Annotated in this window: 52 protein-coding genes (2 of these 52 cut by a window edge); 49 read left to right on the top strand and 3 right to left on the bottom strand. The window is 43.6% G+C overall.

Translation table 11 applies throughout. From position 1 onward, the window contains the following. The 31 genes from dpsA to H7968_RS06950 form a co-directional block, all read left to right on the top strand. Window positions 1-592, top strand: partial view of a dipicolinate synthase subunit DpsA gene (dpsA, locus tag H7968_RS07100; protein ID WP_227395495.1) — the 3' portion only. The gene continues 296 nt to the left of window position 1, outside the view; the window shows 592 of its 888 coding nt (coding positions 297-888); the start codon falls outside the window, past its left edge; its stop codon occupies window positions 590-592. 3 nt (window positions 593-595) lie between these two features. Beyond that, a complete protein-coding gene (locus tag H7968_RS07095) occupies window positions 596-1195 on the top strand; it encodes a dipicolinate synthase subunit B (RefSeq protein ID WP_227395494.1) in 600 nt (199 codons plus the stop codon). A gap of 99 nt (window positions 1196-1294) precedes the next feature. Beyond that, window positions 1295-2338: an aspartate-semialdehyde dehydrogenase gene (locus H7968_RS07090; protein ID WP_227395493.1), complete on the top strand. Its 1044-nt coding sequence runs from the start codon at window positions 1295-1297 to the stop codon at window positions 2336-2338. 28 nt (window positions 2339-2366) lie between these two features. Next, entirely contained in the window at window positions 2367-3557 is a 1191-nt protein-coding gene (locus H7968_RS07085) for an aspartate kinase (protein ID WP_227395492.1), read from the top strand. 62 nt (window positions 3558-3619) lie between these two features. Next, window positions 3620-4495 (top strand): 4-hydroxy-tetrahydrodipicolinate synthase, encoded by an 876-nt coding sequence (dapA, locus tag H7968_RS07080; protein WP_227395491.1) that lies wholly within the window; start codon window positions 3620-3622, stop codon window positions 4493-4495. Between the two features lie 428 nt (window positions 4496-4923). Further along, window positions 4924-6591, top strand: coding sequence for a ribonuclease J (locus H7968_RS07075; protein WP_227395490.1), 1668 nt, complete (start codon window positions 4924-4926; stop codon window positions 6589-6591). Between the two features lie 234 nt (window positions 6592-6825). Then, window positions 6826-9183, top strand: coding sequence for an FtsK/SpoIIIE family DNA translocase (locus tag H7968_RS07070; protein ID WP_227395489.1), 2358 nt, complete (start codon window positions 6826-6828; stop codon window positions 9181-9183). A 435-nt stretch (window positions 9184-9618) separates the two neighbouring features. Further along, window positions 9619-10344, top strand: coding sequence for a GntR family transcriptional regulator (locus tag H7968_RS07065; protein ID WP_227395488.1), 726 nt, complete (start codon window positions 9619-9621; stop codon window positions 10342-10344). 53 nt (window positions 10345-10397) lie between these two features. After that, window positions 10398-11474, top strand: coding sequence for a BMP family lipoprotein (locus H7968_RS07060; protein WP_227395487.1), 1077 nt, complete (start codon window positions 10398-10400; stop codon window positions 11472-11474). Window positions 11475-11655: 181 nt separating this feature from the next. Continuing rightward, entirely contained in the window at window positions 11656-13179 is a 1524-nt protein-coding gene (locus tag H7968_RS07055; protein ID WP_227395486.1) for an ABC transporter ATP-binding protein, read from the top strand. Window position 13180: 1 nt separating this feature from the next. Then, on the top strand, window positions 13181-14233 hold the full coding sequence (locus H7968_RS07050; protein ID WP_227395485.1) for an ABC transporter permease: 1053 nt from the start codon (window positions 13181-13183) through the stop codon (window positions 14231-14233). Beyond that, entirely contained in the window at window positions 14234-15190 is a 957-nt protein-coding gene (locus H7968_RS07045; RefSeq protein WP_227395484.1) for an ABC transporter permease, read from the top strand. A 150-nt stretch (window positions 15191-15340) separates the two neighbouring features. After that, window positions 15341-16612 carry an EF-P 5-aminopentanol modification-associated protein YfmF gene (gene yfmF / locus H7968_RS07040; protein ID WP_227395483.1) on the top strand — a complete coding sequence of 424 codons (1272 nt, stop codon included), beginning with the start codon at window positions 15341-15343 and terminating at the stop codon, window positions 16610-16612. A 3-nt stretch (window positions 16613-16615) separates the two neighbouring features. Further along, window positions 16616-17920: an EF-P 5-aminopentanol modification-associated protein YfmH gene (gene yfmH, locus H7968_RS07035; protein ID WP_227395482.1), complete on the top strand. Its 1305-nt coding sequence runs from the start codon at window positions 16616-16618 to the stop codon at window positions 17918-17920. After that, window positions 17913-18632 carry an elongation factor P 5-aminopentanone reductase gene (gene ymfI, locus H7968_RS07030; protein WP_227395481.1) on the top strand — a complete coding sequence of 240 codons (720 nt, stop codon included), beginning with the start codon at window positions 17913-17915 and terminating at the stop codon, window positions 18630-18632. The genes yfmH and ymfI overlap by 8 nt, the downstream gene beginning before the upstream one ends. Before the next feature lie 80 nt (window positions 18633-18712). After that, window positions 18713-18970: a DUF3243 domain-containing protein gene (locus H7968_RS07025; RefSeq protein WP_227395480.1), complete on the top strand. Its 258-nt coding sequence runs from the start codon at window positions 18713-18715 to the stop codon at window positions 18968-18970. Between the two features lie 176 nt (window positions 18971-19146). After that, complete coding sequence (locus H7968_RS07020; RefSeq protein WP_227395479.1) at window positions 19147-19938, top strand: DUF3388 domain-containing protein; 792 nt, start codon at window positions 19147-19149, stop codon at window positions 19936-19938. A 21-nt stretch (window positions 19939-19959) separates the two neighbouring features. Beyond that, window positions 19960-20841, top strand: coding sequence for a helix-turn-helix domain-containing protein (locus H7968_RS07015; RefSeq protein ID WP_227395478.1), 882 nt, complete (start codon window positions 19960-19962; stop codon window positions 20839-20841). Between the two features lie 63 nt (window positions 20842-20904). After that, window positions 20905-21483 carry a CDP-diacylglycerol--glycerol-3-phosphate 3-phosphatidyltransferase gene (gene pgsA / locus H7968_RS07010; protein ID WP_227395477.1) on the top strand — a complete coding sequence of 193 codons (579 nt, stop codon included), beginning with the start codon at window positions 20905-20907 and terminating at the stop codon, window positions 21481-21483. A 12-nt stretch (window positions 21484-21495) separates the two neighbouring features. After that, window positions 21496-22734 carry a competence/damage-inducible protein A gene (locus H7968_RS07005; RefSeq protein WP_227395476.1) on the top strand — a complete coding sequence of 413 codons (1239 nt, stop codon included), beginning with the start codon at window positions 21496-21498 and terminating at the stop codon, window positions 22732-22734. A gap of 212 nt (window positions 22735-22946) precedes the next feature. Further along, window positions 22947-23990: a recombinase RecA gene (recA, locus tag H7968_RS07000; RefSeq protein ID WP_227395475.1), complete on the top strand. Its 1044-nt coding sequence runs from the start codon at window positions 22947-22949 to the stop codon at window positions 23988-23990. Between the two features lie 241 nt (window positions 23991-24231). Beyond that, entirely contained in the window at window positions 24232-25791 is a 1560-nt protein-coding gene (gene rny / locus H7968_RS06995) for a ribonuclease Y (RefSeq protein WP_227395474.1), read from the top strand. 149 nt (window positions 25792-25940) lie between these two features. Continuing rightward, complete coding sequence (locus H7968_RS06990) at window positions 25941-26738, top strand: TIGR00282 family metallophosphoesterase (protein ID WP_227395473.1); 798 nt, start codon at window positions 25941-25943, stop codon at window positions 26736-26738. A 92-nt stretch (window positions 26739-26830) separates the two neighbouring features. After that, window positions 26831-27091 (top strand): stage V sporulation protein S, encoded by a 261-nt coding sequence (locus H7968_RS06985; RefSeq protein ID WP_134371694.1) that lies wholly within the window; start codon window positions 26831-26833, stop codon window positions 27089-27091. Window positions 27092-27292: 201 nt separating this feature from the next. Next, window positions 27293-29038: a 2-oxoacid:acceptor oxidoreductase subunit alpha gene (locus H7968_RS06980; protein WP_319799483.1), complete on the top strand. Its 1746-nt coding sequence runs from the start codon at window positions 27293-27295 to the stop codon at window positions 29036-29038. Further along, window positions 29039-29905, top strand: a complete 867-nt coding sequence (locus H7968_RS06975; protein WP_134371690.1) for a 2-oxoacid:ferredoxin oxidoreductase subunit beta — start codon at window positions 29039-29041, stop codon at window positions 29903-29905. A 191-nt stretch (window positions 29906-30096) separates the two neighbouring features. Continuing rightward, window positions 30097-31641: a tRNA (N6-isopentenyl adenosine(37)-C2)-methylthiotransferase MiaB gene (miaB, locus tag H7968_RS06970; protein ID WP_227395472.1), complete on the top strand. Its 1545-nt coding sequence runs from the start codon at window positions 30097-30099 to the stop codon at window positions 31639-31641. Then, window positions 31641-32075 (top strand): RicAFT regulatory complex protein RicA family protein, encoded by a 435-nt coding sequence (locus H7968_RS06965; protein WP_134371686.1) that lies wholly within the window; start codon window positions 31641-31643, stop codon window positions 32073-32075. Before miaB ends, H7968_RS06965 begins: the two co-directional genes overlap by 1 nt. Before the next feature lie 897 nt (window positions 32076-32972). Then, complete coding sequence (adh, locus tag H7968_RS06960) at window positions 32973-34493, top strand: aldehyde dehydrogenase (RefSeq protein ID WP_227395471.1); 1521 nt, start codon at window positions 32973-32975, stop codon at window positions 34491-34493. Window positions 34494-34520: 27 nt separating this feature from the next. After that, window positions 34521-34883, top strand: coding sequence for a DUF779 domain-containing protein (locus tag H7968_RS06955; RefSeq protein ID WP_227395470.1), 363 nt, complete (start codon window positions 34521-34523; stop codon window positions 34881-34883). Between the two features lie 109 nt (window positions 34884-34992). Then, complete coding sequence (locus H7968_RS06950; protein WP_227395469.1) at window positions 34993-35334, top strand: hypothetical protein; 342 nt, start codon at window positions 34993-34995, stop codon at window positions 35332-35334. A 130-nt stretch (window positions 35335-35464) separates the two neighbouring features. On the opposite strand, the gene H7968_RS06945 is transcribed toward H7968_RS06950, so the two are convergent. Further along, window positions 35465-36382: a LacI family DNA-binding transcriptional regulator gene (locus tag H7968_RS06945; RefSeq protein ID WP_227395468.1), complete on the bottom strand. Its 918-nt coding sequence runs from the start codon at window positions 36380-36382 to the stop codon at window positions 35465-35467. Window positions 36383-36559: 177 nt separating this feature from the next. On the opposite strand from H7968_RS06945, the gene cotE reads away from it, so the two are divergent. The 12 genes from cotE to H7968_RS06885 all read left to right on the top strand — a co-directional run bounded on the left by cotE (window position 36560) and on the right by H7968_RS06885 (window position 50154). Further along, the gene (cotE, locus tag H7968_RS06940) at window positions 36560-37093 is read left to right on the top strand and encodes an outer spore coat protein CotE (protein WP_227395467.1); all 534 of its coding nucleotides are present in this window, start codon (window positions 36560-36562) and stop codon (window positions 37091-37093) included. A gap of 224 nt (window positions 37094-37317) precedes the next feature. Beyond that, entirely contained in the window at window positions 37318-39879 is a 2562-nt protein-coding gene (gene mutS, locus H7968_RS06935) for a DNA mismatch repair protein MutS (RefSeq protein WP_264476677.1), read from the top strand. A 15-nt stretch (window positions 39880-39894) separates the two neighbouring features. Continuing rightward, the gene (gene mutL / locus H7968_RS06930) at window positions 39895-41733 is read left to right on the top strand and encodes a DNA mismatch repair endonuclease MutL (RefSeq protein ID WP_227395466.1); all 1839 of its coding nucleotides are present in this window, start codon (window positions 39895-39897) and stop codon (window positions 41731-41733) included. 98 nt (window positions 41734-41831) lie between these two features. Then, window positions 41832-42044 carry a hypothetical protein gene (locus H7968_RS06925; protein ID WP_227395465.1) on the top strand — a complete coding sequence of 71 codons (213 nt, stop codon included), beginning with the start codon at window positions 41832-41834 and terminating at the stop codon, window positions 42042-42044. 91 nt (window positions 42045-42135) lie between these two features. Then, window positions 42136-42693: a glycerol-3-phosphate responsive antiterminator gene (locus H7968_RS06920; protein ID WP_227395464.1), complete on the top strand. Its 558-nt coding sequence runs from the start codon at window positions 42136-42138 to the stop codon at window positions 42691-42693. A 144-nt stretch (window positions 42694-42837) separates the two neighbouring features. Continuing rightward, window positions 42838-43656, top strand: a complete 819-nt coding sequence (locus H7968_RS06915) for an MIP/aquaporin family protein (protein ID WP_227395463.1) — start codon at window positions 42838-42840, stop codon at window positions 43654-43656. A 13-nt stretch (window positions 43657-43669) separates the two neighbouring features. Beyond that, a complete protein-coding gene (glpK, locus tag H7968_RS06910) occupies window positions 43670-45160 on the top strand; it encodes a glycerol kinase GlpK (RefSeq protein WP_227395462.1) in 1491 nt (496 codons plus the stop codon). Between the two features lie 132 nt (window positions 45161-45292). After that, complete coding sequence (locus tag H7968_RS06905) at window positions 45293-46954, top strand: glycerol-3-phosphate dehydrogenase/oxidase (protein ID WP_227395461.1); 1662 nt, start codon at window positions 45293-45295, stop codon at window positions 46952-46954. Between the two features lie 28 nt (window positions 46955-46982). Continuing rightward, entirely contained in the window at window positions 46983-47900 is a 918-nt protein-coding gene (locus tag H7968_RS06900; protein WP_227395460.1) for an alpha/beta hydrolase, read from the top strand. Window positions 47901-47915: 15 nt separating this feature from the next. After that, window positions 47916-48842, top strand: a complete 927-nt coding sequence (gene miaA, locus H7968_RS06895) for a tRNA (adenosine(37)-N6)-dimethylallyltransferase MiaA (protein ID WP_227395459.1) — start codon at window positions 47916-47918, stop codon at window positions 48840-48842. A 45-nt stretch (window positions 48843-48887) separates the two neighbouring features. After that, a complete protein-coding gene (hfq, locus tag H7968_RS06890; protein WP_134371654.1) occupies window positions 48888-49118 on the top strand; it encodes an RNA chaperone Hfq in 231 nt (76 codons plus the stop codon). Between the two features lie 106 nt (window positions 49119-49224). Further along, a complete protein-coding gene (locus tag H7968_RS06885; RefSeq protein ID WP_227395458.1) occupies window positions 49225-50154 on the top strand; it encodes an AAA family ATPase in 930 nt (309 codons plus the stop codon). Between the two features lie 128 nt (window positions 50155-50282). Here the strand turns inward: H7968_RS06885 and H7968_RS06880 are convergent, their stop codons facing one another. Beyond that, window positions 50283-50900, bottom strand: coding sequence for a trimeric intracellular cation channel family protein (locus H7968_RS06880; protein WP_227395457.1), 618 nt, complete (start codon window positions 50898-50900; stop codon window positions 50283-50285). A 142-nt stretch (window positions 50901-51042) separates the two neighbouring features. On the opposite strand from H7968_RS06880, the gene hflX reads away from it, so the two are divergent. From hflX to H7968_RS06855, 5 genes are all read left to right on the top strand, one after another. After that, entirely contained in the window at window positions 51043-52293 is a 1251-nt protein-coding gene (hflX, locus tag H7968_RS06875; RefSeq protein ID WP_264476655.1) for a GTPase HflX, read from the top strand. 8 nt (window positions 52294-52301) lie between these two features. Next, window positions 52302-53567 (top strand): methionine gamma-lyase family protein, encoded by a 1266-nt coding sequence (locus tag H7968_RS06870; protein WP_406566386.1) that lies wholly within the window; start codon window positions 52302-52304, stop codon window positions 53565-53567. Between the two features lie 235 nt (window positions 53568-53802). Continuing rightward, window positions 53803-54195: a MerR family transcriptional regulator gene (locus H7968_RS06865; protein ID WP_134371646.1), complete on the top strand. Its 393-nt coding sequence runs from the start codon at window positions 53803-53805 to the stop codon at window positions 54193-54195. Window positions 54196-54225: 30 nt separating this feature from the next. After that, a complete protein-coding gene (gene glnA / locus H7968_RS06860) occupies window positions 54226-55560 on the top strand; it encodes a type I glutamate--ammonia ligase (protein WP_227395455.1) in 1335 nt (444 codons plus the stop codon). Window positions 55561-55759: 199 nt separating this feature from the next. Then, window positions 55760-56659, top strand: coding sequence for an alpha/beta fold hydrolase (locus H7968_RS06855; RefSeq protein WP_227395454.1), 900 nt, complete (start codon window positions 55760-55762; stop codon window positions 56657-56659). Between the two features lie 66 nt (window positions 56660-56725). Here the strand turns inward: H7968_RS06855 and lexA are convergent, their stop codons facing one another. After that, entirely contained in the window at window positions 56726-57346 is a 621-nt protein-coding gene (lexA, locus tag H7968_RS06850; RefSeq protein ID WP_227395453.1) for a transcriptional repressor LexA, read from the bottom strand. Window positions 57347-57503: 157 nt separating this feature from the next. Between lexA and yneA the strand changes: the two genes are divergently transcribed. Then, window positions 57504-57671 carry the 5' portion of a cell division suppressor protein YneA gene (yneA, locus tag H7968_RS06845; protein ID WP_227395452.1) on the top strand. It continues 165 nt past the right edge of the window, so 168 of the gene's 333 nt are visible here — the first part of the coding sequence; the start codon lies at window positions 57504-57506; the stop codon falls past the right edge of the window.

Raw genomic sequence — 57671 nt, 5'->3', positions numbered from 1 at the left:
AAGAGACTGTCTCTTGTTTTCGGGCATCCGGACAGAGTGGCTCGAAAAGCAGCAGCATGAGACAGTCTATATGATGGAGGAAGACGAAGTAGCCATATTGAACTCCATCCCAACGGCAGAAGGGGTGTTGTGGCTGCTGATCCAGCATACTGAAAAAACCATCCATCAGTCACGGATCCTCATTTCAGGGTTTGGCAGAACGGGCATGACCATCGCAAGGATGCTGAAGGCGCTGGGGGCTCACGTCTATGGTACGTCCATTTCAAAAGCTGAAAATGCCAGAATGGTTGAGATGGGTATTGAAGTGATTCCCTTTCCTTTGTGCCGGCATCATCTATCTCATATAGAGACGTGGATCAATACGATACCTTCAGACGGCATACTTACGATGGACACCTTATCCTGGCTTGAGCCAAAATCAACGATTATTGAATTGGCTTCAAACCCATGCCCTGAGCAGAAAAAGAACGCTGAGATGCTCGGATTAAATTATATTGAAGCGCCGAGTCTGCCGGGTATGGTAGCGCCGAAAACCGCAGGCACCATTCTTGCGGATGCAATCACGGGCAAATTAAAGACGGATGGAGTGTGAAGTATGCTACACGGAAAACGAATCGGCTTTGGTCTCACAGGTTCCCATTGTACGTATCATGCGGTATTGCCTGAAATTAAAAAGTTGAGGGCTCTGGGTGCCGAGGTGTACCCGGTTGTCAGTTATACGGTACAAAAAACCGATACACGATTTGGAGAAGGCGAGTCGTGGCTGAAGGTTATTGAAGAGGCTGCGGGAAGAAAATGTGTCTGTACGATTCCGGAAGCTGAACCGTTCGGCCCGGTTACACCGCTTGACTGTATGGTCATTGCCCCTCTGACAGGGAATTCACTGTCCAAACTTGCCAATGCACTGACCGATTCACCTGTGCTGATGGCTGCAAAAGCAACGATGCGTAATACAAAACCTGTTGTCGTTGCCATCTCAACAAATGACGGTTTAGGATTAAACGGTGTAAATATTATGAAGCTGATGGCTGCTAAAAATGTATACTTTGTTCCATTCAGTCAGGATGATCCGATCTCGAAACCAAATTCACTTGTTGCACATATGAGTGACATTCAATCAACGGTAGAGGCAGCGATTCTTGGAAAACAAATACAGCCTGTATTAACAATGGCGAATTTAAATAAAAGAGATTGAGAATTGAAAGAGAAAAATGATACAATGTCATGTATGAAAACACATTAGTGCTTTATCTGTCTAACGCATCACAGGATAATAGCAGAAAGGAGCTTTTTCGTGAAAGGTAACGGATATCATGTAGCAGTAGTCGGAGCAACTGGTGCAGTAGGTACACAGATGCTATCAATATTAGAGCAACGTCAATTTCCGGTTGAGAAATTAACTTTGCTATCCTCAGCAAGATCTGCAGGTCAAAAGCTTCTTTTTAATGGAGCAGAAGTCACAGTTGAAGAAGCAGCACCCGAGAAATTTGAAGGGGTGGATATCGCATTATTTTCAGCAGGCGGAAGTGTGTCGAAGGCATTGGCACCTGAAGCAGCAAAACGCGGTGCCATTGTGATTGATAATACGAGTGCATTCCGGATGGATCCGGAAGTACCGCTTGTTGTTCCGGAAGTCAATGAGTCAGATTTACATCAGCATAAAGGTATTATTGCCAACCCGAACTGTTCTACGATTCAGATGGTTGTAGCACTTGAGCCGATCAGACAGGCGTATGGACTGAGCAAAGTATTGGTTTCAACTTATCAGGCCGTTTCAGGTGCAGGCGTGCAGGCAATTACCGAAATGAACGAACAGTCACAGGCAATTTTGAATGGTGAAGAAGTGAAGGCTTCTGTGCTTCCGGTTAAAGGAGCGGATCGTCATTATCAGATCGCATTTAATGCGGTACCTCAAATTGATGTATTCGATACGAATGGATACACCTATGAAGAAATGAAAATGATCAATGAAACCAAGAAAATTATGCATATGCAGGAACTCAAAGTTTCAGCTACCTGCGTCAGACTTCCTGTAGAAAATGGTCATTCAGAGTCTGTTTATATTGAAGTAAATGAAAGCGGCAAAAATGTCGCAGATCTGCATGAGCTCTTAGAAACAGCACCTGGTGTAGTTCTCCAGGATCGCCCTGATGAACAGCTTTACCCGATGCCAAGTACAGCTGCAGGAAAGCTTGACGTATTCGTAGGTCGCGTACGTAAGGACCCGGATGAGGATAACGGTTTCCATATGTGGATTGTCTCTGACAATCTATTAAAGGGAGCGGCGTGGAATTCTGTACAAATTGCTGAAAGCTTAATCAAACTAAAACTCGTCTAAGTCCCACGCTGCAGAGAGGGGCAGCAGCTTGACAATCATTGTACAGAAATTTGGCGGTACCTCACTCACTACAGCGGAAAAAAGAAATTCAGCCGCTAGACAGGTCGAAAAGGCAGTAAAGAGTGGAAAGAAAGTAGTCGCGGTCGTCTCTGCAATGGGAAGGCTGGGCGATCCGTATGCGACAGATTCACTGCTTTCCCTTATTGACAGTCCCGATAGTCTGCCTGATCAGCATCAGGCACTCCTGCTTTCATGCGGGGAGACGATCTCAGCGGCTGTTTTTTCCTCAGTGCTGCATCAGATTGGGTTGAAGGCGTCTGTTATTACGGGCAGGGAAGCGGGAATTCATACTGACAGGGTGTTGAATGCCTCGATTTCAAAAGTAAATCCTGAACCAATTCTAAAGGAATTTGCGTCTTCTCAAGTAGTGGTATTAACCGGTTTTCAAGGCATGTCTCCATTTGGGGAGGTTTCAACCCTTGGCAGAGGAGGCAGCGATGCAACAGCATGTGCGATTGCAGCAGCCCTTGAAGCAGAGGCATGCCAGTTGTTTACAGATGTTGAAGGGATTATGAGCGGTGATCCGTCGGTCATCTACAATACATCTATTGTTGACAGGATCTCTTATGATGAAGCCTGTCATATTGCTTATCAGGGTGCCAAAGTGATTCATCCGAAGGCCATTGAATGGGCCAGATCGAACAAGGTTCCATTATGGACAGGTGCATTGGATGGGAAGAGCGGAACGTGGATTACAGAACGTCATCAAAATGGTGGCCCGATTCAATCCGTGACAGCTGTCAATCACCTTGTTCAGGTCATTGTTAATTCACAGGATTGTGATCGTGTGTTCACGAGGGTTGCCCAGGCGGAGATCAGTATCGATTTAATTTCCATTCAGCCTAACGAAGTCAAGTTTACCGTGGATAAATCGGATGCTGTTAAATTAAAAGAGATTCTGCTGCGTGCAGGTTTTCCATACACGTTTAAAGAAAATGTATCAAAAATTGCGCTGATAGGTGAAAGGATGGCCGGAAAGCCCGGGATTACGTCATCCATCGTCAGTCTTTTAACAAAGCATGATATTAAGATCTGGCAGACAGCAGACAGTCATATGACGTTTTGGATTCTGACTGATCAGCATTCATCTGCCGCAGCTCAGCAGCTATTGCATTATTTTTTTATTGAATCAGGTGCAGAAGATGTATCTAATGCATAAAACGTCAGTCAGGTCTGCGGGCCTGTCCTGATGGTAAGGAATGAAAAACAGGAGTGAATACAATGAATTTTGGGCGAGTCTCAACAGCAATGACTACACCTTTTGATGAGCATAACAAGGTCGATTACGGCCGTGTCGAACAGCTTGTCAACTATTTAATTGATCACGGGTCAGACTCGTTGGTTGTGGCCGGAACGACTGGTGAATCTCCAACGCTGACCTTCGATGAAAAAGTGGAACTGTTCAAGTTCGTCGTAAAAACAGCTGATAAAAGGGTGCCTGTGATCGCAGGAACCGGAAGTAATACGACTGAAGGAACCATCGCCCTGTCAAAAGCAGCAAGAGATGCAGGAGCAGATGCCTTGATGCTGGTGGCACCTTATTATAATAAACCAAGTCAGGAAGGGCTTTACCGTCACTTTGAAGCCGTCACTAAAGAAGTCAGTCTTCCGGTTATGATCTATAACATCCCGGGACGTTCGGCTGTCAATATTGAGGCGGATACGATTATTCGCCTTTCTAAACTGCCGACTGTTGTTGCGGTAAAAGAAGCAAGCGGTGATCTGGATCAGATGACGGAAATCATTGCCGGTACAGATGATGATTTTCTTGTATACAGTGGTGATGACGGCCTGACACTTCCCGTTTTATCCGTTGGCGGTTACGGGGTTGTATCCGTTACCTCACATGTGGCGGGAGTGGAAATGCAGGAGATGATCGCTGATTTTCTAAAGGGTGACCTGAAAAAGGCGGCTGCCACGCACCAGCGGCTGCTTCCTTTGACAAGAGCTCTTTTCGCTCAGCCGAGTCCTGCTCCGGTCAAAGAAGCATTGAACCGACAGGGAATTCTTTGCGGTGGCGTACGCCTCCCGCTTGTTGTCTTAAATGACAGCGAGAAAAACTCCCTCTATGAAGCGCTCGATCAGTTCAGTAAATAAGCATGAGAATGCCTTTTTTCAGGTTGTCGAATATCTAAATCGTGCCAGGTGATTCCTTCGCTTTTCGCGGCCGCGCGGTGAGCCAGCTAATGCTTTGCATTACGCTGTCTCACCTGTCGCTCCTCTGCCGCAGAAGTCTACGGAATCACCTGGCACTTTTCATGGGTAATCCTTGCGATTGTGACTTTTCAAAGACGTGAAAAAAGTCTTCTTCGTTTATGAAGGAGGCTTTTTCTGTTTGAACAATGATCGGTTATGTTGTTAAAATCTTCTCTGAACAATCAGAATATGTATAGCAGGTTATATAAAATATGCTCATTCCATCCAGTATATTCATGATAAATACATGTACAGGCTGACTATTCTCAAGTATAATGAATTCAGCTGCTTAAATGGGAACGGAATTATATATATAGGAGGAAACAGGTTTGTCTAAAGTAACCAATGAAAAAATAAAGATCATTCCACTCGGAGGAGTTGGAGAGATCGGTAAAAACATGTACGTGATTGAAGTGGATGACGACATGTTTATTATTGATTCAGGGCTGATGTTCCCTGAGGATGAAATGTTCGGAATTGATATTGTCATTCCAGATTTTAATTATATTGAAGCAAATAAAGAGCGGGTAAAGGCTATCTTTTTAACACATGGTCATGATGATTCAATCGGATCGCTACCTTATCTTCTTGAAAAAATAAAAGTGCCTGTATACGGTTCAAAGCTGACAGTAGCACTTGCTAAAGCCGGATTAAAAGAATACGGCTTTAAAGAACGTGTTAAATTTTATACCGTCCATGAAAAGAGCAATATGAAATTCGATTCTGTGAATGTAACGTTTTTCCAAACGACACACAGTATCCCGGATTCACTTGGTATAGCGATACATACGTCTGAAGGGGCGATTGTTCATACAGGTGAATTTAAGTTTGATCAGTCTGCCAGAGGCGGATATGCATCAAACATCGGAAAAATGGCCAAGCTTGGTGAAAAAGGTGTGTTTGCGCTTTTATCAGATAGTACAGAAGCGGAGCGGCCAGGTCATACAACGTCAGAGTCAGTCGTTGAAAATCAGATTCAGACAAGCTTTAGAAAAGCAAAAGGTCGGGTGATTGTGACGTGTTACGCATCCAATCTGATCCGGATCCAGCAGGTTTTTGATGTGGCAAACCGAACAGGACGTAAAGTGGCTGTGATCGGAGAAGCTGTTGAAAGAGTTGTAAACGTGGCTTCAAGACTTGAATATCTGACGTATGAAGAAGATACACGTATTCAGCCTGATGAAATCAGCCAGTATCAGGATGATGAAATCGTGATTATCCTCTCCGGGACCCATGATGAGCCATTTAAAGTGATGGAGAGCATGGCGAATCAGGCACATGACTATGTCAATATCCAGGAAGGTGATACCGTTCTCATTACATTTACACCTTCACCTGGCATGGAAGTATACTTATACCGTTCAGTTAATGAGATGACCAAGGCGGGTGCCACTGTTTTGACGGCAAGTAAAAATGTACATGTTTCAGGACATGGCAGTCAGGAAGATCTGAAGATGATGATCAATCTGATGAAGCCGCGTTATTTCATTCCAATTCAGGGTGAATACCGCCATCTGATTACACATGCAAGGCTTGCAGAGGAGATGGGCATTCTGCGCTCCAACATTTTTATTGCTGATAAAGGTGATATCGTTGAATACGCAGCAGGAAAAATGAAAATGAGCGGCCGCGTGCAGACAGGAAATATCCTGATCGATGGAAAAGGTGTAGGTGACGTCGGAAACATCGTACTTCGTGACCGCAGACTGCTTTCCCAGGATGGTGTCCTGCTCGTTGTTGTTACATTAAACCGTAAAAATAAATCCATTGCAGCTGGTCCTGAAGTCATTTCCCGTGGATTTGTATACGTACGGGAGTCTGAAAAGCTGATGGAGGAGTCTGTATCCGTCGTAAGAAATATTGTGGAGAAAAATGTTGAGAACAGAACATTTGACTGGTCAGGCATTAAACAGGAAATCCGTGATTCGCTCAATCACCTGCTCTACACAAAAACAAAAAGACGACCAATGATTTTACCAATTATCATGGAAGTATAAATAACAGCTTTTTCAAGCCGGATGTCAGCAGTCAAAATGCGGTCCGGCTTGTATTGAGTTTTCATAGCATTATGCCTGTTGTGAAATAAGTAAGCACGCAATGAACGCATAAACCGGTCTGGATTAAACCATGTTTCTGCGGTTCTCGCGATAATGAAAAAGAGTCTGGAACACCTCCAATCAGAGTGTCGTCCCAGCCTCTTTATTTGTTCAATCTGAAAGAAGGTGGATTGTATGCCGGCAGCTAAAAAAAGAACGGCGGCAAAAAAAACGACAAGAAAAAAGAAAAAGGCCGGACAAAAATTCACGGCTCCTCTGACGTATGAATTAACAGGAATCGTCCTGATCACGCTATCCATCATGTCGATTTTTCGGTATGGCATTGTGGGGAACTGGCTGACGATTGCTTTCACTTATCTGCTTGGTAATTTTCAGCTGATTGTTCCGGTTTCAATCATCGTTTTAGGTGTATACCTGATGATTTACCGTAAAACCCCGCCAGTTTTACATAAGAGGCTGACAGGTGCGCTATTGATCCTGTTAAGTATCTTCCTGTTTAGTCATGTTCTGATGTTTGATCAGCGGGCTGCAGACGGTCTCTTAACGAGCAGAAGTGCCCTCATTCAGACCCATGAAGTGTTAACGAGTGACTTTACGATGAATCCTGGTGCCGGTATGTTTGGTGCACTGCTATACTCTGTTTTCAACCTGTTATTTGCATCAGCCGGTTCCAAGGTAGCTGCGATCGCCATGTTTTTGATCGGTGCGATTATGCTGTCTGGAAAATCGGTTGGTGAAGTGGTGAAAATGGCTATGCGATGGGTATATGACCAAATCAATGAAATGAAAAACCAGGCTGGTGAACAGTGGAAGGAAAGAAAAGAAGAAAAGAAAAAACAGCGTAAAGAAGAACAAATTGCGCGGAGAAGCGGGAAAAAACCCGCTGAACCATCTAAGGTTGAGGATCATCCCCTTGACCAGCAGGATGAAGAGAGATCCTTTGAGCCGCTTATTTCAAGTTTTGCTGAGAAAGCCTCGATACAGGCAGTACCTGAAAAGAAACCGGAACCGGTTAAAAAGCTTGAGCCAGAGGCAGAAGCTGTGGGTGAAGGGGAAGAACCGGACTTCGACGTTGTGTCCGGAGGTGTGGCAGCTGTTGAAAATAAAGAATACGTTCTCCCTTCCATTGATTTGTTGTCACTGCCTCCGCATGCGGACCAGAGCAGTGAATATAAAGCGATACAGAAAAATGCCTCCAAGCTTGAAAAAACGTTTCAAAGCTTTGGCGTGAGAGCAAAGGTAACGCAGGTTCACCTGGGCCCCGCAGTAACAAAATATGAGGTTCACCCGGATACAGGCGTAAAGGTCAGCAAAATTGTTAATCTGAGTGACGACCTGGCACTTGCACTCGCTGCAAAGGATATCCGGATTGAAGCACCCATTCCCGGTAAGTCAGCAATCGGAATTGAAGTGCCGAATTCAGAGGTAGCAATGGTTTCACTTAGAGAAGTTCTGGAAGCGCAAAAAAAGGAAAAAGAAAATGCCAAGCTGCTGATCGGCCTTGGAAGAGACATCACCGGGGAGGCAGTGGCGGCTGAATTAAATAAAATGCCCCACCTCCTCGTGGCAGGGGCTACAGGCAGCGGGAAAAGTGTATGTATTAACGGAATTATCGTATCCATTCTCATGCGTACAAAACCGCATGAAGTTAAACTCATGATGATCGATCCGAAAATGGTAGAGCTGAATGTCTATAACGGCGTACCGCATTTGCTCGCACCGGTTGTCACGGATGCGAGGAAAGCTTCTCAGGCCTTAAAGAAAGTAGTCAGTGAAATGGAACGCAGATATGATCTGTTTTCCCATACAGGGACAAGAAACATTGAAGGATACAATGAACACATAAGAAAACATAATGATTCACAGGACGCAAAGCAGCCTCAGCTGCCATACATCGTCGTGATCGTAGACGAACTTGCAGATTTAATGATGGTTGCATCCAATGATGTGGAGGATTCCATTACAAGACTTGCGCAAATGGCCCGTGCGGCAGGTATTCATTTGATTATTGCCACACAAAGACCATCAGTTGATGTTATCACGGGAGTTATTAAAGCCAATATTCCATCAAGGATTGCCTTTGCAGTGTCATCCCAAATTGATTCAAGAACCATCCTTGATACGGGAGGCGCTGAAAAATTACTGGGCCGTGGAGATATGCTCTTTATGCCAATCGGCGCAAATAAGCCAGTCAGGGTACAGGGAGCCTTCCTTAGTGATGAAGAAGTAGAAACTGTTGTAAATGCAGTAATTGAACAGCAAAAGGCGCAGTATCAGGAAGAGATGATTCCGGATGAAGTGGAGGAAACCTCGACAGCTGATATAGAAGATGATCTGTTCGATGAAGCGGTTGATCTTGTCGTCGAAATGCAGACGGCCTCAGTATCCATGCTTCAAAGAAGATTCAGAGTAGGATACACGAGAGCAGCCAGACTTATTGACGCCATGGAGCAAAGAGGCATCGTCGGACCTTATGAGGGCAGTAAACCCCGAACAGTATTAAGATCCAAACAGGCTGAAGAACATCATTAAATCAATTTATTGGAAAGAGGACAACTCAGTGTAGAGTTGTCCTCTTTTTGGTGATAAAAGAACCAGGAAACACGAAGTGAAAAGATGTCAAATACTTACATAATACAGCGCAAAAAAATAATTTTAGTCATTTGATGTCTGACCTATATACAAGTTATCAACAATTAAGTTATACTATTGTTATCGCTTACAATCGTCAGACTTATGAAAATCTTATTTGAATAATGTTAATATTTGTCTTATGTAAAGGGATTCATTCACACTTATAACGACTTTCTGTAATATTAGTCATTTAATTGTAAATAGAATGAAAGATTTTTAGAGAAAACTCAATAATAGTATTCCTTTTCAAAAAGAAAAGTGTTATAGTATTTTCGATTAGTAGGAATGAAATACATCAGAGGTCTGATGTCGAAAGAGTTGGTGGTGTACCGTATGACTATTAAATCAGATAATCGTCATCTTTACCTTCAGGTGATAGACCGCCTGAAAAAAGATATCGATAAAGGCGTATATAAAGAAAAAGAACGCCTTCCATCAGAGTTTGAGCTTTCAAGGCAGCTCGGGATCAGCAGGGCAACGCTGAGAGAGGCACTGCGAATTCTGGAAGAGGAAAATCGAATTGTACGGCGCCATGGAGTAGGTACTTTTGTTAATTCCAAGCCTTTATTTTCATCCGGCATCGAACAGTTACACAGTGTGACCGATATGATTAAACAGGCCGGAATGGAACCGGGCACGGTTTTTCTCAGCTCTACAACACAGGGTCCGACTGACGAAGATCTTCTTCGTTTCTCCTGTACACCGGATGACGAAATGACAGTCATTGAGCGTGTTCGGACAGCCAATGGGGATCCCGTCGTGTATTGTGTGGACAAAGTACCATCTAATCTGATGCCAGCTTCATTCACGCATGAGGACCGTTCCATGTTTTCATTGCTAGAGGAGGACGGCGGTTTATACATATCGTATGCTGTTACGCATATTGAGCCCGCCGGATACAATGACAAAGTGTCGCCAATACTCGGGTGTGAGCCCGAAACTGCACTGCTTGTTTTGAAGCAGCTGCATTATGATGATAAAGATCAGCCGATTTTATATTCACTGAATTATTTCAAGGCTGACAGATTTAGCTTTCATGTAGTTCGTAAGCGTGTTTAATGCAATTTTGCATTCCTACTAATACACGAAAAAACCTTAGGGGGTAATTGAAAGTGAAAAAACGTAAATTTGGTATGGCTCTGTCTATGTTCCTGGCAGCAGGTACAGTATTGGCGGCTTGTGGAAGCGATGAAGCTGACACAGGAAACGAAGGCGGTAACGGCAGCGGTGGAGAAGCAGAAACAAGCGAATTCTCCGTTGCAATGGTAACAGATACTGGCGGTGTTGATGACAAATCATTTAACCAGTCGGCATGGGAAGGTCTTCAGGCTTTCGGTGCGGATAACGGACTTGAGGAAGGTACAGGTGGTTACACGTACTTCCAGTCAAATAATGACGCTGACTATGTAACAAATATGAATACTGCAGTTCGTAACGACTTTGATCTTGTATTTGGTGTAGGTTTCCTTTTAACTGAAGCGATTCAACAGGTTGCGGCTCAGCAGACTGATACAAACTTTGCGATCATTGACTCAGTAGCAGAAGGCGACAATGTTGCTTCGATCACGTTCAAAGAACATGAAGGATCATTCCTTGTAGGTGTTGCAGCTGGTCTTACGACTGAATCTAACAAAATCGGATTTGTCGGCGGAGTTGAATCTGACCTGATCAACAAATTCGCAGCTGGTTTTAAAGCTGGTGTTGAAGCTGTAAACCCTGATGCTGAAGTGACAATTGAATTCGCTGGAGACTTTAACAACGCATCCCGCGGTCAGCAAATGGCTGCAGCAATGTACGGTTCTGGCGTTGACGTAATCTATCACGCGGCAGGTGGAACAGGTAATGGAGTATTCACTGAAGCGAAAAACCTGAAAGAGCAGGATCCGGAACGTGCAGTTTGGGTAATCGGTGTTGACCGTGACCAGTATGAAGAAGGACAGGTTGGAGATTACAACGTTACACTTACTTCAATGGTTAAGCGTGTTGACGTTGCTGTTCAGGACGTTTCAAAGCGTGCGATGGAAGGTGACTTCCCGGGTGGAGAAATCATTGAGTACGGAATTCAGGAAGAAGGAATTGCGATTGCTGAATCACAGGACAACCTGACTCAGGAAATCCTTGACACAATTGCAGACTACCAGCAGCAGATCGTTGATGGTGAAATCGAAGTACCGTCAACACTTGAGTAAGACAAAAGCATAGGGGAATGGAGGGCTGCCTGAGTGCAGCCTGAAATTCCCCTTTTTTTATGCAAGAATGTTAACTGAATAAGGAGAATTTTCCCTTTATTCATTTAGCATTTTTCCAAATGTTCGGAGAGGTCGGACCTCATTCAACCTACCTCCCTTGATAAAGAAGGAGTGATAACGGATGGATTACGTAATTGAAATGTTGAACATCCGCAAAGAGTTCCCTGGCATTGTAGCAAATGATAACATCACGCTGCAGTTGAAGAAAGGCGAAATCCATGCGCTGCTGGGAGAAAACGGAGCAGGAAAATCTACACTGATGAACGTTCTTTTTGGACTCTACCAGCCCGAAAAAGGGGAAATTAAAGTTAAAGGTGAGCCGGTTAAAATCACGAGCCCGAATATTGCCAATGACCTTGGAATCGGAATGGTGCACCAGCACTTTATGCTTGTCGATACATTTACGGTAACGGAAAATATCGTACTTGGACTTGAACCTAAAAAAGGGTTAAACATTGATATGAAAAAGGCTGAAAGAGATGTTCAGGAAATTTCAGACCGCTATGGACTGAAAGTGGACCCGAAAGCCAAGATTGCTGATATTTCTGTCGGCATGCAGCAGCGTGTTGAGATCCTGAAAACACTTTACCGCGGAGCGGAAATGCTGATTTTTGATGAGCCTACTGCCGTTTTGACACCTCAGGAAATCAAAGAATTGACTCAGATTTTCCGTACACTGATCAAGGAAGGTAAATCTATCATCCTGATCACCCACAAACTGAAAGAGATTATTGAAGTTTGTGACCGCGTCACCGTTATCCGAAAAGGTGTAGGTATTGAAACACTTGATGTTGAGGGAACAACACCTACACAGCTGGCGAGCCTGATGGTTGGGCGTGAAGTGCTGTTTAAAACAGATAAAAAGGCTGCTGTACCGAAAGATACAGTGCTTGAAATTTCAAAGCTGAATGTTAAAGATTCACGTGGAGTGGATGCTGTCCGTAACCTTGATTTAACAGTGCGAAGCGGTGAGATTGTTGGAATCGCAGGTGTTGATGGTAACGGTCAGTCTGAACTGATTGAAGCCATTACAGGGCTGAAAAAGATTCAATCCGGATCAGTGAAGCTGAATGGAAAAGAAATTTCTAAATTGAAAACCCGTAAAATTACAGAAGCAGGGGTTGGACATATTCCTCAGGATCGTCATAAGCACGGTCTCGTTTTGGATTTCCCGATCGGCGATAATATGGTTCTTCAAACTTATTATTCCAAACCATACTCTAAATACAGTGTGTTAAATAATAAGGAAATTAACAAGCAGGCTAAAAAGCTGATTCAGGAGTTTGACGTTAGAACACCTTCTGAAACAACACCAGCCAGAGCTTTATCAGGAGGAAATCAGCAGAAGGCGATCATCGGGCGTGAAGTGGACAGAGATCCAGATCTGCTGATTGCAGCTCAGCCGACAAGGGGTCTAGATGTTGGGGCCATTGAGTTTATCCACAAACGTCTCATTGAACAGCGTGATAATGGTAAAGCTGTTCTGCTTATCTCTTTTGAACTTGAAGAAATCCTGAACGTGAGTGATCGTATTGCGGTTATCTATGAAGGAAATATTATCGCAATTGTTGATCCTAAAGAAACAACAGAGCAGGAACTTGGATTGCTAATGGCCGGCTCTAAAAAGAAAGAAGGTGCAGAATAGCATGTTCGAAGGTTTCAGTCGTTTTCAGAAAATACTAATCCCACTGATTTCCGTTATTCTCGGATTAATCGTTGGTGCCATTATCATGCTTGTATCCGGTTTTAATCCGATTCAGGGGTATGCTGCACTATTGAAAGGGTCACTTGGAGAAAGCTTTTATATCGGGGAAACCGTCCGTCAGATTACACCTTATATTTTTGCAGGTCTTGCCGTTGCTTTTGCGTTTCGTACAGGACTCTTTAATATCGGAGTTGAGGGCCAGCTGCTAGTTGGCTGGGTAGCTTCTGTATGGGTGGGTCTGGCATTTGACCTTCCTAAGGTGATTCATCTTCCTATGGCCATTCTTGCTGGTGCTTTAGCTGGTGCCTTGTGGGCATTTATTCCAGGTATTTTAAAAGCAAGATTGCGTGTTCATGAAGTAATTGTAACGATCATGATGAACTATATCGCGCTTCATTTCTGTAACTACCTGATCCGTTATGTTATTTCTGATGAGCAGAACACTACGGATCGTGTCCCTGAAACTGCATCTCTGAAATCACCGTTTTTTGAAACGTTAACGGAATTTTCAACTATGCACTATGGGATATTCCTTGCACTATTAGGTGTTATTATCTATTACATCGTACTTGAAAGAACAACAACCGGTTTTGAATTGCGTTCAGTAGGCTTTAACCAGAATGCATCAGAATATGCAGGTATGAATGTTAACAGAAATATTGTTCTTTCCATGCTGATCTCAGGTGCGTTTGCTGGTCTTGGTGGAGCGATGGAGGGGCTTGGAACGTTCGGATACGGCTTTATTCACGGCGCTTTCTCAGGTGTTGGATTTGACGGTATCGCAGTAGCCCTTCTTGGTGGAAACGTAGCGCTTGGTATTGTTTTTGCTGCTGCATTATTTGGCATCCTGAAGCAGGGGGCACTGATTATGCCGCTTGAATCGGGCGTTCCAACAGAGCTTGTCGAGATTGTAATCGCGATCATTATTTTCTTTGTCGCATCAAGTTACATTATTGCTTATTTACTCCAGCGCTTAAAAAAGGGGGCGAAATAAATGAGTTTCTTAACAGCACTTGATATTCTCGTTCAATCAATGCTGCTTGCATCTGCCCCGTTAATTTTTACAGCGCTTGGCGGAGTGTTCTCAGAACGTTCCGGAGTTGTTAATATCGGGTTGGAAGGGTTAATGGTGATTGGTGCTTTTTCAGCCGTTGTCTTTAACATTACATTTGCAGGCTCATTAGGTGACGCAACACCGTGGATTTCACTGCTTGTCGCGATGGCTGTCGGGGGAGTCTTTTCACTCATTCATGCCGTTGCTTCGATCTCATTCAGAGCAGACCACGTCGTAAGTGGTGTAGCAATTAACTTTTTAGCATTAGGTCTAGGTGTTTATTTAGTAAAAGACTGGTATGGTGCCGGGCAGACACCACAGATTCCGGAACCAATCCGCTATACCAATATTCCTTTATTATATGATATCCCGGTGATCGGGCCTATTTTCTTTGATAACTATATTACGTCATATGTGGCGATTTTCGTGGCGATTATAGCCTGGTATATCATTTTTAAAACACCGTTTGGACTGCGTCTGCGTTCAGTAGGTGAGCATCCGCTTGCAGCTGATACGATGGGGATTAACGTTTACAAAATGAGATATACAGCCGTTGTCATTTCAGGGGTTCTTGGTGGCCTTGGTGGTGGTGTATATGCACTGACGATTTCACAAATATTCAGCGCCGGTACGATTACCGGTCAGGGATTCATCGCCTTAGCAGCTGTTATCTTCGGTAAATGGCATCCACTTGGTGCAATGGGAGCAGCGATGTTCTTCGGGCTAGCTCAGAGTCTTGCGATTATTGGTTCAAGCTTCCCGCTTCTTGCCGATGTCCCTAACTGGGTCCTTCTTGCTGCACCTTACGCACTGACCATTCTTGCGCTTGCAGGATTTATCGGGCGCGCAGATGCACCAAAAGCAATTGGAACACCTTATATTAAAGGTAAACGATAAGAAAAAATGCAGGATGAGCGCTATGATCATCCTGTTTTTTTATATATTCATTCCTTTCCTGCTTGTTGCATGCAGCCGGATGAATGTATAGTGGGGTTAGAGAATATGAATACTGAAAAAGAATCATGACATTTGCCGGGAGGAATTGAGATGAAGATTAATCAGACGGTAAGCAGACAGCAGGGGTTAAGCTTGAGAATTGTTCAGACGAAAAAATTCAAAACAAACCAGTTTGTTTTCAAATTCAGATCACGTTTAAATGAAGATGACGTTACTGCGAGAGCGTTAATTCCGTATATTTTACAGAGCAGTACAAAAAAGTGGCCGACGACTGCTGACTTCAGGTCGCACCTCGATGAACTATATGGCGCTGGTGCCTCTGTAGACGTAAACAAAAAGGGAGAGTACCACATTCTTTCGTTTGCGGTGGATATTCCAAATGAACGATATTTAAAAGACCCGACTCCGCTCGCAAAAGAAGCGCTGAATGTGTTAAAGGAGATGTTATTTAACCCTCTGCTTGAAGGGGAGGCATTCAGCTCAAAAGTAATTGAGCAGGAAAAACGGACGCTTAAGCAAAAACTGCAGGCGTTGAAGGATGACAAAATGCGCTATGCTTCACAGCGTCTTGTTGAGGAGATGTGCAAAGGAGAGGCGTATGCCCTTCACCCGAACGGAAGTGAAGAAAAGTTGAATCAGGTAACAGCAGAGGAGCTGTACCAGGCATACAAAAACATGCTCGAAAAAGATGCGGTTGACCTTTATGTAGTGGGTGATGTTGTAGCAGAAGACATTGCATCGTATTGCGAAAAGGAATTTCATTTTCCTGACCGGGAACCTGTCGCAAAGCCTGACGTAAAAAGCATAAATACAACAGACGCAAAAGAAGTGGTGGAGTCACAAAAAATAAAACAGGGTAAGTTAAATATTGGTTACAGAACAAGTATCGTGTACGGGGATGACGATTACATACCGCTCACTGTCATGAACGGTTTGTTCGGAGGGTTTCCGCATTCCAAGCTGTTCTTAAATGTGCGGGAAAAAGAAAGTCTTGCCTATTATGCAGCGAGCAGAGTTGAAAGTCATAAAGGCCTCGTCGTGGTGATGTCGGGGGTTGAGCCCGCTAAGGTGGAGCGGGCTGCGGTTATTATTGAAGAGCAGCTGCAGGCGATCCAAAATGGTGAGGTCTCAGAAAACGAACTGAACCAGACGAAGGCAGTTCTTAAAAACCAGATGCTTGAAACGCTCGATGCATCACGAGGGATTGTCGAGGTTTTATATCAGGGTGAAGTGGCCAATCCGCCGGTAGATATTGACCGCTGGTTTGAAAAGGTAGATGCCGTAACAGCCGATCAAGTAATCGCGGCTGCAAAAAAGCTGAAGAAGGATACAACTTATATTTTGACGTCAGGGGAGGAATGAGCCATGCAAAAGCAGACATTTAAACAGCTTGAAGAGGAAATCTACTTCGAAACGCTTGATAACGGGTTAACTGTCTATATTTTACCGAAACCCGATTTTAATAAAACATTTGCTACGTTTACAACAAAATACGGATCGATTGACGATCATTTCAAGCCGCTCGGTGAGGATGAATTCACCCGGGTTCCAGACGGGATTGCCCATTTTCTTGAGCACAAAATGTTTGAAAAGGAAGATGGGGATGTATTTCAAAAGTTCAGTATGCAGGGGGCTTCAGCAAATGCATTTACTTCCTTTACCCGAACGGCATACCTATTTTCAAGCACCGATCAGATCCAAAAAAATCTGGAAACATTGATTGATTTTGTTCAGGCTCCTTATTTTACAGAGGAAACGGTGGAAAAAGAGAAGGGTATTATCGGACAGGAAATTACGATGTATGACGATAACGCTGACTGGAGACTGTATTTCGGTGCAATTCAAAATATGTTCCATCATCATCCGGTCAGAGTCGATATTGCAGGTACAGTCGAATCCATCTCCCATATTATGAAAGATCATCTTTACCAGTGTTATCATACCTTTTATCATCCATCAAATATGTCTATTTTTATCGTTGGACCGGTTGATCCAGAGGAATACATGGAGTTTGTCCGTGCAAATCAGGCGTCTAAAACGTTTGATCCTCCACAGCAGATTGAACGGAAATTCGATGATGAACCGGAACATGTGAAGGTTGCGCATAACGAACTTAAAATGGAAGTTCAGGTTTCAAAGTGTATGGTTGGCATAAAATCCAATGAAAAAAATATCAGCGGTGATGAGCTGCTCAGAAAAGAGCTGTCGATCAATACGGCATTTGAAGTGCTGTTCGGTAAAACGTCTGATTACTACACGGATCTTTATGACCGGGGGTTAATCGATGATCATTTCTCTTTTGATTTTACACAGGAACAGAATTTTGGTTTTGGATTGCTTGGCGGCAATACACCGGATCCGGTAAAGCTTGCGGCTGAAATTAAGGAAATTTTGTTGAAGGAAGCACAGAATCCAACGATCACGGAAAAAAAGATTGATGGTGTGAAAAAGAAAAACATCGGTGGATTCCTGCGGTCATTGAATTCTCCCGAATTTATCGCCAATCAGTTTACCCGGTATGCATTTAATGAAATGGATTTATTTAATGCCGTCCCGACACTGGAAACGCTGACTGTAGAGGATATTCATACGGCATTGAAGGATTTTATTAAAGAAGATCGCATCACCAGCTTTTTTATCGTACCAAAAAGTGGCGGAGACAATGAGTAACACATACCTTTTGCTCGGTGCAAGCGGCGGAATCGGGCTTGCTGTTGCAAAAAAACTTGTTGATCAGGGACATACAGTGATTGCACAATATTTTCACAATCCAGATCCTGTTATAAACCTGAGGGATTCCATACCTGTACCTGAAAAAATCATACCTGAAAAAATCGATTTGACATCAGATAGAAGTGTCGATGAATTTCTTGAAACCTCTTTGTCTGTTGATGGGATCATCCATACTGCAGGCGCTCACTATGAGGGGATGCTAGAAGATACACCTGATACAGTCATTGATGAGCTCTGGAATGTGCATCTCAAACAGCCGGTCAGAATCATCCGTCACATGCTCCGCGGGCTCAGACAGCGTGAGAAAGCATCTATTGTGATTGTTTCCTCCATCTGGGGAGAGACCGGTGCATCTTATGAAGTGATGTATTCTGCCGTTAAAGGCGCACAAATTGCATTTGTAAAGGCTCTTGGAAAAGAACTCGCACCATCAGGAATCAGGGTGAATGCTGTGTCTCCGGGTGCTATTTCTACAAAAATGACAAATCACTATTCAGAAGAAGAACTTCAGGAGATATACGGTGAGATTCCGCTTGGCCGGATGGGAGCACCTGAAGAGATCGCAGATGCTGTACTATTTTTGTTAAGCCCCTCGTCTTCCTATATTACATCCCAGGTACTATCTGTTAACGGTGGTTGGCATACGTGAAGAATATTTTCTTCAATCCATGCTCATACTAGGAAAAAGGGCAATAAGCTCCTTTAAAATAAGTATGGGAGGCAAAAAATATGTCGATTCTTGAAAACTGGCAGCAGTGGAAATCTTTTTTAGGTGATAAAGTAGTTCATGCTCAGACGGATGGGATGGAAGAAAGCAAAATGTCAGAGATCGCTTTTCAAATTGGGGATTATCTTGCAAAAAATGTGGATCCGAAAAATGAGCAGGAACGTGTACTGGCTGACCTATGGTCGGTTGCGGATAAAAAAGAACAGCATACCATTGCGAATCTGATGATTAAACTCGTCAGCGGATCATCCCCTCACTAAAATCAGAATATCAGTGTTAGCGCTTCGTCAAGTGATACTGTCAAAAGAGGAAAAAAGGAGGAAAATCCTCCTTTTTTATTTTGATTTCAGACTTTTCCTTTTCTATTACAACGAAATGATTTATTATTATCAATATAGAAATTCCTCGAAAATCGTCATATTAAGGAGCTGTTTTCATGGAGCGGAAAGAATGGTATTTGGAATATGAAATTCAGAAAAACCGTCCTGGACTGCTCGGTGACATTTCATCCTTACTTGGCATGCTGGAAATTAATATTGTAACCATTAATGGTGTAGATGAGGGCCGGCGTGGAATGTTGCTTTTAGCTAAAAGTGACGAACAGATTCTTCGGCTTGAAACCATTCTTCAGACAATGGATACCATTCAGATGACGAAGCTGAGAGAACCTAAACTGCGTGACCGGATGGCTGTGCGTCACGGACGTTATATTCAAAGAGACGCGGATGACCGGAAAACGTTTCGTTTTATACGGGATGAGCTCGGGCTGCTGGTGGACTTTATGGCGGAGCTTTACAAACAGGACGGTCATAAGCTGATTGGAATCAGAGGGATGCCGAGAGTGGGGAAAACCGAATCAATCGTGGCTGCAAGTGTATGTGCAAATAAAAAGTGGCTCTTTTTATCATCGACATTGTTAAAGCAGACCATCAGGGATAAGCTCATTGAAGATGAATATAATGAGAATAATCTCTTTATTTTAGATGGTGTTGTCTCCACGAGAAGAGCGAGTGAAAAGCACTGGCAGCTTGTCAGGGAGGTTATGAGAATGCCTTCCATAAAGGTGATTGAACACCCGGATGTGTTTGTTGAAAATACGGAGTATTCAATAGAAGATTTTGATTATATTATTGAGCTGAGACACGATCATGACGAAGAGATTACATACGAAATGGTACCAAAAAACAATATGTTCAGCGGATCTGATTTTGGAGAATTTGACTTTTAAAATATTGGCAGGTGTGGGAAATTGACTGAACTAGGAAATCGTCTAAAAGAAGCCAGAGAAGCGAAAGGGTATTCTTTAGAAGAGCTTCAAAAAGTAACAAAAATTCAAAAAAGATATCTTCAGGGAATTGAAGAAGGCGATTACTCCGCTATGCCGGGCTCCTTTTATATCCGGGCATTTATAAAACAGTACGCTGAGGCGGTTCAATTAAATCCTGAGGAGCTGTTCGAGACGTATTCCTCGGATATACCGAAAAATAACGATGAATCAATCCCGGTGAATTTATCCCGTGTGAAATCGAAAGGTTCATCCAGAAGAGCTACCCCTGTAATGAACATACTTCCAACCGTTCTTGGGATAGGTGTGTTAATTGGGATTGCTTTTGTAATCTGGATCGTAGTGCAGCAGCTTTCTGATCCAGGCAACCAGGCAGATACAAATCCTGATACCGAAACAGAGCAGTCAGTAAATATCGATCAGCCTGAGGGCACTGAAGAACCTGCTGAGGAAACGCCGGAAGAACCAGCAGGTACGGATGAAGAACCAGCAGATGAAGAACCCGTTGAACAAGAGCCTCCTGCTGAGGAACTTTCAATTGAGAGCATAGGGGTTCAGGGAGAAGATAATAACTTCACGGTAACAAACAGCCAGGAAGAGCTGACGCTTCAGATCGCCTCTGATAACTCCTGGATTACAATCCGGGACCGTGAAGGAAATATTTTGTATGATAATGCCGTTCAAAGCGGCAATGATTTGAATTTTGATGCATCCGGTCTTGATTGGATCAGAGTCCGTGTTGGAGATTCTTCTGTTACATCCGTTCAGTTAAATGGCGAACAGGTAGAATTCGGAGGTTCCACCGTGACTCAGAACATGATTTTTGAAATCGAATCAGCGTCCTAAAAAAGATAGTCATCAGGAATGATGACTATTTTTTTGCTAAAACATTGTTTAAGGAGAGATTTTATGAACATACCAAATAAAATTACGATTTCCAGGATCTTTCTGATTCCTTTATTTATGATTTTTATGCTTATCGATTTTGGTTGGGGAGAACTTTCTATTCTTGGTGCAGATATTCCGGTTCACCATTTTATTGCTGCCATGATTTTTATTTTTGCAGCTTCAACTGACTGGGTAGACGGATATTATGCAAGGAAATATAACCTCGTTACTAACCTCGGTAAGTTTCTGGATCCTTTAGCAGATAAACTTCTTGTATCAGCAGCGCTGATCATTCTTGTGGAGCTTCAGATGGCGCCATCATGGCTGGTAATCATCATTATCTCAAGAGAATTTGCAATTACGGGACTGAGACTTGTGCTAGCGGGTTCAGGAGAGGTTCATGCTGCTGCCATGCTTGGTAAAATCAAAATGTGGGTGCAGATTGTTGCGATTTCAGCACTGCTGCTACATAACATCTTTTTTGAAATGTTCTCTATTCCATTTGATCTTATCGCACTCTATGTTGCGGCATTTTTTACAGTATGGTCAGGTGTCGATTATTTCGTAAAGAACTGGGGAGCATTCAGGGATTCAAAATAAGGAGCTGTTAATATGAACGCTGAAATTATTGCTGTTGGCTCAGAATTACTCCTTGGCCAGATTGCCAATACAAACGCACAGTTTATCTCATCAAGGTTTGCCGAGGCTGGGATTGGTGTTTTCCGCCATAGTGTGATCGGGGATAACGCTGATCGGCTGACAAGTGAGCTGAACACTGCTATAAGCCGTTCTGAACTGATCATTATTACTGGAGGCCTTGGTCCCACAAAGGATGATTTAACTAAGGAAACAGTTGCATCCATTCTTAATAGGAAGCTTGTCTATGATCAGTCTTCTCTTGACTATATTGAACAGTATTTTAAATCAGCCGGGAGAGAAATGACTGACAATAATCGTAAGCAAGCCCTTGTGATAGAAGGAAGCGCGGTTCTATTTAATCATCATGGCATGGCTCCCGGCATGGTCATTGACGAAGGACAGTCAACGATGGTCCTTCTTCCGGGGCCGCCGAGAGAAATGAAGCCAATGCTGACTGATCAGTTACTTCCTTATTTGCTGCGAAAGAGATCAAACAGTCAAACGATTTATTCAAGGGTTTTAAGATTTTTTGGTATAGGAGAAGCAGAGCTTGAGACCATGGTTGAGGATCTGATGAGTGGGACAAACCCAACCGTAGCACCACTTGCTTCAGACGGGGAGGTCACACTACGTCTGACGGCTGCTGAAGAGACCAGGGAAAAAGCTGAAGCACTTGTAAACCAGCTTGAAGAGATCATACGCAACAGACCTTGCGGCAAACATATTTATGGTTATGACGATGAGTCGCTGAAAAGCAAAGTGGCGGCACTGTTAAAACATAAAAATTTGTCAATCGCTTCGGCAGAAAGTCTGACTGCTGGTTTGTTTGCCTCTGAGTTAGCGACTGTTGCAGGGATCAGCAGCTCATTAAAAGGATCGGCTGTTGTCTATAGCCCTGACGCCAAACAGTCTGTTCTGAAAGTATCAGCGGAGACTATATCATCTCATGGTACCGTCAGTCAGCAATGTGCAGAGGAAATGGCAGTTCATGTTATGAGTCTTTTTGATGCAGATATTGGAATCGGTTTTACCGGTGTTGCAGGACCCGGACCTTTTGAAGGGAAAGAGGAAGGGACAGTGTGGATCAGTTTAGCCAGCCGTGACGGCAGACTGAACTCAAAGCAGCTGCATCTTCAGGGCGAGCGGAATTTTAAAAGAATTAGAGCTGTTAAGCATGGATTATTTGAACTGATCCGTTTTATCAATAGATAAATAATTACCGTATGAACATCGATCATTTATTGCTGTTCATACGGTATTTCTTTTTATAAAGTTTATAAAACGCCGATTCAAATTGAAAATGATGTAAATAAAAAAAGCGAATAAATGTTCGCTTTTTGCTTGTTATTCTTCCAAATAAAGAGTATAGTATAGTTAGGTTATGAGACACCGGTTACGGTGTTTATATTAAAGGAGGAATTAATGTGAGTGATCGTCAGGCAGCACTTGATATGGCTCTTAAACAAATAGAAAAGCAATTCGGTAAAGGTTCCATTATGAAGCTAGGGGAACAGACAGACCGCAAAATTTCCACGGTTTCCAGCGGCTCAATCGCCCTTGATGCAGCGCTTGGAGTTGGCGGATATCCACGTGGCCGCGTGATTGAAATATACGGCCCTGAAAGCTCAGGTAAAACCACGGTTGCCCTTCATGCGATTGCTGAAGTACAGGCAAATGGCGGACAGGCAGCATTCATTGATGCTGAACATGCGCTGGACCCTGTCTACGCTTCAAAGCTCGGCGTTAACATAGATGAGCTGCTTCTGTCACAGCCGGATACAGGTGAACAGGCACTTGAAATTGCTGAAGCACTTGTTCGAAGCGGAGCAGTTGAAATTATTATTATTGACTCAGTTGCAGCACTTGTTCCTAAAGCGGAAATCGAGGGGGAAATGGGAGACTCCCATGTCGGTCTTCAGGCCCGACTTATGTCTCAGGCGCTCAGAAAGCTGTCAGGTGCCATCAGCAAGTCAAATACAATTGCTATTTTCATTAATCAGATTCGTGAAAAGGTTGGTGTTATGTTCGGGAGCCCTGAAACGACTCCTGGTGGCCGTGCCCTTAAATTCTATTCATCTGTAAGACTGGATGTGCGCCGTGCAGAAACGTTGAAGCAGGGTAACGATATGGTAGGGAATAAAACACGGATTAAAGTCGTGAAAAATAAGGTAGCACCTCCTTTCCGAACAGCCGAAGTGGATATTATGTACGGTGAAGGAATTTCAAAAGAGGGTGAAATCATTGACCTTGGTGCCGACGCGGATATCATCCAAAAGAGTGGGTCATGGTATTCCTACAATGGAGACCGTCTTGGTCAGGGCCGTGAGAATTCAAAGCAGTTCCTGAAGGAAAATCCTGAGCTTCGCCAGGAAATCATGCTGAAGATCCGTGAGCACCACGGCATGGATGAAGTAAAAACAGCACCACCTGAAACAGAAGAGGATAACCTGAGCCTGCTTGAGGATTAATAGGTGAAAATAACCAGAAAAGCAAAGAAAAGCTCTTTGCTTTTTTGGTATATACATAATTATAGAAGGGAAGTTTCTGCCAGCCTACTTGACAATGTATTTTCACAGACTTAAAATTAACATTGTATATTTTTCAATTTTTTTAATTGATAAGTAAATTGCCCCGGACTGATACGAAATTTTATTATTAGCCCAAAAAGGCAAGATTGAAACATTTTAATAGCAAGAGGAGGTGAATACGATGGAACCAATCGAAATCACCTTCATTTTGGCTGGCATTATCGTCGGTGTGATTGTTGGGTATTTGATTCACAAATTCATGATGGATGCTAAAGTTGGCGGTGCAAAAGGCACTGTGGAACAAATTCTTGAAAATGGAAAAAGGGAAGCAGAGGCACTAAAGAAAGAAGCACTGCTGGAAGCGAAGGATGAAAATCATAAGCTTCGATCAGAAATGGAAGCGGAACTTCGTGAACGAAGAAATGAGCTTCAAAAACAGGAAAACCGCCTGTTACAGCGGGAAGAAAATCTTGACCGTAAAGACGACTCTCTAAACAAACGTGAATCAATGCAGGAGCGTAAAGAGCAGTCTTTACATGAACGACAACAACATATTGAAGAGATGGAAAGCAAAGTGGAGGAGATGGTTCGTCAACAGGATCTCGAGCTTGAGCGGGTATCCGGATTAACCCGGGAAGAAGCAAAAGCAATTATTCTTGATCAGGTGGAAAAAGAACTTTCACAGGACATTGCAATCATGGTTAAAGAGCAGGAACACCGTGCAAAGGAAGAGTCTGAAAAGAAAGCACGGGAACTGCTTTCACTCGCTATCCAGCGTTGTGCAGCTGACCATGTTGCCGAAACAACTGTTTCTGTCGTAAACCTGCCTAATGATGAGATGAAAGGTCGCATCATAGGTCGGGAAGGAAGAAATATCAGAACGCTAGAAACCCTGACTGGAATTGATTTAATTATCGATGATACGCCGGAAGCTGTTATCCTTTCCGGATTCGATCCAATCAGACGTGAAACAGCAAGAATTGCGCTTGAAAAACTTGTGCAGGACGGAAGAATCCACCCTGCAAGAATCGAAGAAATGGTAGACAAGGCACGCCGTGAAGTTGATGAGCACATCCGGGAGATCGGTGAACAGACAACGTTTGACGTTGGTGCGCACGGGTTACACCCTGATCTCATCAAAATTCTTGGCCGCCTGAAGTACCGTACAAGCTATGGACAGAATGTACTGAAACATTCAACAGAAGTAGCTTACCTGTCAGGCCTTCTTGCAGCTGAGCTTGGTGAAGACGAGGCGCTGGCAAGACGTGCAGGACTCCTGCATGATATCGGAAAAGCGATTGACCACGAAGTGGAAGGAAGTCACGTAGAAATTGGTGTCGAACTTGCCACGAAGTACAAAGAGCATCCGGTAGTCATTAACAGTATTGCCTCTCACCACGGCGACTATGAGGCAACGTCTATTATCGCGGTACTTGTCGCAGCAGCTGATGCATTATCTGCAGCACGTCCAGGTGCCCGAAGTGAGACGCTTGAGAACTACATTCGCCGACTTGAAAGACTCGAAGAGATTTCTGAATCATATGATGGTGTTGAAAAATCATTTGCGATCCAGGCCGGCCGGGAAATCAGAATTATGGTTCGACCGGAACAGATTGATGATATGACAGCTCATCGTCTTGCGAGAGATATCCGCAAGCAGATCGAGGAAGAATTAAATTATCCGGGTCATATTAAAGTCACGGTCATCCGTGAAACGAGAGCGGTAGAATACGCAAAATAACAAAAACCAGCCTGACATTGCTGTCAGGCTGGTTTTTTATGATTTGCTGGAAAAATAACTGCGTCAGCTTGAACGCATCAGGCGTTCATGCTAAAGTTTATCTGATAATGGGCAGATAAAGCCTCTGAGATCATGAAAAGAGGGTAATGATGAGGATATTATTTATTGGAGACGTTGTAGGTTCACCAGGCAGAGAAATGATCGATGAGTTTCTGCCGCAGCTGAAGCAAAAACACCAGCCGGACCTTGTAATTGTCAATGGTGAAAATGCAGCCTCCGGCAGAGGAATTACAAAGAAAATCTATGATCAGCTGTTATCTGCGGGTGCGGATGTTATCACGATGGGAAACCATACGTGGGACAATCGGGATCTGTTTAATTTTATTGACCAGGCAAATCAGCTTGTAAGACCGATTAACTATCCGAAAGCGACTCCCGGTAAAGGGATCCGCTTTATACAGGCTGGAAGCGCGGAAGTAGCAGTGGTTAATGCACTGGGAAGAACGTTTATGAACCCTGTGGATGATCCTTTTCCGCTTTTAAAGCAGACAATAGATGAAGCGAGACGACAGACGCCATTTGTCTTTGTGGATTTTCATGCTGAAGCAACGAGTGAGAAACAGGCGGCAGGTTGGTATCTTGATGGCAAGGCATCCGCGGTTGTCGGTACTCATACACACGTACAAACTTCAGATAACAGAATCCTTCCAAAGGGTACGGCTTATTTATCGGATGTTGGGATGACGGGTCCTTACGATGCGATTTTGGGGATGGAAAAAGAAGCAGTCCTGAAACGTTTTACCACGGCTTTACCTGCGAGATTTGAAGTACCAAAGGATGGACGTAAAATCTTGAGTGCCTGTGTGATCGAACTGGATCGTAAATCCGGTATGGCCAAATCAATTGACCGGATTTTAATTAATGAGGACCATCCCTTCGAAGTTTAATTGCTGCCCCTCCGCATAAAGCTCACTTCCTGCGAATATAGTGAAATGACAGCAAAGTGATGGATCAGTGTGGGAGAGAAGGGGGTAAGCAGGTGAATGTATTAAAGGTATCTTCGCGATCGAATCCTAACTCGGTTGCCGGGGCTCTTGCGGGTGTGTTGCGGGAGAGAGGCACGGTTGAAGTACAGGCAATTGGAGCTGGCGCTTTAAATCAGGCTGTAAAAGCAGTGGCCATATCCCGTGGATTTGTGGCTCCATCCGGCATTGATTTAATCTGCATACCGGCTTTTACGGATATTCAGATAGAAGGCGAAGAAAGAACCGCCATTAAGCTGATTGTGGAACCGAGATAATTTAGAAGTATTCAGGTGCTTACACTGTAAGCACCTCTTTTTATGCAAGAAAATAAAATTAACTATAATATAATTATGTAAACTTAAAATCATTCTTAGGACTGAATTTGACAAATCAGATTGTAAAAGGATGTTGATCAATGGTAAACGTGATAAAATGAACAATGATGTAAAAGGGCGTTATTGAAGGAGAGGGTAAGGATGATGAAACAGCTTTCCTGGAAAGTTGGAGGACAACAGGGAGAAGGAATTGAGAGTACCGGTGAAATCTTTTCCATGGCGATGAACCGCCTTGGTTATTTCCTTTACGGATACAGACACTTTTCTTCCCGTATTAAAGGTGGACATACAAATAATAAAATCCGAGTAAGTACGACACAGGTTCGTGCTGTTGAGGATTCTTTGGATATACTTGTTGCATTTGATCAGGAAACGATTGATGTTAATTATCATGAGTTACATAATTCAGGCATCATTGTAGCTGATGCAAAGTTTAAACCGGTAAACCCGGACGATTCAAAAGCGGAACTGATTATCGTTCCATTTACGGAAATTGCATCTGGGCTTGGCACCTCACTGATGAAAAACATGGTGGCGATCGGATCGACCTGTGCCATTATGGATCTGCCGCTCGATGTGTTCAGAGATGTTGTGCAGGAGATCTTCGGCCGTAAAGGTGAAGTAGTTGTCCAGAAAAATATGGAGGCGATTGAAGAGGGCTTTAAAGCTGCAAAAGAATTGCTTGGTGAAAAGAGCGGCAGTCTTGCTCTTGAAGAAGCAGATGGCAAACAGCGTATGTTTATGATCGGGAACGATGCAATCGCTCTTGGTGCCATTGCAGGTGGCGCCCGTTTTATGGCCGCCTATCCCATTACACCGGCATCTGAAATTATGGAGTATCTGATCAAAAAGCTTCCTGCCCTTGGGGGAGCGGTGATTCAGACTGAGGATGAGATCGCTGCAGCAACCATGGCGATCGGCGCAAATTACGCCGGAGTGCGTTCATTAACAGCCTCTGCGGGACCGGGTCTTTCTTTAATGATGGAATCCATTGGTTTATCAGGTATGACAGAACAGCCGCTTGTCATCGTGGATACTCAGCGCGGGGGACCATCAACAGGCCTGCCAACGAAGCAGGAGCAGTCAGATCTGATGCAGATGATTTACGGAACACACGGTGAAATTCCTAAAATTGTGATAGCGCCAAGTACAGCAGAGGAAGCGTTTTATGACACGATTGATGCGTTTAACCTTGCCGAGCAGTTCCAGTGTCCGGTTATTCTATTATCAGATCTACAGCTATCACTCGGGAAACAGACAGTAGAACCGCTCAACTATGAAAAAGTAAAGATTAACAGAGGGAAGCTGGTAGAGTCAGAGGCTTCGCTGGAAGAGCTTGAGCCGAAGCAATATTTCAAACGCTATGAAGTAACAGAGGACGGCGTTTCCAAAAGGGTACTGCCAGGTATGAAAAACGGTATCCATCATGTAACGGGTGTGGAACATGATGAATCAGGAAAGCCGTCGGAATCTTCGTTTAACCGTCAGGTCCAAATGGATAAGCGGATGAAAAAGCTTGAATCTGTCACGCTTCATAAAGCAGTCGATCAAGATGGTGCCAAACACGACGATGCTGACATTTTATTCGTCGGATTCAACTCCACAAGGGGGGCAATCGAGGAAGCCGCAGCCAAACTTGAAGCAGGCGGTATCAAGGTGAATCATGCTCACATCAGGCTGCTTCATCCGTTTCCGGCAGAAGAGTTTGCTCCGCTTGCCGAGAAAGCTAAAAAGGTCATTGTCGTAGAGCACAATGCGACGGGTCAGCTGGCCTCCATTATTAAAATGAACGTCGGAATGGCTCACAAAATCAAAAGCCTGAAGAAATATGACGGGAATCCATTCCTGCCAAATGAACTGGAACTTTTAAGCAAGGAGCTGGTCTAAATGGTCACATTTAAGGACTTTCGCAACAACGTAAAACCTAACTGGTGTCCCGGCTGCGGTGATTTTTCTGTACAGGCTGCCATTCAGCGTGCTTCAGCGAATGCAGGGCTGACACCGGAAAATCTGGCGGTCATCTCTGGAATCGGCTGTTCAGGAAGAATCTCAGGATATATTAACTCATACGGATTCCACAGTATTCACGGACGTGCCCTGCCACTTGCGCAAGGTGTGAAAATGGCTAACCGTGACTTAACCGTTATTGCATCCGGTGGTGACGGCGATGGTTTCGCCATTGGTCTTGGTCATACGATTCACGCGATCAGACGTAACCTTGATATTACGTATATTGTCATGGACAATCAGATCTACGGACTGACAAAAGGCCAGACATCGCCAAGATCATCTGCGGGATTCAAGACGAAATCCACGCCTAAGGGATCCATTGAACCTTCGCTGAACCCGATGGAAATGGCGCTGACATCCGGTGCAACCTTTGTAGCACAAGGGTTCTCAACGGACCTGAAAGAGTTAACGAGCCTTATTGAACAGGGATTGAACCATAAAGGTTTTTCGCTGATCAATGTATTCAGTCCGTGTGTAACGTATAACAAGGTAAATACGTATGACTGGTTCAAGGAAAATCTGACGAAGCTTTCAGACATTGAGGCGTATGATCCTCATAATAAGGAAGCTGCGATGCAGACGCTGATGAAACATGACGGTCTTGTGACCGGACTCATCTATCAGGATAAAGAGCAGCCATCCTATCAGGAAATGATTGACGGATATCATGAAGAACCGTTAAGCAAACAGGATTTAGGGATGGACGAAGATGATTTCAACAAACTTGTGAAAGAATTTATGTAAAACAGGAGGCTGCCGGACAGAGGCAGCCTTTTACCTGTGCGTTTGACCCTTTTCTGTAAGTTAAGGCAATTTCACGACAGTAGGCTTGAGAATGTTGTAACAATGGTCATAACCATTTATACTAAAAGAATGTGCCATAAGCATGATCAGAACGGATCAGCTCTGATCGATTAAAGAAAGGGGAATGTCAGATGAATGAAGAACAGCGCCTGGCAGCACAAGACGCGGTTCAGACATCGAACAGCAAGAAGCAGGAAAAAGACTACAGTAAATATTTTCAGACCGTTTACAGTCCTCCTTCCCTGAAAGATGCCAAAAAGAGAGGTAAGGAAGACGTAAATTATCATAAAGACTTCTCCATCGATCCTGCTTTTGAAGGAATGGGGAAAGGAAGAAAGTTTTACATCAGAACTTACGGATGTCAGATGAACGAGCATGACACAGAAGTGATGGCAGGGATCTTTCTTCAACTGGGCTATGAACCGACCGATACAACAGAAGATGCAGACGTGATTTTACTGAACACATGTGCAATACGTGAAAATGCGGAAAATAAAGTGTTTGGTGAAATCGGACACCTGAAACCGCTGAAGCTTGAAAAGCCGGATCTTCTGATTGGTGTTTGTGGATGTATGTCACAGGAGGAATCTGTGGTTAATAAGATTCTGAAGACGCATCAACACATTGATATGATATTTGGAACGCACAATATTCACCGATTGCCAAACATTTTAAATGAGGCTTACCTGAGCAAGGAAATGGTCGTTGAAGTATGGTCAAAAGAAGGTGATGTCATTGAAAACCTTCCTAAGGTCCGTAAAGGCGCCATCAAAGGCTGGGTTAATATTATGTACGGCTGTGATAAATTCTGTACGTATTGTATCGTGCCATACACACGTGGTAAGGAGCGCAGCAGGCATCCTGAGGATATTATCCAGGAGGTTCGCCATCTGGCAGCCCAGGGTTATCAGGAAATTACCCTGTTAGGTCAGAACGTAAATGCTTACGGCAAGGATCTGGAAGGGATGGATTACGGACTCGGACAGCTGATGGATGAGCTGCGTAAAATTGATATACCGAGAATCCGTTTTACGACGAGTCATCCGCGTGATTTTGATGATTACCTGATCGAGGTACTCTCAAAAGGCGGAAATCTTGTGGAACATATTCATCTGCCTGTTCAGCACGGTTCATCAGAAATTCTGAAGCTGATGGCGAGAAAATACAGCCGGGAGCAGTTTTTAACACTTGTTGACAAGATTAAAAAAGCGATTCCGAATGCTGTCCTGACAACAGATATCATTGTAGGGTTCCCGAATGAAACAGAAGAGCAGTTTGAAGAAACGTTATCTCTATACCGTGAAGTCGGATTTGAGACAGCCTTTACGTATATATACTCACCGCGTGAAGGAACGCCGGCTGCTAAGATGAAAGATAACGTGCCGATGGAAGTCAAAAAAGAACGTTTACAGCGTCTGAATAATCTTGTCAATGAAATGTCGCTTGAAGCCATGAAGAAGCTTGAAGGACAGACGATGGAAGTACTTGTTGAAGGGGAGAGCAGAAAAAACCCTGAAGTACTATCCGGTTATACAAGAACGAGCAAGCTGGTGAACTTTAAAGCACCGAAATCAGTAATTGGTCAACGTGTCATGGTTAAAATAACGGAAGCCAAAACGTGGAGCCTGAATGGCGAGCTCGTGGAAGCTAAAGAACCGGCAGAGGTGAATGGATAATGGAGAAAAAATATACGAAAAAAGATATTATTGAGCGTGCAAAAGAGCTGGCTCAGATGATTACGGAGACAGAAGAAGTGGATTTCTTTAAGCGTGCTGAGGCACAGATTCAGGAAAACCAGAAAATCCGCGAAAAAATTGCCAGTCTGAGAAGTCTTCAGAAACAGGCTGTTAATTTTCAGCATTACGGCAAGCATGAAGCACTGAAAATGATCGAGGCAAAAATCGAAAAAGTTGAAAAAGAAATCGATGAAATTCCGATCGTACAGGAGTTTAAGCAGTCACAAACTGAAGTGAATGCACTTCTGCAAATCGTAGCGAATACAGTTTCCAACACGGTAACGGATGAAATTATCCGTCAGACCGGCGGAGATATTCTAAAAGGTGAAACAGGGGCACAGGTTAAAAACAGCCCTTACAATAGCTGTTCATGATCAAAAAGCTCTTCCGATACGGAAGAGCTTTTTTCAGATTGTTGAATTTCTAAATCGTGCCAGTTCATTCCTTCGCTTTTCTTTGTCTAGCTCCGGAGGGCAGGGACTAGCAAACTTCCCGTCCCCTCGTCCGATAAGTCAACATCAGCTCACTTCGTTCGCTGTGTTTCCTTTATCTCCGTCGGGGCCAGTCCAGTTTTTACGTCCCTAAACGCCCGCCTCCGCTTTTCTCGATGTCCAGCTGCGGCGACTAGCCCCTCGAGGTCATAAGTCAAAGATGAACGAGGGCGAAGATCAGCCCTCTTTTCATCTTCGCCTTATGCTTGTCGGGGCTGGACGAGTCGCCTCCGCTTTTCTCGATGTCTAGCTGCGGCGACTAGCCCCTCGAGTTCATAAGTCAAAGATGAACGAGGGCGAAGTTCAGCCCTCTTTTCATCTTCGCCTTATGCTTGTCGGGGCTGAACGAGTCGCCTCCGCTTTTCTAAGGCCGCGCGGTGAGCCAAGCTTTTGCTCCGCATTACGCTGTCTCACCAGTCGCTCCTCTGCCGCAGAAGTCTACGAAATGACCTGGCACTTTTAGTGTGATAACCCTCCACATCAATACCCTTTCATTATCACTATAAAGAGTGACGTTAATTTCAATTAACGAAAATTGACGTTTGTAATGAAAATTCAACCTTCTTTTAAACAAAAATCTCTATATGTGAAAGGAGCAATTTATCTAATTTGAATTTACTTCTGATTATTATTCGGAAAATTGACAATGATCCGAAATTTTAGGTAAAATGAAAAAGACTCTACAGGAGTTTTATTTAAAACAGAAAAATGAAAGCGATTACATAAGGAGGGAGGATTAGTTTAGTTAACCATCAGACCAATAAACAGGGGGAAAAGATCATGACATATGCTAATCCTAATACTGAAGGTGCTAAAGTTCATTTCAAGGAGCGTTACGATAACTACATAGGCGGTGAGTGGGTGGCTCCGGTTAAGGGACAGTATTTTGATAATCCTTCACCGGTTAATGGTAAAACATTCTGTCAGGTCGCACGTTCAACGGAAGAAGATATTGAAAAGGCACTTGATGCTGCTCATGCTGCCAAGGATGCCTGGGGCAAAACGTCCGTTACGGAGCGGTCTGTTATTTTAAATAAAATTGCTGATAGAATGGAAGAAAATCTTGAAATGCTTGCCGTAGCAGAAACGTGGGAAAACGGTAAAGCGGTCCGTGAAACATTAAATGCCGACCTGCCGCTGGCAATTGATCACTTCCGTTATTTTGCAGGCGTGATCCGTGCACAGGAAGGCTCAGCTGGAGAAATTGATCAGGATACCGTGGCTTATCATTTTCATGAGCCGCTTGGGGTTGTTGGTCAGATTATTCCTTGGAACTTCCCGCTTTTAATGGCAGTGTGGAAGCTTGCTCCTGCACTTGCTGCAGGAAACTGTGTCGTACTGAAACCGGCAGAACAGACGCCATCCTCCATTCTTGTCCTGATGGAACTCATTGAAGATCTGCTGCCAAAGGGCGTTGTTAATATTGTGAATGGTTTTGGACTTGAAGCCGGTAAACCGCTTGCTTCAAGTGACCGTATCGCTAAAATCGCATTCACCGGTGAAACAACGACAGGCCGTCTGATTATGCAGTATGCCTCTCAAAACCTGATTCCGGTTACACTTGAACTTGGAGGTAAGTCTCCAAATATTTTCTTTAAGGATATTATGGATCAGGACGATGATTTCGTTGACAAAGCAGTGGAAGGGCTATTAATGTTCGCGCTTAATCAGGGTGAGGTTTGTACATGTCCTTCACGTGCACTGATTCATGAAGACATTTATGATGCATTTATGGATCGGGTATTGAAAAGAGTAAAGGAAATCAATACCGGAAATCCACTGGACCCAGCCACGATGATGGGCGCACAGGCATCCACTGAGCAGATGGAGAAGATTCAATCTTACCTTCAGATCGGGAAAGAGGAAGGGGCAGAAGTTCTAACGGGTGGCTCGCTGAATAAAAAAGAGGGTGATTTTGCTGAAGGTTATTACATTCAGCCAACGATCTTTAAAGGAACAAATGATATGAGAATTTTCCAGGAGGAAATTTTCGGACCGGTTTTATCTGTTACCACATTTAAAACAGATGAAGAAGCGCTTGAAATCGCCAATGATACTCTATACGGATTAGGTGCAGGTATCTGGACGAGAAATATTAATACAGCCTATCGATTTGGACGAAACATCCAGGCTGGACGTGTTTGGACAAACTGTTATCATCAGTATCCGGCCCATGCAGCATTCGGAGGATACAAAATGTCCGGAATTGGCCGGGAAAACCACAAGATGATGCTGAACCATTACCAGCAGACGAAAAACCTGCTCGTAAGCTACAGTCCTACAAAGCTTGGATTCTTCTAAACCGATAAAATAAAGGTGGTGAAGAAATTGGTTGAGCGTGTGACCGCAACAGACGAAGCTGTTAAGCTGATCAAACTTCTGAAGGAAAAGCACGGTCCGATTATGTTCCATCAATCTGGCGGCTGCTGTGACGGAAGTTCACCAATGTGTTATCCGGAAGGGGATCTTTTAATCGGCAATCAGGATATAGAGCTCGGCAAAATTGACGGCAGTCCGTTTTACATGAATAAAAAACAGTATGACTACTGGAAGCACACCCAGATCATCATTGATGTCGTGGATGGAAGAGGCGGCATGTTTTCACTTGAGGGTGTTGAGGGTAAACGGTTCCTGTCAAGATCGCGGGCGTTTACAAAAGAAGAAAGAGAAGAATTGATGACGCAGGCTTAATCAAAAACCTGTACCTTATATGTAAGGTGCAGGTTTTTTGATGCTCATTGTAAACGTTTAGTATATTTGGTAAAGGGTATCATGAATAACAACAGAGGAGAGTGATAGGATGGAACATCATATTCAAGCATACTTTAGAAATGAAAGCGATGCTGAAACGGCGCTGGCAAAGCTTCAAAAATGTCCGATCAGGGATGCGAGAGTGGATTTAATTCCTGATGGCAATACAAATCCGTTTGTACTTCCTGCATTAAACTTTACGTCTAGCTCTTCACCTAACGCAGGGGTCATCACTGACGGTGATGCAATCAGCACGAAAGGTTCCTCAGAAAGATTCGATTATATACTCGAATTTTATGTTGAAGAACAAAACAGACGTGAAGCAGTTGACATTCTCGGGCAGACAGAAGCCCACCTGGATAAAGAAGCCTACGAAAAAATAAATAAATAACATAAAATCTCCGGTCTTATTTTAGACCGGAGATTTTATGTTGTAAATGATTCACCCATGAGGTCATTTCACGCCGGATCTGAGTGAAGTCTAAGCTTGCTTTTCAGGTTATCACTAAATAACAACGTTGTTATTTCGGAGACAGTGTCGTCAGGTTCTGGATGGTTGGTTCAGCCGATATAGATTCTTTTCTTTTTGGATAACCGGCCTCGATCAATAGATGATTAACGAGGGCCAGCGATATCTTTTTATTATCTACTCCAATCCAAGTGAAAGGGAGGGGTTCTGACTGCGCTCCCTTGAAATGGTAATGGATGATGGAAACATCTTCAGGAACTGAAATTCCCGCGGATTTACATGCGAAAAATACGCCGCTGCAAACCTCATAGGAAGAACAGACAACGGCATCGATTGCTGTGCTGTTAAACATGCTGATTGCTTCTGAATAAGCTTCTTCAGAAGATTCCTCTTCAAGTAAAACTTTTTTAACAACGTTGTTATCTGTTGGTAACGTCATTTTTTGATCACGTTTAGCTAAACAAAGAATATTCTTGTGTCCGGTTTGGATCAGGAACTCAACGGCTTTTTTTATTCCTTCTGATTTGAAATCAAAGAGAGAGCTGATGCGATCGTGATAGTGTGAGTCAAACGCATACACAGTGTGTTCACCCCAAGTTTCATCAAAATCGGTATCAAATACAAGGACAGCTTCAGTGGAGAGTCTTGAAAACAGCTTTTTCGCCTGCTTAACAGTACCGGATGAAACGGCTGTTGTGAGGCCGTCTTCTTCAAAATAAGAGGTAATGTACCTGATTAAATCCGCATAAAATGGATTGGTGATTTGTGAACAATAAATACCGATGATGCCGGACTTACCGGAAACCAGGTTTTTAGCAGCGAGATTTGCTTCGTATCCCATTTCCTTAGCAAGGGCAAGAATCCTGGCTTTTGTCGGCTCTTTTACAAGAGGACTGTCATTCAGTGCTTTGGAAACAGTGGAAAAACTGACGCCTGCCTTATTAGCGATATCTTTAATGGTTACAGCCATTGTTAACACCTCTTTTACAACGTTGTTATTATTATAACTAAAACGACTGCTGTTGTCATTGTGAGGCTAATCTTAATAAAACAAAAATTACAACGTTGTTATTTTTGTTTTCGTCTTTTCGGAACATCCTGTAGGCGATATGCATAGGATATGGAGAAATGAAAGGAGGCCGCATGTATGACCGAATATCGTGAAATTATTACGAAGTCTGTTGTGGCTAAAGGGAGAAAATATGTACAGTCCAACCATACGATCAACCCGCCTCATAAACCATCAAGTATTTTAGGGTGCTGGATTATCAACCACAAATATGCAGCGAAGAAATCCGGGAAGACGGTTGAGGTTTCAGGGTCTTTTGATGTGAATCTCTGGTACTCACATCATCACAACACAAAAACCTCAGTGCTTTTGGAGAACGTTTCATATAATGATGTCATCAAACTCAAATACAGGGATGATGATTATCACAATGATTCGGAAATTTTTGCCCGGGTTATACAGCAGCCAAATTGCATAGAGGCTAGTATTCCTGAGGATTCCCATCACATCGTGGTTCAGGTAGAAAGAGAGACGCTTGCCGAGTGTGTAGGTGAAACAAAAGTATGTGTCGTATTTCATAAAGACGGGCTTGAAGATGACTGGGGAGACCTGGACGATGAGCTTGAAGAGATCAATACGCACGTGTTTGACAATAAATATGCAAGAGACTGACCGGACTGAGTCCGGTTTTTTTGATGTGGAAAAAACTCTTTAACGGCTACCGGCAGTTTACGGGAGTGCGATTCCGCAGGTTTTAAAAAAGCTATTTGTCCCCTTTAATTATACTGTTTGGACGGTAGCGGCTGCATGATTTCCTTCATTCTTTTCTGTTATACTAGACAGAGTAATTTTTAAGATGAACGGGGAGAATACGATTGATTAAAAAATATACACCGATGATTCAGCAATACTTAAAAATAAAAGCGGAAGTGCCGGATGCCTTTCTGTTTTTCAGACTGGGCGATTTTTATGAAATGTTTTTTGACGACGCGCTGGCCGCAGCAAGAGAACTTGAAATTACACTAACTGCACGTGATGGGGGTGTCGAGGAAAAAATACCGATGTGTGGTGTTCCTTATCACTCTGCTTCAGGTTACATAGAAAAACTGATTGAAAAAGGCTTTAAAGTGGCGATTTGTGAACAGACTGAAGACCCTAAACAGGCTAAAGGGGTAGTAAAGCGTGAGATCGTCCAGATGATTACACCTGGTACGGTCATGGATGCCAAGAGTCTGAATGAAAAAGAAAATCACTATCTGGCAGCGGCCGCCCTGCTCCATGATGGACGATACAGTATTGCACATCTTGATCTTTCCACTGGGGAATCAAAGGCAGCGGTTGTCGCCAATGAAGAGGAAATGATTCATGAATTGGCTATGCTGAAAGTAAAAGAAGCCGTTATTCTCGAACAGTGTGGTGAAGCGGTTTCGAAAAAGTTAAAAGACCGTGGTGTCATCTCGGTAACGCTCATCCACACTGATTTAATCAGAAATTATTATTCGGAACTTCTGGATGATCTTCCGAATGCAGACATGCAGTTTTCAGCAAGACTTCTCATGCATTATACGGCTGAAACGCAAAAGCGTTCGCTGGATCACCTGCAAAGGACAGAACCATACGAAGTTGATGCATTTTTAAGAATTGATCCAAACTCTAAAAGAAATCTGGAGCTGACTGAAAATATTCGTAACGGCTCGAGGAAAGGATCTCTCGTCTGGCTGCTTGATGAAACCGTGACGGCGATGGGTGCCAGACAGTTGAAGCGGTGGGTGGACAGGCCTTTAATTAACAGACAAGCAATTGAAGAACGTCTGAGAATTGTAGAACAATTGAAAAATCATTATTTTGAGCGGGAAGCGTTAAGAGAGTCACTGAAACAGGTGTATGACCTTGAACGCCTGGCTGGACGGGTAGCCTTTGGTTCAGTGAACCCGAGAGATCTCGTACAGCTGAAAAAATCACTTCAGCAAATACCTGCTATTAAGCAGCATCTGAAGGATACAGAAACGGCTGAATTGACTCAGCTGTCAGATGAAATGGATGAATGTCCTGATATTGCCGTTCAATTAGAGGAGGCCATCATTGATCAGCCGCCGCTCGCGATCAAAGAAGGTAATTTTATAAAAGACGGATTTAATGAAAAGCTCGATCAGTACCGGTACGCCAGCCGCAACGGGAAAAAGTGGATCGCAGAGCTTGAACAGCAGGAGCGGGAGAGAACAGGAATCCGCTCACTTAAAATCGGCTATAACCGGATTTTTGGCTATTATATCGAGGTAACAAAAGCAAACCTCATTCACTTAAAGGATGACCGGTACGAACGCAGGCAGACGCTTGCAAATGCTGAACGTTTTATTACACCTGAGCTGAAGGAAAAAGAAGTTCTTATTTTAGAGGCGGACGACCGGTCTATTGAACTCGAACAGGAATTGTTTCAGGTGTTAAGAGAAAAAGTAAAAAACGAAATTCCGCGTATTCAAAAAATTGCCGCTCAGATCAGTATGGTCGATGTTATGCAGTGTTTTGCCCATGTGAGTGAAAAAAGACATTATGTAAAACCGGTCTTCAGCGACTCCGGTAGCCTGTCGATTAAAAACGGGCGTCATCCTGTCGTAGAAAAGGTAATGGATGCGGTTCAGTATGTGCCGAATGATTGTGTGCTGGATTCAAATCGCTCCATGCTTCTGATCACCGGTCCTAATATGTCTGGTAAAAGTACGTATATGAGGCAGACGGCTCTCATATCCATCTTGGCTCAGATCGGCTGTTTTGTTCCGGCTGATGAAGTGGAGCTGCCGATTTTTGACCGTATTTTTACAAGGATTGGTGCGGCGGATGATCTCGTATCCGGACAGAGTACCTTCATGGTAGAGATGCTTGAAGCGAAACATGCCCTAGATTATGCAACTGATAACAGTCTGATTTTATTCGATGAAATCGGGCGTGGAACGTCAACTTATGACGGAATGTCCCTTGCGCAATCCATTATTGAGTATGTGCATCATGAGATTGGTGCAAAAACGCTTTTTTCAACGCACTATCACGAACTGGTTACACTATCTGATGAGCTTGAAAAACTGTTTAATGTTCACGTTTCAGCTGTAGAGCAAAATGGAACAGTTGTCTTTCTTCATAAAATTAAAGAAGGGCCCGCAGATAAAAGTTACGGAATCCATGTAGCAGAGCTTGCGGAACTTCCGGAACCGCTGATCACACGGGCTAATGAACTGCTTGCACAATTTGAATCCGGTGCAGCCAAACAGCACGCTGCGAATGAAGTGGTAAATGAAGAGGGGCAGCTGTCATTATTTGATATTCCTGAAAAAACAGTGAAAAAGTCTAAACAGCCTGATGGAAAGCTGGTTAAAGAGCTTCAGGCCTTAAATGTACTTGAGCTGACACCGATGGAAGCGATGAATGAGTTGTACAGGTTATATAAACTGTCAAAAGATATTTAAAAAAGGTGTGAGAAGATGGGATATATTATTCAGCTGGATGAATTGCTTGCCAATAAAATCGCAGCCGGGGAAGTGGTGGAAAGACCCGCCTCGGTTGTGAAAGAGCTGACTGAAAACGCAGTGGATGCAGGTGCAAATATTATCGAGATTGATCTCGAAGAAGCCGGCCTGGCAAGTATTAAGATCACTGATAACGGGAGCGGAATTTTGGAGGATGATCTCTTAACCGCCTTCTCCAGACACGCCACAAGCAAAATCAAAAATGAACATGATCTTTTTCGAATTAAAACGCTCGGATTCAGAGGAGAGGCCTTACCGAGTATCGCCTCAGTCTCAAAAGTAATGATTACAACGTCAACCGGGGATGCCGGATCGAGGGCTGAATTTCACGGCGGGAAGTGCATCAGCAGGACTGCAGCTCCTGCAAGGAAAGGAACTGACATTGAAGTAACGGACCTTTTCTATAACACACCAGCCCGGCTGAAATATATGAAAACGGTCAATACAGAACTCGGTAACGTGACAGATATCGTCAACCGGATCGCCCTTTCACATCCTGAAATATCCTTCAGGCTCCGCCATAACGGCAAAACACTTCTTCATACGAATGGACAAGGTGATGTAAGGCAGGTGCTTGCTGCCATTTACGGCTTTCAGACTGTCAAAAAAATGCTGCCTTTTAAAGGAGAGTCGCTTGACTTTACTATAACAGGGTATGCCGGGTTGCCGGAAGTGACACGCGCATCAAGAAATTACCTCTCTGTTCTTGTAAATGGCAGGTATATTAAAAATTACGCTATAACAAGAGCCATTACGGAAGGGTATCATACGCTGCTGCCAATCGGCAGATTTCCTGTTGTCCTTCTCTCGATCGAAATGGACCCGATTCTGGTGGATGTTAATGTGCATCCTTCTAAGCAGGAAGTACGTTTTAGTAAAGAAAAAGAATTAACCTCGCTTATTTCAGAAACAATAAAGGCTTTATTTCATAAGGAGACACTGATCCCGAGTGGAGTAAAAGAGTCCCGGGCGGTTCAGAAACCTTCTGAACAAATTTCGTTCAACTGGGACGAATCGTTTAAAAAGCCATTTTCAGAGAGCGCTAAACCAAAAGAGGATGAAGATGTTTTTCTCCCTAAGCAGGTGATGGAGAAACAGGCTGATTTTCGTGAGGATGCTGAGCAGTTAATTGATAAAACAACGACGCAACATCATATTCAGCATCATGAGGAACAGGTTGATGAATATGACGATGAACCTGTGCAGGCTAGGCGGATGCCTGATCTCAGCGTAATTGGTCAGGCTCATGGCACTTATATCATTTGTCAGGGATCAGATGGTATATATCTGATTGACCAGCATGCTGCACAGGAGAGGATTAAGTATGAGTACTACCGTGACAAGCTTGCTGCACCTGCGAGGGAAACGCAGGATTTACTTGTTCCACTGACGCTGGATTATTCAACAGATGATTTTATCAGGATCAGCGAAAACAGACGTTTGCTTGAACAGGTAGGTGTATTTCTGGAGGATTTCGGGACATCTGGATTTATCGTACGGTCTTACCCAGTCTGGTTTCCAAAAGGGGAAGAGAAGGAGACGGTAGAAGAGATGATAGAGCAGATGTTAACGATGAAAAAGATAAATATAGGCAAATTGAGAGAAGAGGCGGCTATTATGATGAGCTGTAAAAAATCAATTAAAGCCAACCATTATCTTCAAAAATCAGATATGGATCACCTTGTGAATGAACTTGGAGGCTGTTATGATCCGTTTACCTGTCCTCATGGTCGTCCGGTAATCATTCAATTTTCGATTTATGAAATGGAAAAAATGTTTAAGAGAGTAATGTAAATAGTTGTTGCCAAAGTGTTTAACTTTTTATGGTCAGGGAACGTGTGAACTATACATGCAACTGAGCTGATGGGGTGAAACATTACAGGAGGACATCTATGAATAAAAACGCTGAAAGTATCGCTCATTTTCAACCCGTCATGACAGCAGAAGGCAGAGAATTCAAAGTAGACCTGGCTGAGCATAGAGATTATTTTATTCTTTCAGCAAATGTGGACGGGCGAATCATTACAGTCCCGGGCTTTGACCTGCGGAACATGCAAGAGCAGCTTAGAGATTCTATTCGCCATGCCTTGGCAGAAGATGAATAATACCGCCGGCCTGATCAGAATGGAAACATCTGTTCAGGCTGGTTTTTTACTGATGTGAAGTGTAGCCTTGTTAAAGGAATGGAGGACTATTATGGAATTAGAGGATCAGAAAATCCTTCCTGCAGTGCATACAATGAAGGACTTCGATAAAATGCTGAAGCATTCCTACGAATTTGGGGTCTTTTTGGATATGCATGTAGGAATGATTAAAAGTGTATTTGACTATGCAAGGTCAAAAGATAAAAAAATGTTTCTTCATATGGATCTGATTCAAGGTCTTTCGAATGATGAATACGCTGCTGAATACGTGTGTCAGTCTATTAAGCCATATGGCATCATTTCCACCAGAAGAAACGTGATTAAACGGGCGAGGGAGCTCAACATAAAAGCGATTCAGCGGACCTTTGTGATTGATTCAAGTGCTTATAGAAGAAGTGTGGACCAGATCCGGCAATCAGATCCTGATTTCATTGAACTTCTTCCGGGCGTTGTGCCTAAAATGATAACCAGAATGAAAGAAGAAACCGGAAAACAGATTATTGCAGGGGGACTGATCGACCGACCTGAAGAAGTAGAGGAAGCGCTTAATGCCGGTGCGAGCGCCATTACAACATCCTCAAAAATACTTTGGGAACATTTCGGGAAATAAGTTGACAGCGTTTTCAGAGACTGATAGAATAGCCTCAAGTTAATAAACCGTGAAGAGACGAAGAGACTCACAGACGATACACCTTTAGGTACAAGTCTGTGGGTCTCTTTGTATTTTACGGAAAAAATTATGGAGGTGTTCAGAATGAATGAATATGTTGCTGAAGTCATTGGAACCGCGATTCTGATTCTTTTCGGTGGCGGAGTTGTTGCAAACGTCAGTCTCAAAAAATCCCTGGCAGAAGGTGCGGGATGGATTGTGATTGCGTTGGGATGGGGTCTCGGGGTTGCTATGGCGGTCTATGCTGTAGGTCAGTTCAGTGGAGCGCATTTAAATCCGGCAGTTACACTGGGTCTTGCCTTTAATAACGATTTCGAATGGGTGAAGGTCCCTGGTTATGTTGCGGCGCAGATTGTAGGCGCTTTCATTGGAGCGACTCTTGTATGGCTTCATTTCCTTCCGCACTGGAAGGTTACACCTGATCAGGGGGCAAAGCTTGGTGTATTTTCAACCGGACCGGCTATTCCTCATTATTTTTCAAATCTAATGAGTGAAATTATCGGAACTTTTATTTTAGTGGTAGGCATTTTGTTTATTGGGGCGAATGAATTTACAGAAGGATTAAATCCTTTTATCGTCGGAATGCTGATTGTGGCGATCGGGCTTTCTCTAGGAGGTACGACCGGATATGCAATCAACCCTGCGCGTGATTTGGGACCAAGAATTGCTCATTTTGTTTTACCAATCAGCGGAAAGGGTACTTCTAACTGGGGATACAGCTGGATTCCAATTTTAGGTCCGGTTCTTGGAGGATCCTTTGGAGGGCTTTTCTACCGCTATATTTTTGCAGGAGAGTATGATGTGCTATTTTGGGTAGTTCTGGCAGCCATCGTAGTCTGTCTGTTAGGAGCTTATTCAATAGATAAAAAAAATACAAGTAAACAAAAACATTTAGCAGCATAAGGAGGAATGAAAAATGGAGAAGTACATTTTATCATTAGATCAGGGGACAACAAGTTCAAGAGCCATTCTCTTTAATACAAAAGGTGAAATTGTTAAGATTGCACAAAAAGAATTTGAGCAGATTTTTCCTAAGCCGGGTTGGGTGGAGCATAATGCAAATGAAATCTGGGGCTCCATTCTTTCTGTTATTGCGTCTGTTCTTTCTGAATCAGGCGTCAAACCGGATCAGATTGCAGGGATCGGTATTACTAACCAGCGTGAAACAGCCGTGGTCTGGGATAAGGAGACAGGGATGCCTGTTTACAATGCGATTGTCTGGCAATCAAGACAAACAGCGGATATTTGTAATGAATTAAAGGAAAAAGGCCTGAATGATTTATTCAGAGAAAAAACCGGGCTGCTGATCGATGCTTATTTCTCCGGAACAAAAGTAAAGTGGATCCTTGACAATGTAGATGGTGCAAGAGAAAAAGCAGAGGCAGGTAAGCTTTTATTCGGTACAATCGACACATGGCTGATCTGGAAACTGACAGGCGGGGAAGCGCACGTTACGGATTATTCCAATGCTTCAAGAACGCTTATGTATAACATTTACGATCTGAAGTGGGATAAAGAGCTTCTTGAGCATTTAACGGTTCCTGAATCGATGCTTCCTGAAGTGAAACCCTCCTCTGAAATTTACGGTAAAACCGTATCACATCACTTTTTCGGTAAGGAGATTCCGATTGCAGGCGCTGCAGGAGACCAGCAGGCAGCACTATTCGGACAGGCCTGTTATAAAGAAGGAATGGCGAAAAACACATATGGAACCGGCTGCTTTATGCTGATGAATACCGGGGAAAAGGCTGTTAAATCAGACAGTGGATTACTTACAACGCTTGCATGGGGAATTGACGGAAAAGTTGAATATGCTCTAGAAGGCAGTATTTTTGTAGCAGGAAGTGCCATTCAGTGGCTTCGTGACGGATTAAGAATGCTTAAAACTGCAGCAGTTAGTGAAGATTATGCTTCACGCGTAGACTCAACAGATGGTGTATATGTTGTGCCTGCTTTCGTTGGTCTTGGTACACCATACTGGGATAGTGATGTAAGAGGAGCAGTATTCGGCCTTACACGCGGAACATCTAAAGAGCACTTTGTCCGTGCCGTACTTGAAAGTCTTGCTTATCAGACGAAAGATGTCCTTGATGCGATGGAAAAAGATTCAGGTATTGAACTTAAAAAGCTCCGTGTTGATGGTGGTGCCGTGCAAAATAACTTCCTGATGCAGTTCCAGAGTGACCTGTTAAATGTCCCGGTTGAACGTCCGGTGATCAGTGAAACGACTGCGCTTGGAGCAGCTTATCTTGCAGGTCTTGCTGTAGGATTCTGGGACAGCAGGGAAGAAATTGCGAATATGTGGAAAGTGGATAAAGACTTTGACCCTGAGATGAAAGAAGATCAGAGTGCTGAACTTTATAAAGGATGGCAAAAAGCAGTAAAGGCAGCTCAGGCTTTCAAATAAGTCTTTACTATGTTATAGTATAGACAAGTTAATAATTAGGTAGAGAGCAGAGAGGCCTGGATTCATTATGAGTTTATTCATAGATGAATTCGGCCTCTTTTTCTTTCATTACCAAAATAAGGAGGATTTATCATGAGTTTTTCAAGTGTAAACCGGAATGAAAAATTAAAGCAGATGTCAAGTGAAATATATGATCTTGTTGTGATTGGTGGAGGGATCACCGGAGCGGGGATCGCTCTTGATGCCGTAACAAGAGGCATGAAGGTTGCGGTTGTTGAAATGCAGGATTTTGCTGGAGGTACTTCAAGCCGTTCAACAAAACTTGTCCACGGCGGTCTGCGATATCTGAAGCAGTTCGAAGTGAAAATGGTGGCTGAAGTCGGGAAGGAACGTGCGATCGTCTATGAAAATGCACCACACGTGACAACACCTGAATGGATGATGCTTCCGATTCACAAGGGCGGAACGTTCGGTAAGTTCTCAACGTCTGTCGGCTTAAGAGTGTATGACTATCTGGCTGGAGTTAAACGTCAGGAAAGAAGAAAGATGCTGAGTGTATCTGAAGCAACGAAGCGTGAGCCTCTTGTCAAAAAAGATGGTTTAAAAGGTGCAGGTTACTATGTAGAGTACCGTACGGATGATGCGCGCCTGACGCTTGAAATTATTAAAAAGGCAGTGGAAAAAGGAGCGGACTTCATCAACTACGTGAAAGCTGACCGCTTTACTTACGATAAGAAGAAAGTGTCCGGCATCGAAGCAGTCGATCAGATCTCGGGCGAATCATACACCATTTTAGGGCGAAAAGTGATCAACGCTGCGGGACCGTGGGTAGATCAGGTTCGTAATAAGGATTATTCTAAAAATAATAAGCAGCTTCAGCTGACAAAAGGGGTACACCTTGTCATTGATCAGTCTGTATTCCCGTTGAAGCAGGCGCTTTATTTTGATACGCCGGACGGGCGGATGATGTTTGCGATTCCGCGTGACGGTAAAGCATATGTAGGAACAACAGATACGTTTTACGGCACTGAAAAAGATACGGCAAACCCGAAAATGACGGAAGAGGATCGTCAGTATATTCTTGACTCCATCCGATATATGTTCCCTGATGTAAAAGTAACGGAAAAAGAAGTGGAATCAAGCTGGGCAGGTGTTCGTCCGCTTATATTTGAAGAAGGAAAAGACCCTTCTGAAATTTCCCGTAAGGATGAAATCTGGGAACACGACAGCGGCATTATCACCATTGCAGGCGGAAAGCTGACAGGCTACCGCAAAATGGCTGAACACGTTGTAGATCTTGCTGCCAAGCGGCTAAAAGAGGAAACCAAGCAGTCCTTTGACAGCTGTAAAACCGTAAAGCTTACGCTGTCCGGAGCTGATTTTGGAGGCTCAGCCAACTTCAAAACGTTCATTGAACAAAAAGGAAGAGAAGCTGTACAATTCGGATTAACGGAAACGGAAGGTAAAAAGCTTGCAGCATTTTACGGATCAAACGCAGATAAACTGTTTACCCTTGCTCACGCTGCTAAAGGGATGGATCTTGAAGCGCCGATGAACCCTGTATTATACGCGGAGGTTGTGTATGCAATACAGGAAGAAATGACGGTTAAACCGGTTGACTTCTTTATCCGCAGAACCGGCAGACTGTTCTTTGATATCAATTCTGTCCAGCGTGAAAAAGAAGCCGTTTTGAAACTGATGAAAAAACTGTTAAACTGGGATGAAGAAACGTATCGTGCTTATCAGGAAGAACTGGAAAATGAAATCCACGACGCTGTGATTCCGGTAAGCTGATCTTTCAACGCTTAAAGGGGAGATTCGTTTGAAAACCTGGTTTACAGAAGTCAGTGACGGATACAGGCTCCACACCGTATTATGGGAATCAAATGCAACAAAAATAAAAGGATCAATACAGCTCTGTCATGGGATGGCAGAGCATATTGGTCGTTATCAGGAATTTGCTGAAGCGCTGAACAAAGAAGGATATCATGTGTTCGGGCACGATAACCGCGGCCATGGAAAAACGGCCGCAGCCAATGGCCGGCATGGTGACTTTGATGATGGTATGACGTTTGACCGCCTTGCGCTTGATTGTGTGGAATTGAGAGAATCGCTTTTAAGAGAAGTTGAAGGTCCTCTTTTTATGATCGGGCACAGCATGGGTTCATTTATTACAAGAAGAATGCTCCAGCTGAACGCTACCGGATTAAAAGGTGTGGTGCTCTCGGGGACAAGTGGACCACTTGGACTTACCGGTCCTGCTGCGATCGCACTTGCTTCTGTTATCTCTGCCTATAAGCCTGATGACAAGGCGGAATTGCTGGATCATCTGTCATTTGGTGGGTATAATAAGGCATTTGACAACCCGAAAACGCCGTTTGACTGGCTTTCAAGGGATGAGCAGTCAGTCAGTTTATACATGGATGATCCTGAATGTGGATTTGTCTGCACAAATCGTTTTTATAAAGTTCTTTTTAAAGGAATGCAGATGATCAGTCAAAAGAATGAAGTGTCGAAAGTGCCTGCACATATTCCCATCCTTTTAGTCAGTGGGACGAAGGATCCTGTCGGGAATTTCACGAAGGGCATTTATAAAACGGCAGCTTCCTACCAAAAGGCAGGAGTCCGTTCTGTCGAAGTCCTGCTGTATGAAGACGGAAGGCACGAAATGCTGAATGAACTGAACAGAAAAGAAGTCATCAGTGATATGTTAAAAAGAATTAATCAATGGAATCGTTAGTCAGGGGTTAGGTGGATGAAAAAAGACGTAATTGTAATCGCAGGACCAACTGCTGTCGGAAAAACAGATCTGAGCATCAGGGTGTCAAAAGCGGTTGATGGTGAAGTGATTAATGGAGATGCGATGCAGGTCTACAAAGGTCTGGATATTGGCACCGCAAAAATAACCAAATCTGAAATGAGTGGTGTTCCGCATCACTTGTTTGATATTCGCGAGCCGCATGAACCGTTTTCTGCTGCAGAATATCAGCAGGAAGTCCGGGGGAAAATAGAAGAGATTCAGAGCAGAGGGTCCGTACCTGTTCTGACAGGTGGAACGGGACTGTACATTCAGTCGGTTTTGTTTGATTACCAGTTTTCTGATGAAGGTAAAAACGAAGAAATTCGTTCACGGCTTGAACTTGAGCTGCTCGAGCATGGGCGGGACTACCTTTTCGACAAGCTGCAGCAATCCGATCCGCATGCTGCCTCCTCCATTCATCCGAATAATACACGCAGGGTCATAAGAGCACTTGAAGCCTACATGACGACAGGGATCACTAGCGATGCAAGAATGAACAGGCAGGAAATCGCACCGCTTTATCAGCACCGTCTCATCGGGTTGACAATGGAGCGGGACATCCTGTACAAGAGAATTGACTTGCGTGTTGATAAAATGATGGAACAGGGACTTGAAGCTGAGGTCAGAAGTTTGTACGACCAGGGTATTAGAAATGTTCAGTCCATTCAGGCGATCGGCTATAAAGAAATGTATGATTATTTTGATGGAATGGTCACCCTGGATGAAGCAGTAGCTGCGATTAAGCAAAACTCAAGAAGGTACGCCAAGCGTCAAATGACCTGGTTCCGCAATAAAATGAACATGGAGTGGTTTGACGTTACAAATGACAGGGAAAAAAAGATTGAGGAAATCGTGCAATCTTTAGCAGGAAATTACACTTAAATGTAGAATTTTTGTAGAGAGCAGTCATTTTAAGGAGGCGTATAGATGAAACAAGCCGTAAATATTCAGGATCAGATGCTGAACCAGTTACGAAAAGAAAGTACATTTGTAACCGTATTTTTATTAAATGGCTTTCAGATTAGAGGGCAGATCAAAGCATTTGATAACTTTACTGTGTTGCTTGAATCGGAAGGAAAGCAGCAGCTTGTTTATAAGCACGCAATATCAACATTTGTTCCTTCAAAAAACGTTAAGATACAAACAGAGCAGGAGTAAAAAAAGTGTTCCCGTTGCGGAACGCTTTTTTTATTGGATAAAGTTGATCTCATGAACTTTTGTTTTACTCATATACTGATTTATCATGAATAAATGGGGTGGCAATATGACCCGGCAAGTGCAGCAGGTAAAGTTTATCATCGGACAAAGAGAGGAATTAATTCCTGATCAGGAGTCATCCGGAAACTTTGAAATGGTCGATGATACATTTAAAGATATGATCGGACTTGATCAGGTAAAGAGTATGCTAAAAGCCATTATTGCCCGTCATATCATCAATGAAAAACGATTGGAGAAAGGTCTTGCCTTTGAGACGCAGTCTCTCCATATGCTCTTTTACGGAAATCCCGGTACCGGTAAAACGACCGCTGCAAGACTGATTGCAGCGCTTTTTAAAAAACTGAATCTGATTGAAAAAGGGCATCTTATCGAGGTGGAAAGAGCAGATCTTGTAGGTGAATATATCGGTCATACAGCCGTTAAAACAAGAGATTTAATCAAAAAAGCAGAAGGCGGCATTCTTTTTATTGATGAGGCCTACTCTCTCGGGCGAGGCGGTGAAAAAGACTTTGGAAGGGAAGCGGTTGATACCCTTGTCAAACATATGGAAGATCAGAGTCATCCGTTTATTCTCATCTTAGCGGGCTACGAGAAAGAAATGTCTTCGTTTCTGAAATTAAATTCAGGCTTAAAAAGCCGATTCTCTCACGTCATCCAGTTTTCAGACTATAAAAAAGATGAACTCATGAAAATAGCCGAGATGATCTTTTCGAAAAAGGATTACAGGCTGAGTCAGGGAGCGAGGGAACGGTTCAGCCGATACCTTCATATACAGGAAGCTGTATCAGACAATGGAAGGTTTATCAGAAACCTGGTGGAAGCTGTGACAAGAGCACAGGCGCTGAGGCTGATGAAGGGCAGTGCCTTCAGTAAAACGGACCTGATCATGCTGACAGAGGCGGATGTTACATCCGGAACGGCTGACTTTGACAGACAAAACGGAAAAGAAATGGAGCGTTTCCATCCATTTATGTAAAAAAGCTGCGAATCTCGCAGCTTTTTGTTCTTTATAAATTTCAGTGATAAACAATCATGAATCAAGCATGTAAAGGTTGTTAACCTTACTATTAGTAGCGGGGGATTCCCAACAACGGTTATATAAAGTTATCCGGTGCTGTTCCCGGTCTGAAGACTCTTGAATGGTAGTCTCCATTTATATATATAAGAAAGAACGCGCAGGCCGGTAGTGAGGACGAACAGGCAATACAGCTGCCATGGCTCTGATGCGATGCCGAATCCTACCGCTGCTCCGGCAAGAATCGCCCAGGCGGCATAAATTTCTGATCTGAGTACAAGCGGTTTGCGTCCTGCGAGAAGATCTCTGATGATCCCTCCTCCGCTTCCAGTCAACACGGCGGCAACAATGACAGCGCTCATCGGGTGTCCCATGTTGGCGGCGTACAGTGCACCCTGTATCGCGAAGGCTGCAAGCCCCATGGCGTCGAAGAAATTTCCCCATTTGCGCCAGTGCTTGAGTAAGTTGTGAGGAAATAAAAAAACGGCGGTGATGGACAGCAGTGCGACCTGAAAAAACATTCCCTGTTCCCAGAGAGCTGATACTGGCACGCCGATCAGCAGGTTCCGGATGGCTCCTCCGCCAAATGCCGTCACAATCCCCAATATATAAACCCCTAAAATATCATATTCCTCTTCCATTGCAATAATAGCGCCTGATACGGCAAATGCCACCGTACCGATAATGCTTAAAACCTCCCAGGTCAAATGCGCTCACCCTGCTTTCCCACTTGAATTGAACCAAACTAGATTGTATCATGAATCGAACGCATTTCCACCAGTTTTTACATTTGGATAAATGAATTATTTACAGCATTTACGATACATTAATTTGAAAGAGGGGAAGCCATTGGCTGAAACAGGGAAAATCACTGAAAAAGCAATTCTCGTAGGGGTTAATACGAGCCAAACAGAGCAGGAGTTTTATGAATCAATGGAAGAGCTTAAGGCACTGACTGAAACAGCAGGTGCAGATATTGTCCTTCTGATGACTCAAAATGCAGATAAAGTTCACTCTGCAACATATATAGGTAAAGGAAAGCTTGAAGAATTAGCTGCTGCAGCAGAAGAGGCGGAAGCAGACCTCATCATCTTTAACAGTGAGCTCACACCGAGTCAAAACAGAAACCTGTCAGAGGTTCTTGATGCAAGAATTATCGACCGTACCCAGTTGATTCTTGATATTTTCGCGCAGCGTGCAAGGTCTAAGGAAGGTAAGCTGCAGGTTCAGCTCGCCCAGCTCGAATATATGCTGCCGCGTCTTGGGGGTCAGGGTATTTCACTATCCAGACTCGGAGGCGGGATCGGAACAAGAGGACCGGGTGAAACCAAGCTTGAAACGGATCGCCGTCATATCCGCAGGGAAATTGCTGAGGTGAAAAGAAAGCTTGAGCAGGTCGTTCGTCACCGGGCAACTTACAGAGAGAGAAGAAAGCACAACCGTATTTTCCAGTTTGCGCTGGTCGGGTATACGAATGCCGGGAAATCCACGTTATTTAACAGGCTGACAAATTCAGATTCCTACGAAGAAAATCAGCTGTTTGCGACGCTTGATCCGTTAACAAGAAAAAGCTCCCTGCCAAGTGGATATGAGGCGGTCATGACGGATACGGTAGGATTTATTAAGGATCTTCCCACCACGCTTGTGGCATCATTCCGCTCCACGCTTGAAGAAGTGCTGCAGGCTGATTTGATTCTCCATGTCGTGGATGCATCCCACGATAACCATGAAGAACATGAAAAGACCGTGAAAAAATTACTCTCAGATCTTGAAATGGATACGATTCCGAGGCTGACTGTTTACAATAAAAAAGATCTGATTCATGATGATTTTGTTCCGGATCCGAACGACCCATTTATTCTGATCAGTGCATTCTCAGAACAGGATCGTAAAAAGCTGCTGGAAAAAATGGAGATACAGATGAAAGAACAGCTGTCTTCCTATTCAGTCAGAATTGCATCAGACCGTGGCAGAATTCTGTCTATCCTGAAAACGGAAAGTCTGATTGAAGAATTAACCTTTAATGAACAGGATGAAACATACCGTGTGAAGGGATATATTACACCTGAACATCCTGTTCTTTCTGAAATTAAAAAATAGGAGTTTAGATGATGTTTAAAACAGATTTTGCACCACAACTTGAAAAGTGGATCAGAAACGCTGAGGAAAAAATCAGCCCGGTCCATCTCGCAATTGAAAAACGTGCTGAACACAATCAGGAAAAAGTGCTGAATGCTTTTTTGAAAAATAAAATCAGTGACAGTCATTTTATACCGACTACCGGATATGGATACGATGATCAGGGGAGAGGTGCTTTGGAAGCAGTATTCGCTGATGTGTTCGGTGCAGACGCAGCCCTTGTTCGTCCTCAGATTATTTCAGGAACGCACGCCATCAGCATCGCGCTGTTTGGTGTGTTGCGCCCTGGTGATGAACTGCTTTATATCACGGGGAAACCGTATGATACCCTGGAAGAAATTATTGGTATCAGGGGGACGGATAACGGTTCTCTAAAAGATTTTGGCATTCATTATAACCAGGTTGACTTGACGTCTGATGGGAAGATTGATCTTGAAAAAGTGGTGACAAGCATCCGTCCTGAAACGAAAATGATCGGGATCCAGCGATCTAAAGGTTATGCGGTAAGGCCGTCATTTACAATAGAGGATATAAGAGAAGCGGTCAGTCAGATTAAAGAGGCATACCCGGATGTAGTGATATTTGTAGACAATTGTTACGGAGAATTTGTGGAAACAGAGGAGCCGTGCGCTGCCGGTGCAGATCTGATTGCAGGTTCATTGATTAAAAACCCGGGAGGCGGACTTGCCAAAACAGGCGGTTACCTTGCCGGCACAAATGAGCTGATTAAGCAATGTTCTTACCGCATGACGTCTCCCGGGATCGGGGCTGAAGCAGGTGCGAGTCTTTACTCGCTTCAGGAAATGTATCAGGGGTTTTTCCTCGCACCGCACGTCGTCAGCCAGGCACTCAAAGGAGCTGTTTTTACATCTGCGCTGTTGGAGGAAGCAGGTATGACAACAACACCATCGTGGAATGAAGTCAGAACAGATTTAATTCAGGCTGTGGAGTTTGGGGACCGCGAGAGAATGATTGCGTTTTGTCAGGCAATCCAAGCCGCATCCCCGGTAAATGCTCAATTTGCCCCTCAGGCGGATTATATGCCGGGATATGAGGATGATGTGATCATGGCAGCAGGTACTTTTATCCAGGGGTCTTCTATTGAACTGTCAGCTGACGGGCCGCTGCGTCCGCCTTACGCAGCATATGTTCAGGGAGGCTTAACGTATGAGCATGTGAAAATTGCTGTCAGCCGTGCCCTTCAATCCCTGATTGCACAGGATCTAATTAAATAAATCAAAGATAGACACCCGTTTGCACTGCGGGTGTTTTTTCTTTATGATCTGAGGGTGTCATAATTAAATGAATAAAATTAAAAAAAGATGAATAAAAAATCAAAGTTAGGGAAAAGAGAGAAATGTGTGAAAAAACAAAATAATTTTCATGTAAGAAAACCTGACGTGATGTTGACAGTAGAAATAACATGTAATATAATCAAATTGTCGACAGGGACGAAAGGGGATTTTACAGATGGGCAGTGAGATTCGACGTAACATGCCGCTGTTTCCGATCGGCACAGTTATGCAGCTGGCTGACTTAACAGCCCGTCAGATTCGTTATTATGAAGAGCATAAACTGATCTCTCCGGCAAGAACAGAAGGCAACCGCAGACTGTTTTCGTTAAATGATATTGATCGGCTGCTTGAGATTAAAGATCTCCTCGAGCAGGGAGTGAACATGGCCGGCATAAAACGAATTCTTGGGGGACAGGAAGAAGATCAGCATGAGAATCCTGCTTCTGCAAAAAAGCCGGAACTCTCTGATGAAGATTTAAGAAGCATTTTGAAAAAAGAAATGATCAGTTCAGGTAAACTGAACCGTTCAAGTTTAAGAGCTGGAGACCTTTCGAGGTTTTTCCGCTAAAACTACATAAAAACAGGAGGAATCACAATTATGAGTAAGTATTCACGCGAAGATATCATGCGCATGGCGAAGGAACAGAAAGTTAATTTCATCCGCCTTCAGTTCACAGACATTCTTGGTACGATTAAAAACGTAGAAATCCCTGTCAGCCAGCTTGAAAAAGCATTGGACAACAAAATGATGTTTGACGGATCTTCCATTGAAGGTTTCGTGCGTATCGAGGAATCTGATATGTATCTTTTCCCGGATCTTGATACTTGGGTTGTATTCCCTTGGACGGCTGGAGACGGTAAAGTTGCCCGCCTGATCTGTGATATTTATAATCCGGACGGAACTCCGTTTGATGGAGATCCACGTAATAACTTGAAGCGCGTGCTGAAAGAAATGGAAGAGTTAGGCTTTACAGACTTTAACCTTGGGCCTGAGCCGGAGTTTTTCCTGTTCAAGCTTGATGAAAAAGGGGAGCCTACACTTGAGTTAAACGATAAAGGTGGATATTTTGACCTTGCTCCAACGGATCTTGGTGAAAACTGCCGTCGTGACATCGTAATTGAACTTGAAGCAATGGGCTATGAAATTGAAGCTTCTCACCATGAGGTAGCGCCAGGACAGCACGAAATTGACTTTAAATATGCTGACGCAATCTCAGCATGTGACGATATCCAGACGTTCAAGCTTGTTGTTAAGACCATTGCACGTAAGCACGGTCTACACGCAACGTTCATGCCAAAACCGCTATTTGGTGTTAACGGATCAGGGATGCACTGTAACATGTCTCTATTTAAAGACGGCGTTAACTCATTCTTCGACGAAAATGCAGAAAACCAGCTGAGCGAAACAATGCTTCAATTCATGGGCGGAATCCTGAATCACGCATCAGGCTTCACTGCAGTAACAAACCCGACTGTAAACTCTTATAAGCGTCTAGTACCAGGCTATGAAGCACCTTGTTACATCGCATGGTCAGCTAGAAACCGAAGCCCGCTGGTTCGTATCCCGGCTTCACGTGGACTAAGCACACGTATTGAGGTACGTTCTGTAGACCCTGCAGCGAACCCATACCTTGCAATGGCTGTTCTTCTGCGCGCGGGACTAGACGGAATCAAAAACAAAGTAACGCCACCAAAGGCAATCGACCGCAACATCTATGTAATGGACAAAGATGAGCGCGAAAAAGCAGGCATCAAGGATCTTCCTGCAACATTATTTGCTGCACTTGAAGAGCTGAAGAAAGATGACGTCATCACCGGTGCCCTTGGAGAGCACATCTTCGAACACTTCGTTGAAGCAAAAGAAATCGAGTGGGATATGTTCCGTACGCAAGTGCACCCATGGGAGCGCGAGCAGTACCTGGAAATGTACTAAACCGATCGACAAAACCTTAAGAGCTGAATCAGCTCTTAAGGTTTTTTTCTTTTTCAACCGGCTCGGTTTATTTTAATGGCATCTTCTGAAGTGTAATGAATTGATGGTTCCCATGAGTTTTTTTCTTTTTACTTGAAGTCTTGCATGAACTAAAACGGGGTATGAGAAAGTAAAGGTTAAAAACTGAGGGGGAGATAAGATGGCGGACACCTATAAGGGGTTTAAATCAAAAGAGGCATACATGGAATATACAGAGGTTTACGGGCGTGTGATGAGCCATTGGAACGTGAAAACAGAATCTTCCAACATTGTGACATCATTTGGTGATGTTCATGTGATCAATGCAGGACACCATGGCGGCAGACCGCTTGTCTTTTTTCATGCATTTGGCTTTAGTGCAGCCATGTGGTATGGCGTGGCAAACTACTTAAAAGATCATTACAGGTTGTATTTCATAGACGTACTAGGAGAATTTAATATGAGTAATACAAAAGATCATCTGAATGAGCGTGAAGATTATATAAAATGGATCACAGAGGTACTGGATGCCCTAGGCATTGATCAGGCGGATATGATTGGACATTCAAATGGGGGGTGGCATGTGCTGAATTTTGCCCTCTTAAAACCGGAACGGGTAAATGAAATCCTGCTGCTCGCGCCTGCTGCTGCCATCAAACGGATGAACCTGTCTTTTTATATGAGACTGGGCTTTACTAACCTGTTTCCGAACAGACAAAACATTGTCAGTTCGTTTTGCAGGTGGCTCACGCATGAGCGCAAGCCCGAACAGGATGATTTGTTTAAGCTTTATTACATTGGCCAGACCAGCGTTGTTTGGGAGTATGTCATGACTCCGCCAAAAATGTTTAAAAATGAGGAACTGAGTAAGCTGTCCGTTCCTGTCACAGTTGCTGTGGGGGAAAATGAGGTCATCTATAAACCTGAGAAGCTTATAAAAGCAGCGAAAGAAAAATTTCCTCAATGCAGCGTTAACATGATCAGTAAAGCAGCGCATATGATTCCGGTTGAAGCGCCGGAGGAAACGGCTAATCTCATTCAATCAATTTTCAGTCATAATGACCGGAAGAAATCCGTATAGTTAAAAAAGCTGTTCGATAAGACAGCGTTCAGATACTCTGATGCGCCATTTATCGAACAGCTTTTTTTAATGCACCTGGCGGTAAACGCCAACGACTTTTCCTAATATGGAAACAGAATTCAGTATGATTGGTGCCATTGAGGAGTTTTCCGGCTGCAGGCGGACATGATCTTTTTCCTTAAAGAAACGTTTGACCGTTGCTTCCTCCTCTTCAGTCATCGCCACCACAATATCTCCGTTATTAGCGGAGCTCTGCTGCTTCACGATTACATAGTCACCATTTAAAATACCTGCTTCAATCATGGAGTCTCCAACGATCTCAAGCATGAATACCGTATCATCTGCTGAGGCAAGACGTTCCGGCAGAGGAAAATATTCCTCCACATTTTCAATAGCAGTTATTGGTGAACCTGCCGTTACTTTACCAACGAGCGGCACGTTGACAACACGCTGAGTCGGGATGGAATCCTCTTCTAAGCTGATCACTTCAATCGCGCGCGGCTTAGTCGGGTCTCTTCTGATCAGTCCCTTACTTTCAAGTCTGGCTAAATGGCCATGGACGGTTGAACTTGATGCGAGTCCGACGGCAAGGCCGATCTCACGCACAGAAGGCGGATAACCCTTGTCCTGAACTTCCCTCTTTATAAAATCGAGTATATCGAGCTGTCGCTTAGATAATTTTTTCATGTTTGCACCTCTCTTTGGAATCCAAATCTTTCCTTGATTATAGCATGCAAAAAATAAAAACACAAACATAAGTTCGAGTTTTTGTATTGACGGAAACAAACGTTCGTATTATACTTTTGGTAACAAAAGCGAACAAACATTCGATGGAGGGATCTTCATGACAACATTGTGGAAAAAGTATTCATTTGTTATTCTGTTTTTTATTGTAACGCTGTTCTTCAGCTTATTTTTGGTTTTTACAACATCTGCTGATGAGCAGTCCTCTTATAAAATGGTACAGATACAAGAAGGCGATTCATTATGGAAAATTGCAGAGGAGTATGCT

The sequence above is a fragment of the Jeotgalibacillus aurantiacus genome, from assembly GCF_020595125.1.
Taxonomy (GTDB): Bacteria; Bacillota; Bacilli; order Bacillales; family Jeotgalibacillaceae; genus Jeotgalibacillus; species Jeotgalibacillus aurantiacus.
The sequence above is the reverse complement of the archived record's forward strand: the minus strand, read 5'-3'. Positions and strand labels throughout refer to the sequence as shown.

Bases quoted from the DNA above. Each gene is read 5' to 3' on its own strand.
- H7968_RS07095 (WP_227395494.1), top strand. From the start codon at position 596: ATGCTACACGGAAAACGAATCGGCTTTGGTCTCACAGGTTCCCATTGT.
- dapA (WP_227395491.1), top strand. From the start codon at position 3,620: ATGAATTTTGGGCGAGTCTCAACAGCAATGACTACACCTTTTGATGAG.
- H7968_RS07070 (WP_227395489.1), top strand. From the start codon at position 6,826: ATGCCGGCAGCTAAAAAAAGAACGGCGGCAAAAAAAACGACAAGAAAA.
- H7968_RS07065 (WP_227395488.1), top strand. From the start codon at position 9,619: ATGACTATTAAATCAGATAATCGTCATCTTTACCTTCAGGTGATAGAC.
- H7968_RS07055 (WP_227395486.1), top strand. From the start codon at position 11,656: ATGGATTACGTAATTGAAATGTTGAACATCCGCAAAGAGTTCCCTGGC.
- H7968_RS07050 (WP_227395485.1), top strand. From the start codon at position 13,181: ATGTTCGAAGGTTTCAGTCGTTTTCAGAAAATACTAATCCCACTGATT.
- H7968_RS07045 (WP_227395484.1), top strand. From the start codon at position 14,234: ATGAGTTTCTTAACAGCACTTGATATTCTCGTTCAATCAATGCTGCTT.
- yfmF (WP_227395483.1), top strand. From the start codon at position 15,341: ATGAAGATTAATCAGACGGTAAGCAGACAGCAGGGGTTAAGCTTGAGA.
- yfmH (WP_227395482.1), top strand. From the start codon at position 16,616: ATGCAAAAGCAGACATTTAAACAGCTTGAAGAGGAAATCTACTTCGAA.
- ymfI (WP_227395481.1), top strand. From the start codon at position 17,913: ATGAGTAACACATACCTTTTGCTCGGTGCAAGCGGCGGAATCGGGCTT.
- H7968_RS07025 (WP_227395480.1), top strand. From the start codon at position 18,713: ATGTCGATTCTTGAAAACTGGCAGCAGTGGAAATCTTTTTTAGGTGAT.
- H7968_RS07020 (WP_227395479.1), top strand. From the start codon at position 19,147: ATGGAGCGGAAAGAATGGTATTTGGAATATGAAATTCAGAAAAACCGT.
- pgsA (WP_227395477.1), top strand. From the start codon at position 20,905: ATGAACATACCAAATAAAATTACGATTTCCAGGATCTTTCTGATTCCT.
- H7968_RS07005 (WP_227395476.1), top strand. From the start codon at position 21,496: ATGAACGCTGAAATTATTGCTGTTGGCTCAGAATTACTCCTTGGCCAG.
- rny (WP_227395474.1), top strand. From the start codon at position 24,232: ATGGAACCAATCGAAATCACCTTCATTTTGGCTGGCATTATCGTCGGT.
- H7968_RS06990 (WP_227395473.1), top strand. From the start codon at position 25,941: ATGAGGATATTATTTATTGGAGACGTTGTAGGTTCACCAGGCAGAGAA.
- H7968_RS06980 (WP_319799483.1), top strand. From the start codon at position 27,293: ATGATGAAACAGCTTTCCTGGAAAGTTGGAGGACAACAGGGAGAAGGA.
- H7968_RS06975 (WP_134371690.1), top strand. From the start codon at position 29,039: ATGGTCACATTTAAGGACTTTCGCAACAACGTAAAACCTAACTGGTGT.
- miaB (WP_227395472.1), top strand. From the start codon at position 30,097: ATGAATGAAGAACAGCGCCTGGCAGCACAAGACGCGGTTCAGACATCG.
- H7968_RS06965 (WP_134371686.1), top strand. From the start codon at position 31,641: ATGGAGAAAAAATATACGAAAAAAGATATTATTGAGCGTGCAAAAGAG.
- adh (WP_227395471.1), top strand. From the start codon at position 32,973: ATGACATATGCTAATCCTAATACTGAAGGTGCTAAAGTTCATTTCAAG.
- H7968_RS06950 (WP_227395469.1), top strand. From the start codon at position 34,993: ATGGAACATCATATTCAAGCATACTTTAGAAATGAAAGCGATGCTGAA.
- H7968_RS06945 (WP_227395468.1), bottom strand. From the start codon at position 36,382: ATGGCTGTAACCATTAAAGATATCGCTAATAAGGCAGGCGTCAGTTTT.
- cotE (WP_227395467.1), top strand. From the start codon at position 36,560: ATGACCGAATATCGTGAAATTATTACGAAGTCTGTTGTGGCTAAAGGG.
- mutS (WP_264476677.1), top strand. From the start codon at position 37,318: ATGATTCAGCAATACTTAAAAATAAAAGCGGAAGTGCCGGATGCCTTT.
- mutL (WP_227395466.1), top strand. From the start codon at position 39,895: ATGGGATATATTATTCAGCTGGATGAATTGCTTGCCAATAAAATCGCA.
- H7968_RS06925 (WP_227395465.1), top strand. From the start codon at position 41,832: ATGAATAAAAACGCTGAAAGTATCGCTCATTTTCAACCCGTCATGACA.
- H7968_RS06920 (WP_227395464.1), top strand. From the start codon at position 42,136: ATGGAATTAGAGGATCAGAAAATCCTTCCTGCAGTGCATACAATGAAG.
- H7968_RS06915 (WP_227395463.1), top strand. From the start codon at position 42,838: ATGAATGAATATGTTGCTGAAGTCATTGGAACCGCGATTCTGATTCTT.
- glpK (WP_227395462.1), top strand. From the start codon at position 43,670: ATGGAGAAGTACATTTTATCATTAGATCAGGGGACAACAAGTTCAAGA.
- H7968_RS06905 (WP_227395461.1), top strand. From the start codon at position 45,293: ATGAGTTTTTCAAGTGTAAACCGGAATGAAAAATTAAAGCAGATGTCA.
- miaA (WP_227395459.1), top strand. From the start codon at position 47,916: ATGAAAAAAGACGTAATTGTAATCGCAGGACCAACTGCTGTCGGAAAA.
- hfq (WP_134371654.1), top strand. From the start codon at position 48,888: ATGAAACAAGCCGTAAATATTCAGGATCAGATGCTGAACCAGTTACGA.
- H7968_RS06885 (WP_227395458.1), top strand. From the start codon at position 49,225: ATGACCCGGCAAGTGCAGCAGGTAAAGTTTATCATCGGACAAAGAGAG.
- H7968_RS06870 (WP_406566386.1), top strand. From the start codon at position 52,302: ATGATGTTTAAAACAGATTTTGCACCACAACTTGAAAAGTGGATCAGA.
- H7968_RS06865 (WP_134371646.1), top strand. From the start codon at position 53,803: ATGGGCAGTGAGATTCGACGTAACATGCCGCTGTTTCCGATCGGCACA.
- glnA (WP_227395455.1), top strand. From the start codon at position 54,226: ATGAGTAAGTATTCACGCGAAGATATCATGCGCATGGCGAAGGAACAG.
- H7968_RS06855 (WP_227395454.1), top strand. From the start codon at position 55,760: ATGGCGGACACCTATAAGGGGTTTAAATCAAAAGAGGCATACATGGAA.
- lexA (WP_227395453.1), bottom strand. From the start codon at position 57,346: ATGAAAAAATTATCTAAGCGACAGCTCGATATACTCGATTTTATAAAG.